Source organism: Streptomyces sp. NPDC052016 (assembly GCF_044548445.1).
In the GTDB taxonomy this organism is placed as follows: Bacteria; Actinomycetota; Actinomycetes; order Streptomycetales; family Streptomycetaceae; genus Streptomyces.
The window spans coordinates 1-57671 of sequence record NZ_JBIUBX010000038.1 but is presented as its reverse complement, the minus strand read 5'-3'; the positions used below and the strand labels follow the sequence as shown (position 1 = coordinate 57671).

Below are 57671 nucleotides of genomic sequence, written 5' to 3'. Positions count from 1 at the left end.
TTCCTGCTGACCGAGCCGGACGTCGGCTCCGACCCCGCCCGCCTCGCCACGACCGCCGTCCCGGACGGCGACGACTACGTCCTCGACGGGGTCAAGCTGTGGACGACCAACGGCGTCGTCGCCGACCTCCTGGTCGTCATGGCCCGGGTGCCGAAGTCGGAGGGCCACAAGGGCGGCATCACCGCCTTCGTCGTCGAGGCCGCCTCCGAGGGCATCACCGTCGAGAACCGCAACGCCTTCATGGGCCTGCGCGGCCTGGAGAACGGCGTCACCCGTTTCCACCGGGTGCGCGTCCCCGCCGCCAACCGCATCGGCCCCGAGGGCGCCGGCCTCAAGATCGCCCTGACCACCCTGAACACCGGCCGGCTCTCCCTGCCCGCCATGTGCGTCGGCGCCGGCAAGTGGTGCCTGAAGATCGCCCGCGAGTGGTCGGCCGCCCGCGAGCAGTGGGGGAAGCCGGTCGCCCTGCACGAGGCCGTCGGCTCCAAGATCAGCTTCATCGCGGCGACCACCTTCGCGCTGGAGGCCGTCGTCGACCTCTCCTCCCAGATGGCCGACGAGGACCGCAACGACATCCGCATCGAGGCCGCCCTCGCCAAGCTCTACGGCTCCGAGATGGCCTGCCTGATGGCCGACGAACTGGTCCAGATCCGCGGCGGCCGCGGCTTCGAGACCGCCGAGTCCCTCGCCGCCCGCGGCGAACGCGCGGTCCCCGCCGAACAGCTCCTGCGCGACCTGCGCATCAACCGCATTTTCGAGGGCTCCACGGAGATCATGCACCTGCTGATCGCCCGCGAGGCCGTCGACGCCCACCTCTCCGTCGCCGGCGACCTGATCGACCCCGACAAGTCCCTCCAGGACAAGGCGAGGGCCGGCGCGAACGCGGGCGTCTTCTACGCCAAGTGGCTCCCGAAGCTGGTCGCGGGACCCGGCCAGCTCCCGTCGGCGTACGCCGAGTTCAAGCACGAGGTCGATCTCTCCCCGCATCTGCGCTACGTCGAGCGGCACGCCCGCAAGCTCGCCCGCTCCACGTTCTACGCCATGTCCCGCTGGCAGGGCCGGATGGAGACCAAGCAGGGCTTCCTCGGCCGGATCGTCGACATCGGCGCGGAGCTGTTCGCGATGAGCGCGGCCTGCGTGCGTGCCGAACTGCTGCGCTCCCGCGGCGACCACGGCCGCGAGGCCTACCAGCTCGCCGACGTCTTCTGCCGGCAGGCCCGCCACCGCGTGGACGCCCTCTTCACCCGCCTGTGGGCCAACACCGACGACCTCGACCGCAAGGTCGTCAAGGGCGTCCTGGCCGGCACCTACGAGTGGCTGGAGCAGGGTGTCGTCGACCCGTCGGGCGACGGCCCGTGGATCGCCGACGCCACCGCGGGCCCGAGCGAGCGGGAGAACGTGCACCGCCCGATCAGGTGAGCCGGCGCGCACCCACGCCAGGGGTGTCCCCCCACGAGAGGGACCGTGAGGGGACACCCTGCCCACGCCCGCACCCCGTGCGGCGACAATGGGGGGATGAGCGACAGTCCAGCCCCCCTCGCCGACCCTCACCTCGTCTACGACCCCGTCGCGGGCGACGGCCCGAAGGACGTGGTGATCCTCGGCTCCACCGGGTCGATCGGCACCCAGGCCATCGACCTCGTGCTGCGCAACCCGGACCGCTTCCGGGTGACCGGCCTGTCCGCCAACGGCGGCCGGGTCGCCCTCCTCGCCGAGCAGGCCCGCCGGCTGCGGGTGCGGACCGTCGCGGTGGCCCGCGAGGACGTCGTCCCGGCCCTGCGCGAGGCGCTCACCGCCGAGTACGGCGCCGGGGAGCCGCTCCCCGAGATCCTCGCCGGGGCGGACGCGGCCACACAGCTCGCCGCCTCCGGCTGCCACACCGTCCTGAACGGCATCACGGGCTCCATCGGCCTCGCGCCCACCCTCGCCGCGCTGGAGGCGGGCCGCACCCTCGCGCTCGCCAACAAGGAGTCGCTCATCGTCGGCGGCCCGCTGGTCAAGGCGCTCGCCAAGCCCGGCCAGATCATCCCGGTGGACTCCGAGCACGCGGCCCTCTTCCAGGCCCTCGCCGCCGGCACCCGCGCCGACGTCCGCAAGCTGGTCGTCACCGCGTCCGGCGGCCCCTTCCGCGGCCGCACGAAGGAACAACTGGCGCACGTCACCGTCGAGGACGCCCTCGCCCACCCCACCTGGGCGATGGGCCCGGTGATCACGATCAACTCCGCGACCCTCGTCAACAAGGGCCTCGAGGTCATCGAGGCACACCTGCTCTACGACATTCCCTTCGACCGCATTGAGGTCGTCGTGCATCCCCAGTCGTATGTCCACTCGATGGTTGAGTTCACGGACGGATCGACACTGGCGCAGGCGACGCCTCCCGACATGCGGGGGCCCATCGCCATCGGCCTCGGCTGGCCCGAGCGGGTGCCCGACGCGTCGCCCGCCTTCGACTGGCGCCAGGCGTCGACGTGGGAGTTCTTCCCCCTCGACGACGAGGCCTTCCCCTCGGTGCGCCTCGCCCGGCACGTGGGGGAGCTCGCGGGCACGGCCCCGGCGGTGTTCAATGCCGCAAACGAGGAGTGCGTGGAGGCGTTCCGCCGGGGCGCACTGCCGTTCAACGGGATCATGGAGACGGTGACGCGGGTGGTCGAGGAGCACGGCACGCCGGGCACGGGAACCTCACTGACCGTGTCGGACGTCCTCGAGGCGGAGACCTGGGCCCGGGCCCGGGCCCGCGAACTGACAGCACAGACGGCGACCGCGGAGGCGCGTTGATGACGTCCCTGATGATGATCCTCGGCATAGTCGTCTTCGTGGTCGGCCTGCTGTTCTCGATCGCGTGGCACGAGCTGGGGCATCTGTCCACGGCCAAGCTCTTCGGGATCCGCGTGCCGCAGTACATGGTCGGCTTCGGCCCGACCCTGTGGTCGCGCAACAAGGGCGAGACCGAGTACGGCATCAAGGCCATTCCGCTCGGCGGCTACATCCGCATGATCGGCATGTTCCCGCCGGGCGACGACGGCCGTATCGCCGCCCGCTCCACCTCGCCCTGGCGCGGCATGATCGAGGACGCCCGTTCCGCCGCGTTCGAGGAACTCAAGCCGGGCGACGAGACCCGTCTCTTCTACACGCGCAAGCCGTGGAAGCGGGTCATCGTGATGTTCGCGGGCCCGTTCATGAACCTGGTGCTGGCGGTGGCACTGTTCCTCACCGTCCTGATGGGCTTCGGCATCTCCCAGCAGACCACCACGGTCAGCTCGGTCTCCCAGTGCGTCATCAAGCAGAGCGAGAACCGCGACGACTGCACCGCCGAGGACCCGGCCTCCCCGGCCGCGGCCGCGGGCCTGAAGGCGGGCGACAGGATCGTCTCCTTCGCCGGTGTGCGCACGGACGACTGGAACGAGCTGTCCGACCTGATCCGCGCCAACCCCGACAAGACCGTCCCGGTCGTCGTCGAACGCGACGGCAAGGACGTCACCCTGACGGCGACCATCGCCACCAACCAGGTCGCCAAGAAGGACGCCGGCGGCCAGATCGTCCAGGGCGAGTACGTCACCGCCGGCTTCCTCGGCTTCAGCGCCGCCACCGGCATCGTCAAACAGGACTTCGGCGAGTCCGTGACCTGGATGGGCGACCGCATCGGCGAGGCCGTCGACTCCCTCGCCGCCCTGCCCGGCAAGATCCCGGCCCTGTGGAACGCGGCCTTCGACGGAGCTCCCCGAGAGCCCGACTCGCCCATGGGCGTGGTCGGCGCGGCCCGCGTCGGCGGCGAGATCTTCACCCTGGACATCCCGCCGACCCAGCAGTTGGCGATGGCGCTGATGCTGGTCGCGGGCTTCAACCTGTCCCTGTTCCTGTTCAACATGCTCCCGCTGCTGCCGCTCGACGGCGGCCACATCGCGGGCGCCCTGTGGGAGTCGCTGCGCCGCACCATCGCCAAGGTGCTGCGCCGCCCGGACCCGGGCCCGTTCGACGTGGCGAAGCTGATGCCGGTGGCCTACGTGGTGGCCGGGATCTTCATCTGCTTCACGATCCTCGTCCTGATCGCGGACGTGGTCAACCCGGTGAGAATCTCCTAGCCACCCGCGGTTCGCGACGGCCGGGCACCCTGGGTGCCCGGCCGTTCGCCGTCCACGACCCGGGCCGTCGTCCATCGAGTGGGTTTACGAGCGGGATGTGCCCGGGCCAGTCCCCGTGCCGTAATCTCGGAGGCCGGAGCCCGCTGCTCACGGGACCGGACCTTGATCCACGACTTGGGGTTGCACAGCAGATGACTGCGATTTCTCTCGGCATGCCGTCCGTTCCGACCAAGCTCGCCGAGCGCCGGAAGAGCCGGCAGATCCAGGTCGGCTCCGTGGCGGTCGGCGGGGACGCCCCCGTGTCCGTGCAGTCGATGACCACGACCCGTACGTCCGACATCGGTGCCACGCTCCAGCAGATCGCCGAACTGACCGCCTCCGGCTGCCAGATCGTCCGCGTCGCCTGCCCCACCCAGGACGACGCCGACGCCCTCTCCACCATCGCCAGGAAGTCGCAGATCCCGGTCATCGCCGACATCCACTTCCAGCCGAAGTACGTCTTCGCCGCGATCGAGGCCGGCTGCGCGGCGGTTCGCGTCAACCCGGGCAACATCAAGCAGTTCGACGACAAGGTCAAGGAGATCGCCAAGGCGGCGAAGGAGCACGGCACCCCGATCCGCATCGGGGTCAACGCCGGTTCCCTGGACCGCCGCCTGCTCCAGAAGTACGGCAAGGCCACCCCCGAGGCCCTCGTCGAGAGCGCGCTGTGGGAGGCCTCCCTCTTCGAGGAGCACGACTTCCGCGACATCAAGATCTCCGTCAAGCACAACGACCCGGTCGTGATGATCGAGGCCTACCGGCAGCTCGCCGCCCAGTGCGACTACCCCCTCCACCTCGGTGTGACCGAGGCCGGCCCCGCGTTCCAGGGCACGATCAAGTCGGCGGTCGCCTTCGGCGCCCTGCTCTCGCAGGGCATCGGCGACACGATCCGTGTCTCCCTGTCGGCCCCGCCGGTCGAGGAGGTCAAGGTCGGCAACCAGATCCTGGAGTCGCTCAACCTCAAGCAGCGCGGCCTGGAGATCGTCTCCTGCCCGTCCTGCGGCCGCGCCCAGGTCGACGTCTACAAGCTGGCCGAGGAGGTCACCGCGGGCCTGACCGGGATGGAGGTCCCGCTGCGCGTGGCCGTCATGGGCTGCGTGGTGAACGGCCCGGGCGAGGCCCGCGAGGCCGACCTCGGCGTCGCCTCCGGCAACGGCAAGGGCCAGATCTTCGTCAAGGGCGAGGTCATCAAGACCGTCCCCGAGTCCAAGATCGTGGAGACCCTCATCGAGGAGGCCATGAAGCTGGCCGAGCAGATGGAGGCGGAGGGCGTGACCTCCGGCGAGCCGTCGGTGTCGGTGGCGGGCTGAGCCGGCCTGAAAGGGCGGGGGCCGCAAGGGATCGGGTTTCCCGGCACACCGGAGGGGGCGGGCCTCTCGGCGCCGGTCCGGGCGACACAGCCCGTCCGGCGATCGAGGACGAGGCCCGTCCAGGGCCGAAGCGGGGGCCCGCGTGCGGCAGCCCCCACAGGCGGGACGGCAGCCGACGGCCAGTTCCCAGCGGGAGGCGAGCCCGGCAGGGCGACGCTGCTCAGCCACCGCAGGTACAGTGCGGAGATCAGGCAGACCCCAGTGTGAGGCCCCGCACGTGTTGACGCAGACCACCTCCCGGGTCCTCGAACCGAGCGACCTGGACGCCGCGCTCGCCGTCCTCGACCGCGAGCCGGTGTCGAACGCCTTCGTGACCTCCCGCGTGCAGGTCGCGGGCCTGGACCCGTGGCGCCTGGGCGGCGAGATGTGGGGCTGGTACGAGGACGGCCTGCTGACGTCCCTGTGCTACGCCGGCGCCAACCTGGTCCCCATCTGCGCCACCCCCCGCGCCGTCCGCGCCTTCGCCGACCGCGCCCGCCGGGCCGGCCGCCGCTGCTCCTCCATCGTCGGCCCCGCCGAACCCACCGCCCAGCTCTGGCGCCTGCTCGAACCCCACTGGGGCCCGGCCCGCGAGGTCCGCGCGCACCAGCCCCTGATGGTCACCGACCGCATGCCCACCGACATCGCCCCGGATCCGTACGTCCGCCGCATCCGCAAGGACGAGATGGAGACGATCATGCCGGCCTGCGTGGCGATGTTCACCGAGGAGGTCGGCGTCTCCCCGATGGCCGGCGACGGAGGCCTGCTCTACCAGGCCCGCGTCGCCGAACTCGTGGGCGCCGGCCGCTCCTTCGCCCGCCTCGACGACCGGGGCAGGGTCGTCTTCAAGGCGGAGATCGGCGCGGCGACCGCGCAGGCCTGCCAGATCCAGGGGGTGTGGGTGGCCCCCGAGTACCGGGGCAGGGGCCTGGCGGCCCCCGGCATGGCGGCGGTCCTGCGCTACGCCCTCGCGGACGTGGCCCCGGTCGTCAGCCTCTACGTCAACGACTTCAACACGGCGGCGAGAAGGACGTACACCAGGGTCGGCTTCCAGGAGACCGGCGCGTTCATGAGCGTCCTGTTCTGAGCCGTTCCCCTCCCGGCGGAGGGGCGCGGGCCCACCTCGGGGCGCGTGCCCCACCGGCATGCGGCTCCGCCCCGTGTGCGCGGCGGCCTCCGGCAACCCGCGCCCCGCACACAAGCGAATGCCCCCTGTAGGCTCCCGCCATGGACCTCGTCATCGGCCCCTTGGACCTCTCAGCCCACGTGGACGAGGCACTGGCAGTCCAAGCCGTCGCTTTCGGACTGGGCCCGGACGAGGTGGCCGTCCGCAGACAGATCGTCCTGCGGCACATGACCAACCCGGGGGCGAGGGCTCTCGGCGCCACCGTCGGAGGCCGACTCGTCGGTTTCGTCTACGGCATGCCCAACGACCGCACGCACTGGTGGTCCACCGTCGTGGAGCCCTACCTGCGCGCCGAGGGAACCGACGCCTGGCTCGACGACGCCTTCGTCATCACCGAACTCCACGTCCACCCCGCCCACCAGAACCGCGGCGCGGGCCGGGCGCTGATCACGACCATCACCGACGCCGCGACGGAACCCCGCTCGATCCTCTCCGCGATCGACACCGAGAGCCCCGCCCGGGCCCTCTACCGCTCCCTCGGCTACCACGACCTGGCCCGCCGCGTCCTCTTCCCCAGCGCCCCCCGCCCGTACGCGGTGATGGGCGCCCACCTCCCGCTGCTCCGCAAGTAACGGATTTCCGGCCACCCCGCGCTCCCGGCTAACCTCCTAGCCAACACCTTCCCCCGCGCGCGGCTCCGCCCGAGCGGGGGGACCCCCATCCGGCAGGAGTACGAGAACCATGGCGAACGCACCGGTCCAGCGCATGTCCCAGTTGATGGCGAAGACCCTGCGCGACGACCCCGCCGACGCCGAGGTCCTCAGCCACAAGCTCCTCGTCCGCGCCGGCTACGTCCGCCGGACCGCCGCCGGCATCTGGAGCTGGCTGCCGCTCGGCAAGAAGGTGCTGGCCAACGTCGAGCGCGTCGTCCGTGAGGAGATGGACGCGATCGGCGCCCAGGAGGTTCTGCTCCCCGCCCTGCTGCCGAAGGAGCCGTACGAGGCGACGGGCCGCTGGGACGAGTACGGCGCCGAGCTGTTCCGCCTCAACGACCGCAAGGGCGGCGACTACCTCCTCGGCCCGACCCACGAGGAGATCTTCACCCTGCTGGTGAAGGACCAGGCGTCCTCCTACAAGGACCTGCCGGTGATCCTCTACCAGATCCAGCACAAGTACCGCGACGAGGCCCGTCCGCGGGCCGGCATCCTGCGCGGCCGTGAGTTCCTGATGAAGGACTCCTACTCCTTCGACCTGGACGACGAGGGCCTCGCCCGGTCCTACGCCCTGCACCGCCAGGCCTACCAGCGGGTCTTCGAGCGCCTCGGCCTCGACTACCGCATCTGCGCGGCGACCGCGGGCGCGATGGGCGGCTCCAAGTCCGAGGAGTTCCTCGCCCCGGCCGAGGCCGGCGAGGACACCTTCGCGGACTGCCCGAACTGCGACTTCGCCGCCAACACCGAGGCGATCACGTACGAGCTGAAGCCGGTCGACGCCGAGGGCGTGGCCGCGCTCGAGGAGATCCCGACCCCGGACACCCCGACCATCGAGACCCTCGCCGCCCACCTCGGCGTCCCCGCCTCCGCCACCCTGAAGAACCTGCTGGTGAAGGTCGACGGCGAGATCGTGGCCGTGGGCGTCCCGGGCGACCGCGAGGTCGACATGGACAAGGTCGAGGCGCACTTCGCCCCGGCGACCGTCGAGCTGGTCACCGCCGAGGACTTCGTGGGCCGCCCGGATCTGGTCCGCGGCTACGTCGGCCCGCAGGGACTGGGCGAGAAGGTCACGTACATCGCCGACCCGCGCGTGGCCCCCGGCACCTCCTGGATCACCGGCGCCAACAAGGAGGGCACGCACGCGAAGAACGTCGTCGCGGGCCGTGACTTCGAGGTCGACGCGTACGTCGACGTGGTGATCGTCCAGGAGGGCGACCCCTGCCCGAAGTGCGGCACCGGCCTGAAGCTGGACCGCGCCATCGAGATCGGCCACATCTTCCAGCTGGGCCGCAAGTACGCCGACGCCCTCAAGCTCGACGTCCTCGGCCAGAACGGCAAGCCGGTCCGCGTCACCATGGGTTCCTACGGCATCGGCGTCTCCCGCGCGGTCGCGGCCCTCGCCGAGCAGACCGCCGACGACAAGGGCCTGTGCTGGCCCGCCGAGGTCGCCCCGGCCGACGTGCACGTCGTCGCCGCCGGCAAGGCCCTGCAGACGGAACTGGCCCTCGACGTCTCTGAGAAGCTGCGGGCGGCCGGGCTCCGCGTCCTGGTCGACGACCGGGCCGGGGTCTCCCCGGGCGTGAAGTTCACCGACTCCGAGCTGATCGGCGTACCGAAGATCCTCGTCGCCGGCCGCCGCTCCGCCGAGGGTGTCCTGGAGCTGAAGGACCGCCGGACCGGTGAGCGCGAGGAGCTGACGGTGGAGGAGGCGGTCGCGCGCCTCACCGCGTGACGACCGGCGCGCGTCGGAGCCGCCTCCCAGCGCGTCGTGCCGAGGCGTAAGGGCGCCTCACAGCCTCCTGTCGGACCGTTCCCCTCCGTAGTGACACTCTGTCACGCACTGCGGCCGGGGAACGGTCACAGCGACAAGTCCTCACCTGGACGACGAGTCGGGCTGCCCGCTCGCGGACGGACTCCGGTGCCGTCGAGAACGGTCGAGCGTGCCCGCATGCAGCGGTGGACGGCCAGCCTGGCCCTGGAACCGGCGGCAAGGGGGGCACCCCAGGTGCGCGGGGAACCGCGCGAGCGACCGCGACGCACCCGCGGCCGAGCCACCACCTTTAGAGCCACCCGGCGAATTCCAGCAACAACTCGGCATCCCGGGGCCGACCGACGCGCAGCGCCCGCACCCCCGACTCCACGGCCCGGAACAGCGTCCACCCCCGCACCCGCTCCTGATCCAGCTCCAACGACTCCGCCAGCTTCCGCACCCGCCGCCGCGTGATCGCCGCCCCCGACGGCGAGGCGATCAGGTCCTCCACCCGATCACGTACCAGCCGCGCCAGATCGAACGCGCACTCACCCACCACCGGATCCGGACCCACCGCCAGCCACGGCAGCCGCTCACCCGCCAGCACCTTGCTCTGCCGGAACGTCCCGTGCAGCAACCGCCGCTCCGGCTCCGCCGCCAGCAACCCCTCCCGGGCCGAGAGGGCCGCGTCCACCAGCACACCCACCTCGGAGCCGACGGCGGTCCCCCGCATCGCCTCCGCCTGCCGTCCGGTCCGCTCGGCGACGGTCTCGAAGACCGGCCCGGCCGGCGGCTCCACCCACAGCCGCCGCAGCGTCCCCGCCGCCTCCAGCAACGCCTTGGCCTCCGGCAACGACCGCACCGACACGTCGGGACGCAGCCGCTCCAGCACCAACACCCCCTCGGTGACGGGCCCTTCCAGCAGCTGTACGGCGCCCAGGCCGTCCCAGTGCGCGAGCGCGGCCCGCTCGGCCTCGGGCCGGAAGCGGGGCGGGGCCAGCTTCAGCACGGCCGGGGTCCGGTCGGCGTACCGCACCAGCACCACCAGGCTGCTGCGCCCGCCCGGGACCTGCACCCGTTCGACGGTCAACTCGCGTAGCGCGACGGCCCGCTGGACCGTCTCCGGCAGCTTCTCCAACCAGTCGTCACCGTGCGGTGCCGTCTCACCGAGCGCCCTGACCAGACGCTGCGGCGGTTCGAAAGCCATGCGCGAGTCGTCCCTTCCTGCTCCCGGTCCTGCCCTGGTTGTGCGCCTGTCCGTCGGTGTTCTGCCTCGGTTCCTCCGGCGCCGGTGTCCGTCCGATCACGCCGTCGGCGTCACCGGGCCCGCCGCCGTGGCCGACGGCCCGGCGCCCGTGGCGGCCTGCTCCCGGCCAGTGTCCGACCGCTCGGCGAGCCCAGGGAAGGCTACGCTGCCGCCGCGCCAGCGCACCGCCCGCACCGCCGCCTCCCGCAGCGCCCCGGCCGCCTCCCGGCGCCGCGCGCCCGCCGTGGCCCGCACCAGGTCCGAGTACACCCCGGCCACGCGTTCCTCCAGGTCCGCCGCGAACCGGACCGCAGCCGCGGAGTCCGGCACCGGGAACGGCAGCGCGTACGCGGCGCTCGCGGCGACCGGCTCGGCGCCCAGGTCGCGCACCTCGCGCGACAGCGCGTCCCGGCGCGCCCGGTGCGCGTCGTACGCGGCCCGCGCCTCCGTGCGCCGCTCCTCGCGGACGCGCCCGCCGACGACCCCGTACCCGTACACCGCCGCGTGCTCCGCGGCCAGCGCCGCCTGGAGGGCGGCCAGTTCCCCGCCCGTCCGCTCGCTGTTCTTCCCGCTCATCGGGCCCCCTCCGTCAGCAGGTACGCGTGCGCCGCGCCGGCGGCCGCCACCGAGGCCAGCAGCCGGGCCAGCTCGCCCGGCACGTCCACCAGGGCCGCGATCCGCCGGTCGGCCAGCGTCCGTTCGGCGGCCGCGAGGTAGGCGAGGGCGTCCTTCTCGACGGCCGGGACGGCCACGGGCGACTCCGGCGGATCGGCCGGAGCCGAGCCGGCGACCGGCGCCGAGGGCGATGCCGAGGGGGAGGGCGATGCCGAGGGGGAGGCCGACGCCTCGTCGACGCCCCCGAACGCCGTCACGTGCTGCACGACCTCCGCCCGCAGGGCCGCCACCTGCCCCAGCAGCGCCGGATGGACGGAGAGGACGGCGTCGTACCGCGCCACCAGCCCCGCGCTGTCCCGCGCCGCACGCGCGCGTGCCCGCTCCGTCAGCGACGGGCTGCCGCCCGAGGTCTGCCCACCGGAATCCCCGGGCCCCGAGGAGCAACCGACGAGCAGGGCGGCCCCGGCGGCCGAGGCGAGCAGGGTTCTTCGGCGCGGCCCCGAGGGGGTGCGCGGCGGTGGAGGGAACGGCACGGGAGACGTCCTCGGGGAACTCGTACGACAGTCGTAGGGCAGACATACCGATCACCGGCGGCACGTCCGTGATCACCGTACCCGCGCACCGGCCCGGGACCCACTCATCGGCACCGTGCGCGCCCCGGCGGCCGTGCGCGGGGCGTCGGGGCCGCCGCCGGGCGGACGCCCCGTGGACGGCAACACACCCCGCGACCGGATACCCTTTGACCAGACACGCGACCCATCCCACAACAGCACACGCGGCCGAGGAGTCACCCGGATGAGCACCACCCAGAGCGAGAGGCTGCGGGAACTGCTGGAACCGCTCGTCGCCTCCCAGGGCCTCGATCTCGAAGAGATCGCCGTGGACTCCGTCGGACGCAAGCGCGTGCTGCGCGTCGTCGTCGACTCCGACACCGGTGCGGACCTGGACCAGATCGCCGATGTGAGCCGTGCGCTCTCGGCGAAGCTCGACGAGACGGACGCGATGGGCGAGGGCGAGTACACCCTCGAGGTCGGCACCCCGGGCGCGGAGCGCGCCCTCACCGAGCACCGTCACTACGTACGGGCCACGGACCGCTTGGTCAAGTTCCAGCTCCACGAGGGCGGCGAACTCGTCGCCCGCATCCTCACCGTGGACGACGCCGGCCTCGACGTCGAGGTGCCCGGAGTGAAGGGCCGCAAGGCCACCACCCGCAGACTCGCCTTCGACGACATCGACAAGGCCCGCGTCCAGGTCGAGTTCAACCGCAAGGACAAGAAGGACATGAAGGAAGAGGAGGAGGCGTAGCCGTGGACATCGACATGAGCGCCCTGCGGGGCTTGGTTCGGGAGAAGGAGATCTCCTTCGACCTGCTGGTCGAGGCGATCGAGTCGGCCCTCCTCATCGCCTACCACCGCACCGAGGGAAGCCGCCGCCACGCGCGCGTGGAGCTCAACCGGGAGACCGGTCACGTGACCGTGTGGGCGAAGGAGGACCCCGAGGACCTCGAGGAGGGCCAGGAGCCCCGCGAGTTCGACGACACCCCGTCGGGTTTCGGCCGCATCGCCGCCACCACCGCCAAGCAGGTGATCCTGCAGCGCCTGCGCGACGCCGAGGACGACGCCACGCTCGGCGAGTACGCCGGCCGCGAGGGCGACATCGTCACCGGTGTGGTCCAGCAGGGCCGTGACCCGAAGAACGTGCTCGTCGACATCGGCAAGCTGGAGGCCATCCTGCCGGTGCAGGAGCAGGTCCCCGGGGAGTCGTACGTCCACGGCATGCGGCTGCGCAGTTACGTCGTCCGGGTGGCGAAGGGTGTCCGCGGCCCCTCCGTGACCCTTTCCCGGACCCACCCCAACCTGGTGAAGAAGCTGTTCGCGCTGGAGGTGCCGGAGATCGCCGACGGGTCCGTCGAGATCGCCGCCATCGCCCGTGAGGCCGGTCACCGCACGAAGATCGCCGTCCGGTCCACCCGTTCGGGCCTGAACGCCAAGGGCGCCTGCATCGGCCCCATGGGCGGGCGCGTCCGCAACGTGATGGGCGAACTGAACGGCGAGAAGATCGACATCGTCGACTGGTCGGACGACCCGGCCGAGATGGTGGCGAACGCGCTGTCACCCGCCCGGGTGTCCAAGGTGGACGTCGTCGACCTCGCGGCCCGCTCCGCGCGCGTGACGGTGCCGGACTACCAGCTGTCCCTGGCGATCGGCAAGGAAGGGCAGAACGCCCGGCTCGCCGCCCGTCTGACCGGCTGGCGGATCGACATCCGTCCGGACACCGAGCAGACCGGCGCCTAGCGCCGGGGACGGCCCCGGCGGACCTGCCGGGGAATAGATCTCGGCCTGCGTTGGCTGAGATCACGACAACAACCGTTCGATTCCTGGCCCAAAGGGGTGAGGTCGGTACGGGGAGGTAGACTTAACCGTGTCTGGCCGGACGCACGCCGGAGTATGCCCTGAACGCACCTGTGTGGGGTGCCGGGAGCGAGCGGCCAAGACGGAGCTGCTGCGCATCGTGGCGATCGAGGACGCATGCGTCCCCGATCCTCGCGGTACGCTGCCCGGCCGGGGTGCGTACGTGCACCCCGCCCTGGTCTGTCTCGACCAGGCGGTGCGCCGCCGGGCGTTCACGCGGGCGTTGCGCGCCGCGAGAGCGCTCGACACAAAGGCGTTGCGCCAGTACGTCGAGCAGACGACAGTTGCCGAGCAGGCAACACCGTAAGAAGCGTCGCGCGGAACCCTGCGCGGCCCTGGTACCTCGCGAGTCGAAAGCAGGTCGAGATTGCGATGAGCACTCGATGAGTACGCGATGAGTACGCCCATGAAGTAGCGACGGTCCGGACGCAACCCGGACCTAAAAGGAGCGAAGTGGCTAAGGTCCGGGTATACGAACTCGCCAAGGAGTTCGGTGTGGAGAGCAAGGTCGTCATGGCCAAGCTCCAGGAACTCGGTGAATTCGTCCGTTCGGCGTCTTCGACCATCGAAGCGCCTGTAGTCCGCAAACTGACTGACGCCTTCCAGGGCGGTGGCAGCGGCAGGTCCGCCAAGCCCGCCCCGCGCAAGGCCGCCCCCAAGCCCGCCGCGCCCTCCCCGGCGCAGGCGGCTCGTCCGGCTGCCCCGCGGCCGGCCGCCCCCAAGCCCGCCGCGGCACAGACCCCCGCGGCCCCGGCGGCGCCCTCCGCGCCGGCCCCGGGCCCGCGTCCGGTTCCGGGCCCCAAGCCCGCGCCGCGTCCGGCCCCGGCCGCTCCGGAGTTCACCGCTCCGCCGTCGGCCCCGGCCGCCCCGAAGCCCGCCGCTGCCCAGGGTCCGCGCCCCGGCGCGCCCAAGCCCGGCGCCCGTCCCGGCGCGCCCGGTCAGGGTCAGGGCGGTCAGGCACCGCGTCCGGCCGCCGCGCAGGGTCCGCGTGCCGGTGGTGCGGGTGCGCCGCGTCCGGGCGCCCGTCCGGCCGGTCCGCGTCCGGGCAACAACCCCTTCACCTCCGGCGGCAACGCCGGTATGGCCCGCCCGCAGGCCCCCCGTCCGCAGGGCGCCCCGCGTCCCGGCGGCCCCGGTGCCCCCGGCGCCGGTCCCCGTCCGCAGGCCCCCGGTGGCCAGGGCGGCGGTCCCCGTCCGCAGGCTCCGGGCGGCCCCCGTCCCTCGCCGGCCGGCATGCCCCGCCCGCAGGGCGGTCCGCGTCCCGGTGGCGGCCCCGGCGGTCCCCGTCCGAACCCGGGCATGATGCCGCAGCGTCCGGCGGCCGGCCCCCGTCCCGGTGGCGGCCCCGGTGGTCGCGGTCCCGGCGGCGGCGGTCGTCCCGGCGGCGGCGGTCGTCCGGGCGGCGGCGGCTTCGCCGGTCGTCCCGGTGGCGGTGGCGGCGGCTTCGCCGGTCGTCCCGGTGGTCCCGGCGGTGGCGGCGGTGGCGGTTTCGCCGGTCGTCCCGGTGGTCCCGGCGGTGGCGGCGGTGGCCGTCCCGGCTTCGGCGGTCGTCCGGGCGGTCCCGGTGGCCGTGGTGGCACGCAGGGCGCCTTCGGCCGTCCCGGTGGTCCCGCGCGTCGTGGCCGCAAGTCGAAGCGGCAGAGGCGCCAGGAGTACGAGGCCATGCAGGCCCCGTCGGTCGGCGGCGTGATGCTGCCTCGCGGCAACGGCGAGACCATTCGCCTGTCGCGCGGTGCGTCGCTCACCGACTTCGCGGAGAAGATCAACGCCAACCCGGCGTCCCTCGTCGCGGTCATGATGAACCTCGGCGAGATGGTCACCGCGACCCAGTCCGTCTCCGACGAGACGCTGGAACTCCTCGCCGGCGAGATGAACTACACGGTTCAGATCGTCAGCCCGGAGGAGGAGGACCGCGAGCTGCTCGAGTCCTTCGACATCGAGTTCGGCGAGGACGAGGGCGACGAGGACGACCTGGTGGTCCGTCCGCCGGTCGTCACCGTCATGGGTCACGTCGACCACGGTAAGACCCGCCTGCTCGACGCCATCCGCAAGACGAACGTCATCGCGGGCGAGGCCGGTGGCATCACCCAGCACATCGGTGCCTACCAGGTCGCGACCGAGGTCAACGACGAAGAGCGCAAGATCACCTTCATCGACACCCCGGGTCACGAGGCGTTCACCGCCATGCGTGCCCGTGGTGCGAAGTCGACCGACATCGCGATCCTGGTCGTCGCGGCCAACGACGGCGTCATGCCGCAGACGGTCGAGGCGCTCAACCACGCCAAGGCGGCCGACGTCCCGATCGTCGTCGCGGTCAACAAGATCGACGTCGAGGGTGCCGACCCGACCAAGGTGCGCGGTCAGCTGACCGAGTACGGCCTGGTGGCCGAGGAGTACGGCGGCGACACGATGTTCGTCGACATCTCCGCCAAGCAGGGTCTGCACATCGACTCGCTGCTGGAGGCCGTGATCCTCACGGCCGACGCCTCGCTCGACCTGCGGGCCAACCCGAACCAGGACGCGCAGGGCATCTCGATCGAGTCCCGTCTCGACCGCGGCCGCGGTGCCGTGGCGACGGTCCTCGTCCAGCGAGGCACGCTGCGGGTCGGCGACACGATGGTCGTGGGCGACGCCTACGGTCGCGTGCGCGCCATGCTCGACGACAACGGCAACAACGTGGCCGAGGCCGGCCCGTCGACGCCGGTCCAGGTCCTGGGCCTGACCAACGTCCCGGGCGCCGGCGACAACTTCCTCGTCGTCGACGAGGACCGTACGGCCCGCCAGATCGCCGAGAAGCGTGCGGCCCGCGAGCGCAACGCGGCCTTCGCGAAGCGCACGCGCAGGTTCTCCCTGGAGAACCTGGACGCGGCTCTGAAGGCCGGCGAGGTCCAGCAGCTGAACCTGATCATCAAGGGTGACGCTTCCGGTTCCGTCGAGGCACTCGAGTCGTCCCTGCTCCAGCTGGACGTCGGCGAAGAGGTCGACATCCGCGTCCTGCACCGCGGCGTCGGTGCGGTCACGGAGTCCGACATCGACCTGGCGATGGGCTCGGACGCGATCGTCATCGGCTTCAACGTGCGTGCCGCCGGCCGTGCGCAGCAGATGGCGGAGCGCGAGGGTGTGGACGTCCGCTACTACTCGGTCATCTACCAGGCGATCGAGGAGATCGAGGCGGCCCTGAAGGGCATGCTGAAGCCGGAGTACGAGGAGGTCGAGCTCGGTACGGCGGAGATCCGCGAGGTCTTCAAGTCGTCCAAGCTGGGCAACATCGCCGGTGTCCTCATCCGGTCGGGCGAGGTCAAGCGCAACACCAAGGCCCGCCTGGTCCGCGACGGCAAGGTCATCGCGGAGAACCTCACCATCGAGGGCCTGCGTCGCTTCAAGGACGACGTCACCGAGATCCGCGAAGGGTTCGAGGGCGGTATCAACCTCGGCAACTTCAACGACATCAAGGTCGACGACGTCATCGCGACGTACGAGATGCGGGAGAAGCCGCGGGTGTGATCCCCGGTTCGCGCCGGCCGACGGAAGCTGTTCCGTCGGCCGGCGCGCCGCCGTTCCCGGGCGCGGTTCCCCGGGAGGGGCGCCCGGGACGTGGTCCCCGCCGAGAGCGGGCGGAGCCCTATACAGGGCCACCACGCGTCCGCCCGAGAGGGGTGGGCAGGGTCCGGGTGCGGGCCATCGTGGCCGGGCTCTCGACGCAGCGAGCCGGGCGGGTCGGCGGGCGAAAACCCCGTCGAGCCACCGCGGGTATCGTTGTACCGTTCCTGATGCCCTGTCCCACACGGCTGACGGGGCCATCGATCCCGTACCGGCGGGTGAACCGGCTACACACATGTACGTGGGGACTCTGTCCTTCGACCTGCTCCTCGGCGACGTACGGTCGCTGAAGGAGAAGCGCTCCGTCGTCCGCCCCATCGTCGCCGAGCTCCAGCGCAAGTACGCGGTGAGCGCGGCCGAGGTGGACCACCAGGACCTCCACCGCCGGGCCACCATCGGCCTGGCCGTGGTCTCGGGTGACGCGGAGCACCTGACCGACGTACTGGACCGGTGCGAACGGCTGGTCGCCGGCCGCCCCGAAGTGGAGCTGCTGTCGGTCAGACGCCGTTTCCACGGCGAAGACGACTGACCGGACCAGAGAACGCAAGAGAAGAAAGAACGGGAGACGGACCAGTGGCCGACAACGCGCGCGCCAAGAGGCTGGCGGACCTCATCCGAGAGGTGGTGGCCCAGAAGCTGCAGCGCGGGATCAAGGACCCGCGGCTCGGTTCCCACGTCACCATCACGGACACCCGCGTCACGGGCGACCTCAGGGAGGCGACCGTCTTCTACACCGTGTACGGGGACGAAGAGGACCGCAAGGCGGCCGCCGCCGGCCTGGAGAGCGCCAAGGGCATTCTGCGCTCCGAGGTCGGCCGCGCGGCCGGCGTGAAGTTCACGCCGACGCTGTCCTTCGTCGCCGACGCCCTCCCGGACACCGCCCGCACCATCGAGGACCTCCTCGACAGGGCGCGCCAGTCCGACGAGAAGGTGCGTGAGGCGTCCGCGGGCGCCGCGTACGCCGGCGGGGCCGACCCGTACCGCAAGCCCGGTGACGACGAGACGGACGACACCGCCGAATGAACCGGAAGCACACCGCGCCCGACGGCCTCGTCATCGTCGACAAGCCGTCGGGTTTCACTTCGCACGACGTCGTGGCCAAGATGCGGGGGATCGCCAAGACCCGCCGCGTCGGCCACGCCGGCACCCTCGACCCGATGGCGACGGGCGTCCTCGTCCTCGGCGTGGAGAAGGCCACCAAGCTCCTCGGGCACCTCGCCCTCACCGAGAAGGAGTACCTGGGGACCGTCCGTCTCGGCCAGAACACCCTGACCGACGACGCCGAGGGGGAGATCACCTCCTCCACCGACGCCTCCCAGGTCACCCGCGACGCCATCGACGCCGGCATCGCCAAGCTGACCGGCGACATCATGCAGGTCCCGTCCAAGGTCAGCGCCATCAAGATCAACGGCGTGCGCTCCTACAAGCGGGCCCGCGAGGGCGAGGAGTTCGAGATCCCCGCCCGGCCGGTCACCATCTCCTCCTTCACGGTGTACGACGTCCGCGACGCCGTCGCCGACGACGGCACCCCCGTCCTGGACCTGATCGTCTCGGTGGTCTGCTCCTCGGGCACCTACATCCGGGCCCTCGCCCGCGACCTGGGCGCCGACCTGGGCGTCGGCGGCCACCTCACCGCCCTGCGCCGCACCCGCGTCGGCCCCTACAAACTGGACTCCGCCCGCACCCTGGACCAGCTCCAGCAGGAGCTGACGGTGATGCCGATCGCCGAGGCCGCCGCTGCCGCCTTCCCCCGCTGGGACGTGGACGACAGGCGGGCCCGGCTGCTCACCAACGGCGTCCGGCTGGAGATGCCCGACGAGTACGCGGGCTCCGGACCGGTGGCCGTCTTCGACCCCGAAGGCCGCTTCCTGGCGCTGGTCGAGGAACAGAAGGGCAAGGCGAAGAGCCTGGCCGTCCTCGGCTGAGCCCCCGCCGGTTTTGCCGTGGAGCGGCGAACACGGGGTCCTGCTCCGCCGCCGCTCCACGGTCCCCCCTCGGTTCCCCCACCCTAGGGTGTATCCATCCGCCCCCGTTCATTCACCCGTCCGGGCAGGCGCTCGGAGTGAACCCGGGGGGTGCGAGGGGGCGCGTTCGTTCCGTGATCTGTCCCGCCGATCACCCCACGCCTACCGTCGAACAAAAGGGCACGCGCGTGCGGCGGGGAGGTACGACGATGGCGGGAACGGACGACCCCGACAGCTGCCTCGTCAGCATCCGCGACCTCGCCGGCCGCCCGCGCGGCACCGGATTCTTCGCCGACCACCACGGCACCGTCGTCACCAGCCACGAGGCCGTCGACGGGCTCGCGGGCCTCGTCCTGTACGACGCCGGCGAGCGCGGCTGCGTCGTCACCGCCGACGCGGTCACCCCGCTGCCGGAACGGAACCTGGCCCTCGTCCGCACGGAGGGCCTCGCCGTCGCACCGCTGCCGCTGACCGTCCGGGACCGGGTGGGGACCGGCACGTACGTCCGGCTGGCCGCCGGCTGCTGGCGCGAGGCACGGGTGCTGAGCGGGACCCCGGTGACGTACGCGGCCGCGGACCGCCGCCACCTCCTCGACGGCGCCCTGGAGCTCGCGATCGGCACCGCGGGCCGGGACGCGCTGCGGCACGGCGGGGGCGTTGCCGGCGGACCGGTGATCGACGCCGCGACCGGAGCCGTCGTCGCCGTCCTGGGCACCGCCCTGCACTCCGGACACCACGACGCCGGCTTCGCCGTCCCCCTGCGCCCCGCCCCGCCCGACGGCCCCCTCGCCGCACTCCTGGCCCGCAACGCGGCGACGGTCCCCGCCCACGGCGCCGACCTCAACCTGGCGGGCGTCCTGGAACTCACCGCCACCTCGGTGGGCACCGACGGGCCGCCCGGCGACCCCTCCTGCGCGCCGGTCGAACGCGACGCAGCCGCACGGGAGTTCGCCGCGTTCACCGCGAGCCCGGCAGGCGTCCTCGGCCTCGTCGGCGCCCCGGGCAGCGGCCGTACGACGGAACTCGCGGCGCTCGCCGAGCGCCGCGGCCGGGGCGCCGAACCGGCGCCCACGCTGTGGCTGCGCGGCGCCGACCTGAGGGACGAGGACGACTCGGTCGCCGACGCCGCCCGCAGGGCACTGACGCGCGCGGCACGGATCGTGGCCGCGTCCCGCCCCGGCCCGGCTCCCGGCGACCCGTGCCCGGAGCGGCTCGCCCGCCTCGCCCACGCCGCCGGGCGCCCGCTGCTGATCCTCCTCGACGGCCCCGAGGAGATGCCCCCCGTCCTGGCCCACCGCCTCCCCGCGTGGACCGAGCGGACCGCGCACTGGCTGCGGGAGACGGGGACACGGCTGGTGGTGGCCTGCCGGGCCGAGTACTGGGAGCACGCGGGCGCCGAGTTCCCCGCGGAGATGCTCCACGGCCGTACCGCCGGGGCGCTCCCGCCCTGTGTCCCCCTCGGCGATCTCACCCCCGCCGAGGCCCGCGAGGCCCGCGCCCGGCACGGCATCCCCGACACCGTGCTCGGCGCCTCCGACGCCCGCCACCCGCTCACCCTCCGCCTGTGCGCGGAGGTCCGCGCCGCCCTCCCCGACGCCCCCGACACACCCCTCGACCGCCACGACGTCCTCGCGGCCCACCTGGACCTGATGTGCCTGCGCGTCGCGGTCCGGCTGGCCGCGGAGAACGGCCTGCGCGGGAGCGCGGTACGACGGCTCGCGGCCAAGGTGTCCGGGCAGGTGCACGAGGCCGCCCGGCGCAGCCTCGGCCCGCGGCAGGGGGAGCTGGACCGGGCGTCCTTCGAGGCGGTGTTCCCGTGGGGGCCCGCCCCGGCCCGGCTCGGCGGCGGCACCGGCTGGGCGTCGGCCGTCCTCGCCGAGGGCCTCCTCGTGCCGGCGGGCACCGGCTACCGCTTCGCCCACGAGGAACTCGCCGACTGGATCCAGGGCGCCCACCTCGACCTCGACGAGGCCCTGCGCGTCCTGGTCCACCACCGCCGGTCCCCGGACGGCGCCCCTGCGCCGCCCGTCCCGCACCACCGGCTCGGCCCCGTCGTCCACGCCCTGCTGTACGTCGGCCGCCAGCACGGCACCCACCGGCTCGCAGCCCGCCTGAAGGAGCTGGCGGACGCCCTGCAAGCCGACCCGGACTCATGGTGGGCCGCCCGGCTGCTCACCGGGACGCTCACGCGCGTCCCGGACGCCACGCCGTACGTCGACGTCCTGCGGCTGCTGGCCGACCGGACCGTGGAGTGGCGCAGCCGGCCGGGCGGGCCCACCGGGTTCACCCCCGACTTCTGGACCGCCCTGCCCCTGCCGACGCCGGCCCGCCTGGACCTCCTGCGCCGGCTGATCCTCGCCGACACGGCCCCGAGCGGCGCGGACGAACCCCGCTGCCTCGACGCCGTCGCCGCCCTCCTCGCCGCCGATCCCATCGCCGTACAGCCGCGGCTCGCCCTCTGGTTCGACGACGAGCGGCCGCTGCCCGCGACCCCGCACGCCACCGTGGCGACGGCGGCACAGGCGCTGCTGCACACGCATCGCCACCGGGCCCTGGACGACCTCACCGAGGTCCTCGTGGACCGCGCGCACCCGCGGGCCGACGAACTGCTCACCGTCCTCGCCGAGGAGGAACCCTCCGCGCTGTGCCGGGCCGTGGACCGCTGGGCGCACGACGAACGGCCGGCCCGGCGGGTCGCGGCGGTGGCGTACGGACTGCGGGCCGCGCCCCACGTCCGTACCGCCGCCGACCGGGAGCTGCTGCGGTACGCGGCCCTCGCGCTGCTCGCCCGCCCCGCCGACCGCACCCTGCACAGCGGCGCGCTCGCCCTCCTCGTACGCGACCCGCAGACCCGCGCCCGGCACCTCCCGCAGGCGCTGGAGCGGTTCGCGGCGGGTGATCCGCGACTGCCGGCGAGCGCGCTGCTCGCCGCCCTGACCACCCACGCCGAGCCTGTCCTGGACGCGCTGCGGACCCGGCTGTGCGGGCCGGACGCGGACCCCGGCAGGCTGCTGCGCGCGCTCGCCGACGCCACCACGCCCGCCCTGGCACACCGGGTCGTGCCCCTCGTCCGGGAGGCACTGGAGCGGCGCCCGGAGGCCGCCGGTGACCTCGCCGCGTACGTCGACCGGCGCCTGGACCGCCGTCCCGACCAGGATCCGACGGGCCGTGCCGTCCTGTTCCCGCTGGTCACCTGTCTGCTGGACGGCGGTCCCGAGCCGGTGCGGGCCGCACTGGCCACGGTCCTGGCCGCCCCCGGCGCCTCCCCGGCCGGCCGTCCCCTCCGTCGTGAGCTGCTGGAGTTCCTGCTGGCCCGCGAGCACGACCCCGCTGTCCTGGACGCCGTTCTGCACGCCGCGGCCCAGTGCAGCGGGGACGAGCTGCGCGACCTCGTCCACCGCACCGGCCTCCTGCTCGTCCGCACCCCGGACGGCGCGGCCCGCTTCGACCGCGGCCTGGTCGACCTGGGCCGCCACGTTCCCGGCTTCGCCGCACAGGTCGCGGGCTGGCTCACCGAGGCCCCCGGGGAGTGGGCGGCGGTGGTCGGCCCGAGCGCCCGCCGCATGATCGAGAACCTGGCGGGCGCCCGGGTGCCCGCGTGAACCGAGCCCCCGGGCAGGGCAGATGCGTGGGCCCGGTCACAGCCTCCATGCCGATGCGGGCCGAGGACACCCGGCATGGCACCCTTAGAGCTGCGCAATGGGTCAACGGTAAACACGGACACGGGTTCGAGGAGCGGTCACAGTGCAGCGCTGGCGTGGCTTGGAGGACATCCCCCAGGACTGGGGGCGCAGCGTCGTCACCATCGGCTCTTACGACGGGGTCCACCGCGGCCACCAGCTGATCATCCGGCATGCCGTGGACCGCGCCCGCGAGCTGGGCGTGCCCGCCGTCGTCGTCACCTTCGACCCGCACCCCAGCGAGGTCGTCCGCCCCGGCAGCCACCCGCCGCTGCTCGCGCCGCACCACCGCCGCGCGGAGCTGATGGGCGAGCTGGGCGTGGACGCGGTCCTGATCCTCCCCTTCACCACGGAGTTCTCGAAGCTCTCGCCCGCCGACTTCGTCGTCAAGGTCCTGGTCGACAAGCTGCACGCCAAGGCGGTCGTCGAGGGCCCCAACTTCCGCTTCGGCCACAAGGCCGCCGGGAGCGTGGAGTTCCTGGCCGAGCAGGGCAAGATCTACGACTTCGAGGTCGAGGTCGTCGACCTGTACCTGACGGGCGAGGCGGGCGGCGGCGAGCCGTTCTCCTCGACCCTGACGCGGCGCCTGGTCGCCGAGGGCGACGTCGAGGGCGCCGCCGAGATCCTGGGCCGCCCGCACCGCGTCGAGGGCGTGGTCGTGCGCGGCGCCCAGCGCGGCCGCGAACTCGGCTTCCCCACGGCGAACGTCGAGACGCTGCCCCACACCGCGATCCCCGCCGACGGCGTCTACGCCGGCTGGCTGCACACGGGCGGCGAGGCGATGCCGGCCGCGATCTCCGTCGGCACCAACCCGCAGTTCGACGGCACCGAGCGCACGGTGGAGGCGTACGCCATCGACCGCGTCGGCCTCGACCTGTACGGCCTCCATGTCGCCGTCGACTTCCTGGCGTTCGTCCGCGGCCAGGCGAAGTTCGAGTCGCTGGAAGGCCTGCTGGAACAGATGGCGCAGGACGTGAAGCGCTGCCGCGAGCTGGTGGCGGAGAGCCGCCCGGCCTGACGGGGGCTCACGCGAGGGCGGTCGGGTCGGCCGGGGGCTGCGGTGGCGATGGTGGCGCGGCGAGGCGTTCGACAGCGCGCCTGACCTGGCCGGCCGCCGGCGATCCGGGTTCGAGCGCGTCGGCGAGCGCCGTGCAGCCCTCGGACCGGGTGGGGGCGTCAGGTCGAGCTGCTCTCTGGTTGGCCAGACGGGGGGATCGCACGGCCTGTGCCGCACCGTCTGCTGCCTGCCGGGGGCGGGAAGCGGCCACGCTGACCGGATCGTGAGATTCCAGGGTGACTGAGGGCGCATGCCCGCGCCCCGGCGTGAGGACCCTTCCACGCGGTCGCGCAGGAGAGGTCCGCGCCCATGAGGCTTCGTCGGGCACGATCGAGGCCTTCGCCTGGTTCGTGGAGGAGGCGAACGCACTCCGCCAGGTCCCCGGCTTCAGGAAGTGCGCCGCCCGTGCCGCCAACCTCCGTGTTTCCGTGACGAAGTGAGGCCCGTGCCGGGTTCGGCACGGGCCTCATGAGGTGCGTGACGGCGACCGCTTCTTGTCGCGGTCCGTCGGTGGGGGCTACGGCTGCGGGGGGCCGGCGGGCGGGAAGCCGGGCTGCGGCTGCTGCTGGGGGTGCTGCGGGTAGGGCTGGCCCGGCTGGGGCGCCTGCGGGTGCGGCTGTCCCTGCGGGGGATGCGGCTGGCCCGGCTGTCCCTGCGGCGGGCCGGGCTGCTGGGGCACCTGCGGATACGGCTGGCCCGGCTGCGGCGGATACGGCTGCCCCGGCTGTGCGGGATACGGCTGTCCGCCCTGCGGCGGGTAGGGCTGGCCGGGGAGCGGCTGGCCCGGCAGCGGCGGGGCGGCGACCGGCGGCGGGTTGCCGTCGCTCGTCCACAGGCCGTGCATCTGCTGGTGGCGGACGAAGTCCTCCGCGACCATCGCCGCGAGGTGGAAGTACGCCTCCCGCACCTTCGGCCGCATCATGTCGAGGTCGACCTCGGCACCGGCGGCGAGATGCTCGTCGAAGGGAACGACGATCACGCCCCTGCACCGGGTCTCGAAGTGCGCGACGATGTCCTCGACCTTGATCATCTTGCCGGTCTCGCGGACACCCGAGATGACGGTGATGGACCGTGAGACGAGCTCGGCGTAGCCGTGCGCGGAGAGCCAGTCCAGCGTCGTACTGGCGCTGCTCGCACCGTCGACCGACGGTGTCGAGATGATGATGAGCTGGTCGGCGAGGTCCAGCACACCGCGCATGGCGCTGTAGAGCAGGCCCGTGCCCGAATCGGTCAGGATGACCGGGTACTGCTTGCCGAGCACGTCGATCGCGCGCCGGTAGTCCTCGTCGTTGAAGGTCGTCGAGACGGCCGGGTCCACGTCGTTGGCGATGATCTCCAGGCCGGAAGGGGCCTGCGAGGTGAACCGCCGGATGTCCATGTACGAGTTGAGGTACGGGATCGCCTGGACCAGGTCACGGATGGTGGCCCCGGTCTCGCGCCGAACCCGGCGGCCGAGCGTGCCGGCGTCCGGGTTGGCGTCGATCGCGAGGATCTTGTCCTGCCGCTCGGTGGCGAGCGTGGAACCCAGCGCGGTGGTGGTCGTCGTCTTGCCGACACCGCCCTTGAGGCTGATGACGGCGATGCGGTAGCAGGACAGCACGGGCGTGCGGATGAGCTCCAGCTTCCGCTGCCGCTCGGCCTCTTCCTTCTTCCCGCCCAGCTTGAACCGGCCGCCGCCGGCTGCCGGACGGCTGCTCTTCGCCTTCTGCTTCTTGTTGTTGAGCAGTCGGTCGGACGACAGCTCCACGGCCGCGGTGTAACCCAGCGGGGCGGCGCCCGGGTTGACCGGCTGCCGCTGGTCGTGCTGGATCGGCTGCGGCCAGGCGGCACCGGCGCGGGGGTCCGCGGGGGGCTGGGGCGCCTGCGGGGGCAGCGGGGCCTGGGCGGACTCGGGCGCTTGCGGTGCCTGCGGCGCATGGGGTGCCTGCGGGGGCTGGCCGGCGAAGCCCTGGGGTGCTCCCTGGGGGGCTCCGTGGGGCGCGGCGGCAGGGGCCGACTGCCCGTCGGCCTGGTGCGGGATGCCGGGGTGCGGCTGGGGTGCCTGCGGCGCCTGCGGTGCCGGTGGCTGCGGGAAGCCGTAGCCGCCCGGGCCGGTGGGGGGCTGCGGGTAGCCGTAGCCGGCCTGGGCGTCGGTGGCGGGCGGTTGCGGGAAGCCGTACCCCTGCTGCGCGTTGGGGGCGGGTGGCTGGGGGAAGCCGTAGCCGGGCTGCTGGTGGGGGGCGGGCGGTGCCGGCTGCTGGGCCGCGGGCTGCTGCGGGGCGGCCGGAGCCGAGGCAGAGGGCTGCGGGAAGCCGTAGCCGGGCTGCGGGGCGGGCGCGGGGGCCGAGGGGTTCCAGGCCTGCGGCGCGGGTGGCTGAGGCGCGGGCGGCTGTTGGGCCGCCGCGGCCGCCGCAGGGTCGGCTTGCTGCGGCTGCGGCTGCGCATGCGGGTATGGCTGTGGCGCAGGCTGGGCCGGCCACTGGGCCGCCGGGGCGGGCGCGGCGGGCTGGTACGACGGAGGCAGCGGCGGCAGCCCGTTCTGCGGGGCCGGCGGGGGAGTCCAGGCGGGCTGGGCGGGCGGCACGGCACTCTGCGGCTCTGCCGTCGCCGCGGCCTCTGCGTCGCCTGCCTCGGGGGCGGGCTCCAACGGAGTGGCGTCCTGCTGCGCGGGCTCGGAGACCTGGGCGTCCGCGCCGTCGGCGCCTTCGCTCTCGCTGTCGGACGCGGGCTCGGACGCGGCCCCGAACGCCGGGTCCACGGCGGCGTCATTCGCACTGTCGGCGTCGGCGTCGGCGTCCGGTCCGGCGGGATCGCCGTCCGCGTCACCCTGGGCGTCCGCGTTCGCGTCCGTGTCCGCATCCGTGTCGACGGCCGCGGTCGCCTCGTTGTCGTCCCGCGCCTCGCCGGCCTCGGACGGGGCCTCGTCGGCAATCTGCGGGGTCCCTTCGCCGGCCTCGGCGCCGGAGTCGGCCGGTTCCGTTCCCGTTCCCGTTTCCGATCCCGTTGCCGTGTCCGGCTGCGCGGCGGCCGCCTGCTCCGCGATCTGCCGCTTGAGGGCTACCGAGGAGAAACGCATGGTGGCACCGCTCTCCAGGTCCCCGTCCCCGGAGCCGTCCTCGTCCTCGGTGGTCGAGGGAGCCGCGGTCGGCTGCTGGTCCGGAAGGCCCGCAGCCGACTGCTGGTCCGGAAGGCCCGCAGCCGGGATGTCCGGACCGTTCGGCACGGCGGAAGGGGGCACGTCGGCGGCCGGTGCCTGCTGCGGCTCGAACCCGCCGTCGGCGGGGAGCCGGGGCACGGCGACCGGCGCCCCGACGGGAGGCGCGGGAGGCGCGGGCGGGGCCGGAGGGGCGGGCGGAGTGAAAGGCGCCTCGGCAGCAGGTGCCGCGGGCGGAGTGAATGGAGTTCCGACAGCAGGTGACGCGGGCGGCGGGAACGGCGCCCCGGGCGCGAGGTCCGCCTGGGCAGGCGGAGCGAGCCCCGGACCCGGTCCGTTGCCCGGGTAGTCACCGCCGGGCACTCCGGGCGTGCCCGGCACCCCAGCCGGGCCCGGCACTCCGGGCACTCCGGGCACGCCCGGCATCCCCGCCGCACCCGCGTTGCCGGACGTCGCCGTGGGCCCCGTGGTGCGAGGATCCGCCCCCGTACCGTCACCCGAGGCCGCTCCGGAGCCCGAATTCGCCGCGGAACCCGAACCCGAGCCTCCGGTGGCGTTCTGCGTGTACCAAGCCGGCGGCGCGTAGTCGATGGTGAACTCGCCCGTCGCCTCGATGGAGGACTCCGCGTCGGGCTGGTCATCGCCGGGTGTGGCCCAGCCCCCGCGGATCCCGTCCCGATCGCTGCTCACAGTTCCTCCTGGTGTGGTCGAGCACCCTCTGCCGTGCCGGGGCGACCATGTTGCTTGCCGTCCGAAGTGGTTCGAGGCCGTCCGAGGTCGTCCGACGCACCGGCCCTCCCCCGAGCCGTCGACACCCGCCCCACGGTTTCCGGTATCGCGCCCCGCACCAGCCTAATCATCAGGTGCACCGCCTCGGCAGGCCCGCCCGCCCCTCAGCACCAGTCCATCACGTCAACCACTGTCCGGCGCAAGCCACCTGCAGATCGGTGACGGGGAAACGACGACGGCGAGCGGCCTCAGTCCATCCGTCGAGGCGTGCCCAGCAGCCCGATCTCCGCGTCCGTCGGCTGCGTCATGACGTACTGCCGGTCGCGGTCGCTGCACCACAGGGTGAAACCGTCGACCAGGGTGGGCAAGGACTCGACGTTCTCCCGGGGGAGTGCCAACGCGCGGCCCACCTCGACGGATTCGTCCGGAGAGATCCGCTGCACACCGACGAGCCGGGCCTGCCGTATGAGCCGCGGCGCGACCGGGCTGAGATACGGCAGCAGGGTCAGCACGGCCTGCCAGGGGCCGGACGCGACCCGTCCGCGCGGCGGACGCATACCGCAGTCCCGCACCACCAGCACCGGCGTTCCCGCCGAGGCGCCCTGCGGGGGCACCCGGCCGACCTCGTACACCGCCAGGCCGTTCTGCCCACCGCCCATGGCGTGCACCATCTGCACCCAGGCCTGCGGCCGCCCCGTCTCCACGGCCACCCGGGCCCCGGTCGCGGCCGCTCTCAGCGCGAGGACCTGCGCGGTCCACAGACCGCCGATGAGGACGACGTCGTAGGGCGTGGGCCGGTTGAGGCCCAGCACGGCGGGCCGGCCCTCGGTGTCGACACCGATCACGACACCGTCGTCACCGATGGGCAGGGCGAGCGAGGCGAGTTGTTCCACGGTCACCGAGTGGCGGCCGTGCCGCGGACCGATGAGTCCGAAGCCGCTGCGCAGCGACCGGGTGCGCGGCCGGCCCGCGGCGGGCTCCGGCTCGCCGGGGGCGGTGGCCGCCCGTGTCGTCGTCACCGTCACCGAACACCTCCGAGAGGCAGAGTGGCCAGGATGCCGGGGACCTGTTCCCGGTCGAGGCGGGCGAGTCCCGCCCCGGTGTGCCGGGCCGCGCCCTGCACCGCGCGCCGGGCCGCCACGAGTTCGTCGTCACTGCGTCCCGTCACCCGGATGTGCCCGCTCAGGGACACCTCCTGCCGGTCACCGCGCGTGAGGGTGACACTGAACGTCGTGGCGAGCGCGGGAACCGCGGTGACCAGGGCGATGAACTGCGGGAGCGAGGGACCGCCGCCACCGCCCAACGACGGCCACCGGCGCAGCCAGTACGTCGTGTGCCGGCGGTTGTCGCACCGCCAGCTCCGGCTGGACTCCTCGGTCCGCCGCTCCACCGCTCCGGTCCGTCCGGCCTCCGCCGTCACCAGCGGGTTGGCGCACGCCGACGTGGCGATGGCGGTGGTCAGTTGCTCCTCGTCGAGGACGGTCGCACGGAACCCGGCGCCGGTGAGCCGGCTCGCGAGGTGGTCGGCGGCCCGCACCACGCACTTCTGGGCCCCGACGAGACCGCCTCCGCGTGCGGCAACGGCCTCCGGGCACAGCTCCGGATCCAGCTTCAGCGCGATCCATGTGATGCGTACGGCCGGAGCGCCGGTCTGCTCCTGCAGCGGCGCGTAGTTGGACACGGCCACGGACTGCGGGGGCAGATGCAACGCGGGCGCGGGCTGGGTGTGCAGCACGATCTGCGCGGACTCCAGGCGGATCCCGTCCACGTCGAGCGCGTCGTGCACCAGGGCGAGCGGCAGCGGATGCCGGTCGCGCTCGGCCCGCAGCGCGGTCGCGTCCGCCTCCACCAGAAGAACGGCCGTGACGAACGTGCCGTCGCCGACGATCCCGACGGGCCGCCGGTCGCGGCCGCCGTACGTGTACGTCCGCAGGCTCGGATCGCACTCCAGGGCCGGTCCGAAGCCCGGTTCGGTCCCCGGGGGTATCTCGAGCTTCTCCGCGAGCCGCCGCCGGGCCTTCAGCGCCCGCGCGGTGGCCAGCCACTCCGGAAGGGAGCGGCCGCGACGGCGGGCCACGGAGAGCACCACCAGCACCACGGCGACGACGCCCGCCACCGCGAGCCCGATCGGACCGATCGCCCAGCCGACGAGCAGGACGGCGGCCGCGATCTCCCACAGAACGAGGCGTTGCAGCCGGAATGCCCCGCCCTGCCCCGAACGCGCCTTGACCTGGAGCGCGCCCGACGCCGACGAACGCTGCGGCGCCGGTGGCCGGGGCGCCGAGGAGCCCCGCGTCCGCGATCGGCCGGAGCGTACGCGTGTTCCCGAAGCCATCACTCGATCCCCCCGTTCTGCTCACGTCTCGCCCGTATTCCAGCACCGCACAGGGCACTTGACGGCCCAGGAACCCTACCCGCTCCCCAAGTCCCGACGGACACCAGGCATAGTAGGGGGCCGCTCTGACATCGGGGGCGGGGGACCGCGACCCCGCGAGTGCGGCCAGGACGGAAAACGGGGAGAGACACAGACAGATGGCATCCCGGCGCGATCAGCTCAATGCCTACACCTTCGCGAAGCGCCGTATGCTCGCGGCCTTCCTGCAGTCGTCGCCCGACGGCTCGGAGGAGGGAGCGCCGCGACCGCTGCGGGCGATCCTCCCCGGCATCATCGTGGGGGTGCTCGTCATGGCGGTCTTCGGGGCGTGGGGCATGTTCAAGCCCACCGCGCCGAAGGGCTGGGACGAACCCAACGCCAAGGTGATCGTCGCCAGCAAGTCGACCACGCGGTACGTCGTCCTGAAGACCGACGGCCAGGTCCAGCTGCACCCCGTCCTCAACATGGCCTCCGCGAAACTGCTCCTCAACGACGGAGGCGGCGACGTCGTCACCGTCGCCGAGTCCGTCCTCGACAACGGCAAGATCCCGCACGGCGTCACCATCGGCATCCCCTACGCGCCCGACCGCCTGCCCCCGGCCTCCGAGGCGGGCACCGCGAAGCGCTGGGTGGTCTGCGAGCGCCCGAGCGCCGGAGGCGGCGACTCCGTCCAGAAGGCCGCGCTGGTGCTCTCCGCCCGCGACATGGAGGCGACGGACGACAAGGGACGCCTCGGCGGCGGTCAACTGCTGTACGTGGCCGACCCGGACGGCAAGCGCTACGTCGTCGACGCGGACGGCCGGGCGTACCCGATCGACAAGAGCGACGAACTGCTGCTGCGTGCCGTGGTCGGCTCCAACCGGCAGCCCCAGCGGGTGTCCGCGGAGTGGCTGGCGACCCTGCACCAGGGCGACGCGATCACCTTCCCGGAGATCACCGGGCAGCCGGGCGCCGCGGCCGGCGCGCCGGGCCAGCTGGACGAGTCGACGAACAAGGTCGGCATGGTGCTCAAGGCGTTCGACAACAACACCGAGCAGTACTACGTCGTCCTGCCCGGCAGGGTGGCGCCCGTCTCCGCCTTCGTCGCCCAGCTCCTGCTGTTCAGCGAGGAGCTCGCCCCCGTCGGCCAGGCCGGGCAGGCCCGTGAGGTCAGCCCGGGCGCGATCGTGCCGGGCAAGGCGTTCGGCACCGAGCACCGCTGGCCGATCGGGGACCCCACGCCCGTCAACGACGCGTCGGCGACCTCCGGGAGCCGCAGCACGATCTGCAACGTCCTGCGCGGCGTCGACGCCGACTCCGGCGCCACGACCCTGAGCACCTGGGCGGGCACGGACTTCCCCGAGAAGCTGCCCGCCGGTTCCTCCAGCGCCTATGTCACGCCGGGCTCCGGCCAGCTCTACCGCCAGTTCCAGGGCGAGGCGACCAAGACCGGCCCCGTCTTCCTGGTCACCGACACGGGCCTGCGGTACGTCCTCCAGTCCAACGCGGACAGCGCCACCGACGACGCCGGCATCGGCACGACGGCCAAGGAGCGCCGGCAGCTCCAGCAGGAGGCCCAGCAGGCCCAGACCCGCCTCGGCTACAAGGACGTGGACCCGGCGCCCATCCCCGCCGCCTGGTCGGAGTTCCTGCCCACGGGCCCGCGTCTGTCGACGGCCGCGGCACGCCAGCCGCAGGGCTCGTGAGGAGGAGGGCGACAGTGCTGCGTACGACGCTGGTGGCGGCCGCGACCCTGCTGACGACGGCCACGGTCGTCGCACCTCCCGCCGCGGCCGCCGACAAGCTGCCCTACTCGGACCAGTGCCAGTTCCCCAACGGCCTGTATCCGGGCCGCCCCTGGTCGCTGCAGCGCGTCCTCCTGGAGGAGCTGTGGAGCCAGTCCAAGGGCAAGGGGGTGCGGGTGGCCGTCATCGACACGGGCGTGGACGTGCAGAACCCGCAGCTCACCGACGCGGTCGATGTGAAGAGCGGGCGCAACCTCCTGCCGAAGAACCTCAAGGACGAGGACGGCGACCCGATCGAGCGGGGCAAGGAGAACGGCACGACGGACACCGTCGGCCACGGCACCAAGGTCGCCGGCATCATCGCGGCCCGCCCCGCCGACGGCACCGGCTTCGTGGGCCTGGCCCCCGAGGCGACGATCATCCCGATCCAGCAGAACGACGCGGAGGGCCACGGGACCACCGAGACCCTGGCCGCGGCGATCCGCTACGCCATCCAGGCGAAGGCCGGGGTCATCAACATCTCCCAGGACACCTCGAACGCGATGAAGCCGTCCTCCGACCTGGAGAAGGCGATCGACGAGGCCCTCGCCCAGAAGATCGTCGTCGTGGCGTCGGCCGGCAACGACGGCCTCGACGGCAACGTCAAGGAGACCTACCCCGCCTCCTACGACGGCGTCCTCGCCGTCGCCGCCTCCGACCGCAACAACGAGCGCGCCTCCTTCTCCCAGTCCGGCGACTTCGTCGGCGTGGCGGCCCCCGGCGTCGACATGATCTCCACGGTGCCCCAGGGCGGCCACTGCTCCGACAACGGCACGAGCTTCTCCGCGCCGTACGTCGCGGGCGTCGCGGCCCTGATCAAGGCGAAGCACCCGGACTGGACGGCCCGTCAGATCGTCGCCCAGATCGAACAGACAGCCGAGCGCACGATCGCCGGCCACGACCGCCTCGTCGGCTGGGGCGTCGTCGACCCCGTCCGCGCCCTCACCGAGGACGACCACCCCCTCGAGTCCCCGTCCCCCCAGGGCGGCCTCGGCAAGGCGGAGGCCCCCACGGCCGCCGAGTTCCAGTTCGGCGAGACCCCCGACGAACGCAACGCCCGCCTCGCCACGTACGTCGCCGTGGCCGCGGCGGTCCTCGTGGCGGGCCTCGGCGGCACGGCGGTCGCGATCAGGGACGCACGGCGGCGGGCGCGGAGGGTGACGGGGGCGGAGTAGGCGGGCAGCGGCCATCTCCCCGCGCTGCGGCGCGAGTTGAAGCGTGCCTTTGTCGTCGGCTCGATCGACCGACGCCACCGCAGGACGCTCATGGTGTTCTGACGGCCCTCGAATACGAACCGAAGCTGGACCCGCCGTTCGTGGTCCTGACGTCCATGCGTACGAGCGTCGGGTGACCCGCGATACCCGTGACTACTACCAGCGGGTTTCTGGCCGGCACCCCTTTTCCGCGCGCACCTTCGACTTCGGTCCGGTACTCGTGTCGGAGACGGAGACGGAGACGGAGACGGAGACGGAGACGGAGGTCTGAGGTCTGAGGTCTGAGGTCTGAGGTCGGGATGGTCTGGTCATTCCGCTGATGTGATGCGATCCGCCGTGCTGCCCGATCCTCCGTACCGCCCACTATGGAGATGCCCCTTGCGTGCCCGAACCGCCACCTACCCCGACCGCGCTACCGCGCAGTCGGCGACCCAGCACGTGGTCACCCGCAACGAGCAGGTCGTCCATGGCTGGCTGGCACGTTCCACCCGGCAGCGACTGACGATCGAGGCGGCATGGCCGTCGCACGAGGAATTTGTCGGGCGAGTTGCAGAGGAGTACTGGCACCGGTCGGCGACGACTGGCGTGTGGAACTCGACACAGCCGGTCGCTTCCGGAGCCACGGTGCCGCGCCGATGTTCGGCGCGCCGTGGTGCGGGTGACCGCAGGGTCCGCCGTGCCGGGCGCGCTGTGAAGGCCACGTGAAGCTTCGATCAGCGGTAGCAAGGCTGTTGCGTATGGCAGTTGGGGCTGTCGTAGGCAGTCAGTAGAGTGGTCGTGTTGCGGTCATGAACACGCGAGACGCGTGGGCTGCTCAGGACAGCAGCGGAAAACGGGGAGGGAAAGCTTCGTGCTTCCTGCAGACATGGGCGGGGGAGCCGCCGACGTACGACGTGGCCTGATGGCGCTTTCGACCTTCAAAAAGCGCGTGGACGACCTGCTCAAGGCCTTCGAGGACTCGGCGGGCGGCTCGTCCAAGGTCGCGTCTCACGGCCTGTCGCAGGCCGCGTTCGGCATGGGGAACTTCCCGGAAGCGAAGGCGCTCCACCTGGAGTACGAGCGCGTCCACGAACGCATCACGTCGCTCTCCAAGTCGCTCGGCCTGCAACTGGAGGCGATGCAGATCGCCGTCCACGGCGTGGACGTCACCTTCGACAACCTCGAAGAAGACCTCCGCTACCGGTTCCACGAAATCAGGGCCGAGGTCAACCAGGAACGCGAAGAGATGCTCAACGAGCAGGCCAAGCGCGACAACAAGGCCGACCAGACTGACGCGGGGTACTGATGAACGGGGACAAGGACAAGAAGCAGCCGGACCCGTACAAGGCGGAACGCCAGGAAGCCGCCCAGCAGAACGGCACCCTCGACGCGGTCATGGATATGACCAAGATCATCAACCCATGGGGGCCGAACCGGGGTTTCCACTTCGGCAAGACCAGCTTCGAGGGCTACGACCTCAACGAGATGATCGACATCGTCGAGTCCGCGAACCCGGAGCTTGTGGAGTCCGCGGGCACCGCCCTGGTGGCCGCCCGGGACGCCATCAACGACGCCGCCGAGGAACTCCGCATCAACCTGGGAGACGTCGACTGGGAGGGCGAGGCCCACACCGCGTTCTACACATGGGGCAACGACCTGGTCTCCACTGCCGTCGCGCTCGCCACCTACGCCGACGTCGTGGGCACCCAGGTCCTGGCGGCGAGCTCCGGACTCGCCTCCGTACGCAAGTCCATGCCGCCGCGTGACACCCGCACCGACCCCAAGACGGTCGACGACATCCCCGAGGCCAAGCGCGTCGAGAGCAACGACGAGTACGCGGCGGCCGTGAAGGCGGAGAGCCACCGGCAGGAAGCCATCAACCAGATGTACCGGCTGGCGTCGTTCTACACGGTGTCGGGCGGAATGATGCAGACGGCCGAGGAGCCGGTATTTCCGAAGATGCCGAATGTGGGTGTGCCGGAGCCGCAGAACTTCATTGGTGCGGACCCTCCTACTACCGGGGAGACCCGCTCCCTTTCGAACACAAGCTTCTCGGAAGCCACGCGTCAACACGCCGTGAGTGCCTCGACCGAGCGTCGTCAGGTGGACTCCGCTCTGCCGACCGCCAAGAGCGGGGACGATGCCGTCACGAGCCCGGACCGGCACATCGGTACGCAGATCGACAGCGTCGGTACCTTGCCGCCGCAGGAGACCGTGAAGCCGACACCCGTCACATCGCCTATGACGGCCGGTCCGAACGCCACCCCAGTAACGCCCGTGCCCATGGCCCCTGTTGTGGCACCGCCTGTGTCGCGCGGGCCGGTCGGGCGCACCTCAGGCATCGGCGGAGCGCCCGCGCCCAGGACTTCTGCTACGGCACAGGGACGAGTCGGTGGTATGCCGCCCGCAGCCCAGGCAGGACGCGCCGGAACCGGGCCCATGGGACCGATGGGACGTGCTGCCACACCAGGGCAGGCAGGCGGTCGCACGACCGGCCCCATGGGGCGAGGCGTGATCGGCGGAGTGCCCAGAGCCGCGGCCCCGGCCCAGCAGGCAGGCGGCGTTCCGCGGGGGCCTGTCACCGGCATGGGACCCACGAACCCCGGACGAACGGTCACCGGCCGAGCAGGCGCCGGGCGCACTGCTGATGGTGTCGTCGGCGGTAGGCCTGTCGCTGGTACCGGAGCCACCACCCCTGGCACTAACGGCTCCAGAGTGCCGCGTGGCACAGTGATCGGCGGTCAGAACGCACCCACCCCGCGCGGCACGGGTGAGAGGCCGGGCCAGCGTGGAGTGATCGGGGCGCCTGGTTCGACGACCGGCAAGGGACAGCCGCCTCGCCCCTCCATCGGCCGCCCTGACGGCGTGGTCGGAACGCCGACGGGTAGAGCCGCCGAATCCAATAACGGCGGGCGCGGGCCCGGCGGCACCAGCGTGACGCGTGGCGCCACCGGCAATCAGAATTCAGGCGAGACGCGTGCGCGCCGTAAAGAGCGGCGCGACGGGGCGTCGTCGACCGACTGACCGGACAAAAGCGAGGACAGACACAAGCATGGTGGCAGGGATCAGCCGACGCGGCGGGTGGAGCGCGCCTTTCGCGGGACGGAACGGAAGACGGGTTTCTGCCGTCTGTTCAGCGCTTGGCGCCTTGGCTGTCCTGTCGGCAGGTCTGGCCCCGAGCGCGGCAGCCGCGGACGTCCAGTCCCAGCAGTGGTACCTGTCGGCGATGAAGGCCGACGAGATGTGGAAAGTGAGCACCGGCAAGGGGGTCAAGGTCGCGGTCATCGACTCGGGCGTCAACCCGGACACCCCTTCTTTGAAGGGCCAGGTGCTCGCCGACGAGGTCCCGCAGGCTGTGGCGTACGGCGCGACAAAGGACTACACGGGGCACGGGACCACCATGGCGGAACTGATCGCCGGTACGGGTGCCGGCGACGGCCTGAAAGGCCTTGCCCCCGGAGCCAAGATCGTGCCTTACCGGATCGCAGCCGACGATCTGAAGGACAAGACGGAAAGAAAAAAGACCGCTACCTCGGCACAAGCGATCCGGGCCGCCGCTGACACTGACGCCAAGATCATCAACATGTCCTTCGATAGCCCCGGCGGCAACCCTGAGGAAGAGGCAGCGGTCAAGTACGCGCAGTCCAAAGGAAAGTTGATGTTTGCCGGTGTTGGCAACGACGCGGAGCGCAAGAGCCTCATCGGTTACCCAGCCGCGTACCCGTTTGTCGTCGGAATCGCTGCATCGGACGAGAACGGAAAGGCAGGAGAGTTCTCCGAGCACGGCAACTACGTTGACCTGGCTTCACCCGGCCTCAACGTACCCAGTTGGTGCGACGAGACGTTCCGCTCGTATTGCACGGGCAGGGGCACCAGCCAAGCCACCGCCATAGCCTCCGCCTCCGCCGCCCTCGTCTGGTCCGCCCACCCCGACTGGACGGCCAACCAGGTCCTCGCCAGCCTGATCGACACCGCCGGGCGGGACTGGGCGAAGGACGACCCGAGCACGTACCTCGGCTACGGCCTGATCCGTCCCCGCAAGGTGCTGGAAAACAGCAGCTTCGACCCCGGCGCGGCCGGCACCGACCCGCTCGCCAAGGAGAACGCGGTGGGCGTCACGGGCGACACCTCGCCGTCTCCTTCCGCATCAACCTCGTCACAGCCCTCGAAGAGCACTTCAGGCGGCCAGACCTCGGCGGCAGCATCAAGCTCGGAATCGTCCGACAACTCCACCATGTGGGTGGTCCTCGGCGCTGCCGCGGCCGTCCTGGTGGTCGGCGGCGGCGCCTTCGCGGTGATCCGTTCACGGCGAGGCGCATGACGACCCGAGCAGGCCGGCCGGTCATCCACCACCGACCGGTCGCCCGGGACTGACCAGGCATCCACCCACACCCGTTCCCACGCACCACAGCTCTCAAGAAAGGGAGTGACCCATGGTCGACCGCAAGCTCAATGAAGGCGACGTACAGAAGCTTCAGACCGAAGTCATCGATCGGTACGACAACATCCGGCAGTCGCTCGCGAAGCTGCAGGGCACGATCGACATGATCGAGAAGGCCTGGACGGGCCAGGGCGCCAACGCCTTCAACACGAAGCAGACGGAGATCAACGGCCACATGGTCGCGATCGGCAAGATGCTCGACGACTTCCTCGAGGGCATCCACATGAACAAGACCGACAAGCGCAACCTCGAGGACCAGATCGAGGCCGACCTCAAGCAGATCCAGGTGGAGGATCTCGGTGGCAAGCACTCGGCTCTCAACAGCTACTGATGGGCCTTCGGCGCCACTGAGCCGCATCACCGCCCGGGCTGAGCAGTCCGGCTGACATCTTCAGAGAAACGAGGGAAACATGTCCGGAGTCCACTACGACGAGCTTGCCGTCACCTACGGCACCATGGACGCGCTCGCGACCGAACTCGGCGACCAGGCCAAGAAGCTCGAGGAGGACCTCGAGGCACTGAAGCAGGCCGTGCTCAAGGTCTCCGAGGGCTGGGGCGGCGAGGCGTACGGCGAGTTCAAGAAGAAGGCCGGCGAGTGGGACACCCACGCCCGGGGCATTCACTCGGCGCTGGTCACGATCTCCAAGCTGGTACACACCGCCGGTGGTGACTACCGTGGCGGCGACCTGAAGGGCGCCAGCTACTTCATGTGACGCACAGCGGCACGGTTCGACAGGGTGGGTACGCGCGGGAGGTACCCACCCTTTGTCGTGCCTAGTGCCTCATGCGCCTCTTGCCTAGTGCCTCATGCGCCTCGTGCCGCGTGCCTCGTGCGCCGCGTGCCTCATGCGCTGGCGCCGTGCGCCGCGTGCCGTGCGTCGTGCACCGGCAACGCGAACGGCGGGCCCCGGGAACAACCCGGGGCCCGCCGTTCGCGTTGCCGGCCACCCGCCGGGGGACCCCGGCGGCACGCCTCAGGACAGCTCGTCGCCCATCAGGCCCACCTGGACCAACGGCTTCCCCCGGCGCCGAGAGACGAAGATCCCGCGGCCCGCCGGCATCGGCCGGGCCCGGACCCCGCCGAGGAGGTCTCCCTCTCCGGGGTCGCCCGCCAGCACCACGCCCTGCGCGCCGAGTTCCTTGATGCGCTGCATGAAGGCCTCGTAGGAGGCGCGGCTCGCGCCGGCCGTGGAGCGCGCGATGATGAAGCGCACGCCCACGTCACGGGCGAACGGCAGCAGCTCCGTGAGTCCGGCCAGCGGGTTTCCGCTGGACGTCGCCACGAGGTCGTAGTCGTCGATGACGACGAACACCGTCGGACCCTGCCACCAGCTCCGGTCCCGCAGTTGCTGCGCCGTCACGTCCGCGGTCGGGGTGCGGCGCTGCATCAGGTTGGCGAGGGCGGACATGTGGTGGTCCATGGAGTTGGACATCGGGATGTACTCGGCCAGGTGGGAGGCCGGGGTGACGTCCAGCAGGGAGCGCCGGTTGTCGACCACGAACAGCTTGCACTCGTCGCCCGAGTAACGCTCCGTCAGCTGCTTGATCAGCAGGCGCAGCAGGTTCGACTTGCCCGACTCGCTCTCGCCGAAGACGAGGAAGAACGGGTCCTGCTCGAAGTCGACGAAGACCGGCTCGAGGTTGTTCTCGTCGAGGGCGAAGGCGACGCCCTGCCGCGGGAAACGGTTGCCCGGCGGCAGCTGGGCGGCCGGGAAGCTGCGGGGCAGCAGGCGTACCTCGGGAGCGGGCGGTGCCTGCCAGTGGCGGGTCACCTCCGTCGCCAGCGCCTGCGTGGCGTCCGAGAGGTCCGTGTCCGAGGCGAGCCCGTCGATGCGCGGCACCGCCGCCATGAAGTGCAGCTTCTGCGGGGACTGGCCCCGGCCCGGAACACCCGTCGGGACGTTCGCGGCGACCTTGCGGTCCAGTTCGGAGTCCATCGTGTCGCCGAGCCGCAGCTCCAGGCGGTTCATCAGGTGGTCCTTCATGTTTGCCCGGACCTCCATGGAGCGCGAGGCCGTCACGACGACGTGGATGCCGTAGCCCAGACCGCGGGCCGCCATCTCGAGGACGACCGGCTCCAGGGCGTCGTAGTCCGCGCGGAAGTTGCCCCAGCCGTCGATGACCAGGAAGACATCGCCCCAGGGCTGGTCCGTGACCGAGATCTCGCCCCGCGCCCGCCGTGCCCGGAAGTCGCCGATCGAGGGGATGCCCGCCGAACGGAAGTACTCCTCGCGGCGGGTCATCACGCCGTAGACCTCGGCCACCGTGCGCCGCACCCGCTCCGGGTCCAGACGCGAGGCCACCCCGCCCACGTGGGGCAGACCGGCCACCGCAGCCATGCCGCCACCGCCGAAGTCGAGGCCGTAGAACTGGACCTCGTACGGCGTGTGGGTCAGGGCGAAGGAGCAGATCAGGGTACGCAGCAGGGTCGACTTGCCGGACTGCGGGCCGCCGAGGATCTGCATGTGGCCGGCCGCGCCGGAGAAGTCCACCCAGAGGGGGTCACGGCGCTGCTCGTACGGCTTGTCCACCAGGCCGACCGGCACGACCAGGCGGCCCGCGCCCTCGTAGCCCGGCTGGGTCAGACCGCGGCCCTGCACCGCGGCGAGCCCGGGCAGGAGCGCGTCCAGTGACGGCGGGCTGTCCAGCGGCGGCAGCCACACCTGGTGGGCCGCCGGGCCCTGCGCCTCCAGCCGGCGCACGATCACGTCGAGGACGGTGTCCGCGAGGGCCTCGTCGACCTCGGGCTCGTCGGAGGAGGTGCGCTGCTGCGGCACCTGCACGTAGCGCACCGGCACCTCGGCCGCCGTGAACAGCACCGGCCGCCGGTCCACCGGCAGGGGACCGTCGCCCAGCGTCGTCCGCTGCGGGCCCGAACGGTAGACACCGGAGACGTACGCCGCCTTGAACCGCACCATCTCGTCCGTGCCGAACTTCAGGAAGCCCGAACCCGGTACGTTCGGCAGCTCGTAGGCGTCCGGCACGCCCAGCGCGGCGCGGGACTCCGCCGCGGAGAAGGTCCGCAGGCCGATGCGGTACGACAGATACGTCTCCAGGCCGCGCAGCCGGCCCTCCTCCAGGCGCTGTGAGGCCAGCAGCAGGTGCACGCCGAGCGAACGGCCGATACGGCCGATCTGCACGAACATCTCGATGAAGTCCGGCTTCGCCGTCAGCAGTTCGCTGAACTCGTCGATCACCAGGACCAGGGAGGGGATCGGCTGCAGCGGCGCACCCGCCGCCCGCGCCTTCTCGTAGTCGTGGATGTTGGCGTAGTTGCCCGCGTCCCGCAGCATCTCCTGACGGCGGTTGAGCTCGCCGCGGATGGAGTCGCCCATGCGGTCGACCAGGGTCAGGTCGTCCGCCAGGTTGGTGATCACCGCCGCGACGTGCGGCATCTGCGCCATGCCGGCGAAGGTCGCGCCGCCCTTGAAGTCGGCGAGGACGAAGTTCAGGGTCTCCGAGGAGTGGGTGACCGCCAGGCCCAGCACCAGCGTGCGCAGCAGCTCCGACTTGCCGGAACCGGTCGCGCCCACGCACAGGCCGTGCGGGCCCATGCCCTCCTGCGCCGCCTCCTTGAGGTCGAGCATGACGGGGCGGCCGTCCTCGCCGACGCCGATCGGCACGCGCAGCCGCTCGGCCAGCGAACGCGGCCGCCAGGTGCGCCGGGGGTCGACGGAGGCCGCGTCACCGAGGTTCAGCAGGTCGGTGAACTCCAGGTTGGCGAGCAGCGGTTCGTCGTCGTCCCCGCCGGACGCCATCCGCAGCGGCGCCAGTTGCCGCGCGAGCACCTCCGCGGACTCGTACGACAGGACGTCGGGCGTCCCCTCGTAGACCGCTCCGTGCCCTGACTCCAGGTGCAGGGCTCCGGGCTGCACGACGATGTTGAGCTCGCCGCCGGCCCCGGTCAGCTCGCCGGGGACGACCTCGAGGATCGTCACTCCCTGGAGCCCCTCGGGGTTGGCCAGGTGCGAGTCCGGGGGCAGCGAGAGGCTGTCGAGAACGACGACGATGTGCGGTTCCTCCGGCAGCGGTGCGGCGTTGGGGTGGAACCGGGGGCGGCCGGTGAGCCGGGACGCGATCAGGTTCTCCAGCTCGCGCGGGTCACTGCCGATCAGCCGGCGGCTGCCCGCGCCGTCCAGAGCCTCCGGCGACTGCACGTGCGGCAGCCACTTGGCCCACTCCCAGTGCGCCAGCTCCTCGCGGCCCGCCGCGACGACGATGACCAGGTCCTCGGGGGAGTGCAGCGCGGCCAGCGAACCGGCCAGGGCCCGGGCGGAGGACCGCACCGACTGCGGCTCGCCGCTGATCGTCACGTGGTAGAACGCCCGCAGGGAGACGGCCATCGGCAGGTCGTCCACGGTGCCGTGGACGGCGAGGAAGCGCTGCAGGGCACCCGCCGTCAGCGGCTCCAGCTGCTGGACGGGCCCGGTCTCGGGCGCGATCAGCGGAGTGGCGAGCCCCTGGGCGCCGAGACCGATGCGGACCTGGGCGAAGTCCTCGTCCCCCGGCCGCCGTTCCCACACCCGGCTGCCCTCGGCGACCAGTGCCCACAGCTGCTCCGGGGAGGGATGCAGGTAGTACTGCGCGTCCCGCTGCGCCCGCGCGGCGTCCATCGCGGTGCGGCGGGTCTGCGCCAGATAGCCCAGGTAGTCGCGGCGCATGTCCGCCAACTGCCCCTGTGAGCCGCGGCGGAAGCGGACCACCATCGCGATGGACATCGCGATGGTCGAGGCGATCATGATCATGCCCATGATCCTCATGAACGGCTGCCCGCTCGTGAAGAAGAAGACCACCGAGCCGCCCATGCCGAGGGTCGGCAGGAGTTGCATCAGCACGCTCTCCTGATTGCCCCGCGGCAACTCGGGCGGAGGCTGCACGGCGATCTCGCCCGTGGGCACCGCGGACGGCAGCGACCGGGGAGGGCGCTTCACGACGATGTGGCTCACTGCTCACCAATTCCCTTGCCGGCCCCGGGAAAGTACCGTCCGCCACCCCGTGTCAGGCGGACGCAGGCCGCCGCGTGATCCTACTGACTTCTTGTGCGACGAGGGGGAGGTAGGGTGCCGGATGTTCGCGTGAGCACATGCGACTTGGGCCGTGCGGGCTCGGACATTCCGGCGGGATTCGGGATGCTTCGGTGCCCGGCGGCCGCCCGACGGCGCCTGTTCCGCCGCCCGTTCGGACCCACCGGTCCCGAAGGGCGCGAACCGGCGCAGGACTTTCACACCGCCGACGCGGGATCATCACTGAACTGAGGGGGAGCAGCAGGTGAGCATCACGGCCTCCGCGGCAGCCACCGGAGGAGGGCAAGGAACAGGTGGCGCCGCCTCCGGGACCGGCCTTGGCTTCTGCCGTGTCACGATCGTCGCGCCCGACAGCAGGATCGACGTGGCCCTGCCCGACGACATCCCCGTCGTCGACATCTACCCGGAGATTCTCAGGCTCTCCCGGCAGAGCCCCGCAGAGGGCGCCCCCGTCGGCTACCACCTGGTGCGCCGCGACGGCAGGGTCCTCGACGACTCGCGCTCGTTCGCCGCCCAGCACATCCTCGACGGCGAACTCCTCACGCTGCGCCCCTTCTCCGAGTCGCTGCCCCCCGCCGTCTACGACGACGTGTCCGAGGCGGTCGCGTCCGCCGTGACACGTGAACACACCCTGTGGAGCGGCGACCTGACCCGGGCCGCGGGCCTCGTCGGCGGTGGCGTCCTGCCGGCCCTGCTCGCCTTCGTGGCCTGGATGGGCGACCCGCGCCACGACATGCACTCGCTGCCCGGCGTCCTCGCCGCGGTCACCGGCGTCCTCCTGGTCGCCCTCGCCTGCGTACGGGCCCGCGTCTACGACGACCGCGCCTCGGCCATCGCCCTCGGACTCGGCGCGCTGCCGAACGTCGCAGTGGCCGGCTCGGGCCTCCTCCCGCTCGCCGACGGCCAGGGCATCGGCAAGCTCCAGTTCCTGCTGGCCTGTGCGGCGGTGCTGCTCGCCGCGGTGCTCCTCACCCTCTGCTCCCCGGGCGGCGACGGGCCCTTCGTCGCCGCAGTCGTCGCCTCCGGTGTCGCTCTGGCGGCGGTGTTCGCGGCGATCCTCGCGCACTGGTCGCCGTCCGAGACGGCTGCCCTGTGCGCCCCCGTCGCGGTGGGCGCCCTCGCCTTCCTGCCCGGCCTGTCCATGCGCTTCGCCCGGCTGCCCATCGGGTTCGACGCCCCGGACACCGCGCCCCGCAGCGCCTACGGCGCCGACCCGGCCCCGCAGGAGCCGGTCGACGTCGAGCGGATCACCGCACAGGCCCGCCGCGGCCACGAACTCCTCGTCGGCCTGGTCGGCGGCTGCGCCGTGACCGCGGTCGGCGCCTGCGCGGTCCTCGGCTTCTCCGACGACGTCTGGGCCCAACTGCTCGCGCTGGCCGTGGGCATCGCCCTGCTGATGCGGGCCGGCCTCTTCCGGTACACCGCCCAGGTCGCGCCCGTCCTGGCCGCGGGCCTCGGCTCGCTCGTGCTGCTCGGTCTCGGTCTGGCGCTCAACCCGCCCCTGTCGGTGTTCCGCGACGCCCTCACCGGCGACCGCACCGACCTGGACCTCCGCACGATCTGGCTCGTGGCGGCGATCGCCGCGGCCTCCGCGATCGTCACCGCCATCGGCCTGATCGCCTCGCGAGGCGGCCTCACGCCGTTCTGGGGGCGCTTCATGGAGATCGCCGAGGGCTTCGTCCTGCTGACCCTGGTGCCGTTGGCCCTGGCCGTGTTCGACGTGTACGGGGCCGTCCGGTCGATGACGGGCTGACCTACGGGATCTGGCGGCGGGTTGCCGGGCCGGTGTCCGGCTGACCTGCCCGCCCGCCGGGCGGGGCTCTCGGGCCGGTGTCCGGCTGACCTGCCCGCCCGCCGGGCGGGGCTCTCGGGCCGGTGATCGGCTGACCTGCCCGCCCGCCGGGCCGGGCTGTCGGGTCGGTGATCGGTCCCGTGGGCCGGGTTGTTGTCGGGTCGATGACCGGGTGGCCTGTCGGTCCAGTGGGCTGATCGTCGGGCCGGTGACCGGGTGACCTGCGGGGTCCGCCGGTGGGTTGTCTGGCCGGTGTCCGGCTGACCTGCCCGCCCGCCGGGCCGGGCTGTCGGGTCGGTGATCGGTCCCGTGGGCCGGGTTGTTGTCGGGTCGATGACCGGGTGGCCTGTCGGTCCAGTGGGCTGATCGTCGGGCCGGTGACCAGGTGACCTGCTCGTCCGCGGGCCATGCCATCCGGTCGACGACCGCTGACTGCTCGTCCGCAAGCCGGACTGTCGGATCGGTGTCCGGCTGACCTGCGCGGTCCATCGGTGGGCTCTCCGGTCGGTGACCGGACGACCCGCGCGGTTCGTCGGCCGAGCTGTCCCGTGGACGCCCGGCTGCCCCCTCCGCGCACTCGGCGCCCACTCGGTCCACCGACCGTGCCCTCCCCAGAGAGCCAAAGGAAACCCGCACGTGAGCTTCGGCCCACCGCCCTCCGCCTACACCCAGTCCGCCCTGTCGGCGGGCGCCCAGGCGAGGCAGCGCCCTCGCAAGCTGCTGCTGGGTCTGCTCCTCGTCGCCCTCGTCGCGGGTCTGGGCGCCGGGGGCCGGTTCCTGCTGAGCGGTGACGCCGGCGGCACGAACACCTCGGACGGGACGAAGACCTCCGACGCACCCGGCCGCCTCGACGTCCGCCGGACCGTCGAGAAGCGGCCGGCGAGCACCAACGGCGTGATGGCCGTCCGTTTCTCGGTGGACGACATGACCCCCGGGGAGCGGTACGAGATGCCCGGCATGTGGGCCACGGACAAGATCCTCGCCAAGGGCGTCAACCAGACCGTCGTCGGCCTGCGCATAGGCACCGACGCCTCGCCGGGCGACGAGCAGTGGAAGCTCCCGCTGGCCGGCCCGATCTGCGGCTACACCCGCCATGTGGCCGGAGAGAACCGGACCGCCGTCCTCTACCGCGCGAGCGCGAAGGAGGGCGCCCTCTGCGACCACGTCGCCTTCCTCGACCTCGACGACGGCCGTGCCGTCTGGTCCCACGACTTCCCCGCCTCCCCGTCCGGCACGAACCCGGGCGTCCCGAGGAACGGCGCCGTCCAGGACAGCCCGAGCGTGTCCCTCACCCACGACACGGTCGCCGTCACCTGGGGCGGCGGCACGATCGCCTACGACATGGACCTCGGGAAGACCCGCTGGAGCACGAAGGCCACCGGCGCCTGCCAGGACAACGGCGCCGCCGGCGGGGGCGCGCTGGTCGTGATCGAGCAGTGCTGGAGCGGTGACAAGAGCCTTCCCGTCGACTCCTGGGAACGCATCACGTACAAGGCGCGCAAGGTCGACCCGACCACGGGCCGCGCCCTGTGGACGTACTCCGCCGCGAAAGGCGTCCGCGACCTCGACGTCCCGTCCACCCACCCGGCCGTCCTCGCCGTCTCCGCGGGGGACACCGGCGTCACGGAGCTGCTCTCCCTCGACGAGGACGGCGGGAACCGCGCCACGATCCGCCTGCAGAACGGCACGTACGTGGGGGAGTGCTCGGCCGAGACGTACCTCGTGGACGACTGCCCGACCATCGCGGTCGGCGCCGGTCAGGTCTTCCTGCGCAGCAAGGAGGACATCGGAGGGCGCACCACCAACTGGATCATCGGCTTCGACCTGGCGACCGGGAACACCACCAAGAAATTCGAGTCGGGCCCCAACGCGCTCCTGATCCCGGTGCGGACGAGCGGCGACCGGCTCCTCGCCCTGCGCGAGAGCCGGGACCGCATCACGCCCACCGCGCTCGTCAGCCTCGACCCGGGGACCGGCAAGGAGACCCCGTACTTCTACTTCGACCTGCCGGCCGAGGCCGAGACCTTCACCTCGATCGACTTCAACGACGTCCTCGTCCAGGACGGCCGCCTCTTCTTCGGCGCCAAGTCCGTCACCGGCCCCGGCGCCGACCAGCCGAAGTGGGTCTACCTGGCCCTCGGCATCGAGAGCGAAGCGGCGAGGAGGAAGTAGCCCGTGCCGCCGGCGCCGCGCGCGGCGTCACGACGACACCGACGCATGGCACTGCGAAAGCCTGCCGCGACGCAGGCGGAAGCCCGTGCCGTCGTGCGACGAGCCGTGTCTTCGGGCTCCGCGGCGCCGGGGTGGGACTGACGCACCGCATCGTGCGACGAACCGTGTCGTCGCGCGAAGAGCCGTCGTGCGACGCCACCGCGTACGACGTACGGCAGCCGCCCTACACGGCGTCCAGTCCGCCGTTGTGCGGCGCCGGCTCCAGGTCGAACTCGCCGTCCCGCGCGCCCAGGACGAAGGCCCGCCACTCCGCCTCCGTGTACCGCAGCACGGTGTCCGGGTCGAGCGACGACCGCATCGCCACGGCCCCGTTGGGGAGATGGGCGATCTCGACGCGCTCCTCGTGCTCCTCCGTGCCCGGCGCGCACTCCCACTCGACCCCGGAGATGTCGAGCGCGTACAGCTCGTCCCGCTCCCGCTCCTTGCGGGCCTTGACGTCCTCGTTCGCTTCGTCCGCCATGGCGCGGCGACCCCTTCCCGACGCACGGATGATCCAACCGTTCACCCTAGTGGCAGCGCCCCGGCCGTCCGCCCGATTCGACAACCGGTGCGGGAGCGGCCCCGGCCTGCTGGTACTCTGGCTGACGGCCGTTTGTGTACGCACCCCCGGAGCGCCCGCTCTGGAGGCCGCGCCCAGCGGATCCCCGCCTCCCGAGTAACGGAAGCTCCCCCGAGACGCAGACCGGGGGCACTCGGTGGCCATCCACAGATTTCGAGGAGTACGAGTGTCGCTCGACGCCGCAGTGAAGAAGCAGATCATCTCCGAGTTCGGTACCAAGGAGGGTGACACCGGCTCCCCCGAGGTCCAGGTCGCTCTGCTGTCCCGTCGGATCTCCGACCTGACGGAGCACCTCAAGACCCACAAGCACGACCACCACTCCCGCCGTGGCCTGCTGATCCTGGTCGGTCAGCGCCGCCGGCTGCTGCAGTACCTGGCGAAGAAGGACATCCAGCGCTTCCGTACGCTGGTCGACCGCCTCGGCATCCGCCGTGGTGCGGCGGGCGCCAAGTAAGACGCCGTGAAGGGAGCGGTTCCCGTGACGATCGGGGACCGCTCCCTTTGCCGTACGTACGGAAACATGCGGAGTGTCACACACGCTTTGTAGTGTGGTAGCACAACGCAATAGGCACGACGCACAACAACGGAACAACGAGGAGAAGCGCACCCAGCCGCCGCCGGTCCTCGGTAGTGGCCCCCGGGGGAAGCGAGCCCCGGGTGCTTCGATCGAAGACCGGCCCGCACCGCACGGAGCGCTTCTCCGCCACCGTCCCCCTGTCACACGGGCAGCCGCGGGACGAAAGACGACAAGTAACGGAGAAAACGCTAGTGGAGAACGAGACCCACTACGCCGAGGCCGTCATCGACAACGGCTCCTTCGGCACCCGCACCATCCGCTTCGAGACGGGCCGCCTGGCCAAGCAGGCCGCCGGTTCCGCCGTGGCGTACCTGGACGACGACACCATGGTGCTGTCGGCCACCACCGCCTCCAAGAACCCCAAGGACCAGCTCGACTTCTTCCCCCTGACGGTGGACGTCGAGGAGCGGATGTACGCCGCCGGCAAGATCCCCGGCAGCTTCTTCCGTCGTGAGGGCCGCCCCTCCGAGGACGCCATCCTCACCTGCCGCCTCATCGACCGCCCGCTGCGCCCGTCCTTCAAGAAGGGCCTGCGCAACGAGATCCAGGTCGTCGCCACGATCATGGCGCTCAACCCCGACCACCTGTACGACGTCGTCGCGATCAACGCCGCGTCCGCGTCCACGCAGCTGGCCGGTCTGCCCTTCTCCGGCCCGATCGGCGGCGTCCGCGTCGCGCTGATCCGCGGCCAGTGGGTGGCCTTCCCGACGCACACCGAGCTCGAGGACGCCGTCTTCGACATGGTCGTCGCGGGCCGCGTCCTGGAGGACGGCGACGTCGCGATCATGATGGTCGAGGCCGAGGCCACCGAGAAGACCATCAAGCTCGTCGAGGGCGGCGCCGACGCGCCGACCGAGGAGGTCGTCGCCGCCGGTCTGGACGCCGCGAAGCCCTTCATCAAGGTGCTCTGCAAGGCGCAGGCCGACCTCGCCGCGAAGGCCGCCAAGCCGACCGCCGAGTTCCCGATCTTCCTCGACTACCAGGACGACGTCCTGGAGGCGCTGACCGCCGCCGTCAAGCCCGAGCTCGCCCAGGCGCTCACCATCGCCGGCAAGCAGGAGCGCGAGACGGAGCTGGACCGCGTCAAGTCCCTCGCCGCCGAGAAGCTCCTGCCGGAGTTCGAGGGCCGCGAGAAGGAGATCTCCGCCGCGTACCGCTCGCTGACCAAGACCCTGGTCCGTGAGCGCGTCATCAAGGAGAAGAAGCGCATCGACGGCCGCGGTGTCACCGACATCCGCACCCTCGCCGCCGAGGTCGAGGCCATCCCGCGGGTCCACGGCTCCGCGCTGTTCGAGCGTGGCGAGACCCAGATCCTGGGCGTCACCACCCTGAACATGCTCCGCATGGAGCAGCAGCTGGACACCCTCTCCCCGGTGACCCGCAAGCGCTACATGCACAACTACAACTTCCCGCCGTACTCCACCGGTGAGACCGGCCGCGTCGGCTCCCCGAAGCGCCGCGAGATCGGCCACGGCGCCCTCGCCGAGCGCGCCCTGATCCCGGTCCTGCCGGCCCGCGAGGAGTTCCCCTACGCGATCCGCCAGGTGTCCGAGGCCCTCGGCTCCAACGGCTCGACGTCCATGGGCTCGGTCTGCGCCTCCACCATGTCGCTGCTGAACGCCGGTGTGCCGCTGAAGGCCCCGGTCGCGGGTATCGCCATGGGCCTGATCTCCCAGGAGATCGACGGCGAGACGCACTACGTCACCCTCACCGACATCCTCGGTGCGGAGGACGCCTTCGGCGACATGGACTTCAAGGTCGCCGGCACCAAGGAGTTCGTGACCGCCCTCCAGCTCGACACCAAGCTGGACGGCATCCCCGCCTCCGTCCTGGCCGCGGCCCTGAAGCAGGCCCGTGACGCCCGCCTCCACATCCTCGACGTGATGATGGAAGCGATCGACACGCCGGACGAGATGTCCCCGAACGCGCCGCGGATCATCACCGTGAAGATCCCGGTCGACAAGATCGGCGAGGTCATCGGCCCCAAGGGCAAGATGATCAACCAGATCCAGGAGGACACGGGCGCCGAGATCACGATCGAGGACGACGGCACCATCTACATCGGCGCCGCCGACGGCCCGTCCGCCGAGGCCGCGCGCACGACGATCAACGGCATCGCCAACCCGACGATGCCGGAGGTCGGCGAGCGCTACCTGGGCACGGTCGTCAAGACCACGACCTTCGGCGCGTTCGTCTCCCTGCTCCCCGGCAAGGACGGTCTGCTGCACATCTCGCAGATCCGCAAGCTGGCCGGCGGCAAGCGCGTGGAGAACGTCGAGGACGTCCTCGGCGTGGGCCAGAAGGTCCAGGTCGAGATCGCCGAGATCGACTCGCGCGGCAAGCTCTCCCTCGTCCCCGTGATCGAGGGTGAGGAAGAGGCCTCCGACGACAAGAAGGACGACGCCGAGCAGTGACGTCCCGTGGCTCCAAGGCGACGGCCCGCACCTCCTCGGAGGCGCGGGCCGTCGCCCGTACCCAAACCCTCATCAAGGGCGAGAGCGGCATCGGCACGGTCCGCAAGACCACCCTTCCGGGCGGTCTGCGCATCGTCACCGAGACCCTGCCCTCGGTCCGCTCCGCGACCTTCGGCATCTGGGCGCACGTCGGCTCCCGCGACGAGACCCCGGCCCTGAACGGCGCCACGCACTACCTGGAGCACCTGCTCTTCAAGGGCACCACGCGCAGGTCCGCCCTGGACATCTCCGCCGCCGTCGACGCGGTCGGCGGCGAGATGAACGCGTTCACGGCGAAGGAGTACACGTGCTACTACGCGCGCGTGCTCGACGCCGACCTGCCGCTGGCGATAGACGTCGTCTGCGACATGCTGACGGGCTCCCTCATTCTCGAGGAGGACGTCAACGTCGAGCGCGGCGCCATCCTCGAAGAGATCGCGATGACCGAGGACGACCCGGGCGACTGCGTGCACGACCTGTTCGCGCACACCATGTTCGGCGACAACGCCCTCGGCCGACCGGTCCTCGGCACGGTCGACACGGTCAACGCGCTCACCGCCGACCGCATCCGCCGCTTCTACCGCAAGCACTACGACCCCACCCACCTCGTGGTCGCCGCCGCCGGCAACATCGACCACAACAAGGTCGTACGCCAGGTGCGCGCCGCCTTCGAGAAGGCGGGCGCCCTCAAGGACCTCGAGGCGACCCCCGTCGCCCCGCGCTCCGGCCGGCGCAGCATCCGTGCCGCGGGCCGGGTCGAGCTGATCGGCCGCAAGACCGAGCAGGCGCACGTCGTCCTCGGCATGCCCGGCCTCTCGCGCACCGACGACCGCCGCTGGGCCCTCGGAGTGCTCAACACGGCCCTCGGCGGCGGGATGTCCTCCCGCCTCTTCCAGGAGGTCCGTGAGAAGCGCGGCCTGGCCTACAGCGTGTACTCGTACACCTCCGGCTTCGCCGACTGCGGCCTGTTCGGCGTGTACGCCGGGTGCCGGCCGAGCCAGGTCCACGACGTGCTGAAGATCTGCCGCGACGAACTCGACCACGTCGCCGAGCACGGCCTGTCCGACGACGAGATCGACCGCGCCATCGGCCAGCTCAAGGGCTCCACCGTCCTCGGACTGGAGGACACCGGTGCGCTCATGAACCGCATCGGCAAGAGTGAGCTGTGCTGGGGCGAGCAGATGTCCGTCGACGACATGCTGAGCCGGATCGGGGCCGTGACCCCGGACGAGGTGCGTTCGGTGGCCCGCGAGGTCCTGGGACAGCGTCCCTCGCTGTCGGTCATCGGTCCGCTCAAGGACAAGCAGGCGACTCGTCTGCACGAGGCCGTCGCCTGACGTCCGTCCTCTTCGGCAAGCCTCTGGTGAGCCCTCTCGGACAAGCCCCTTCGGATAAGCCCCTTCGGTAAGGAAGCAACAGATGAGCAAGCTGCGCGTGGCGGTCCTCGGTGCGAAGGGCCGCATCGGGTCCGAGGCGGTACGGGCGGTCGAGGCCGCCGAGGACATGGAGCTGGTGGCCGCCCTGAGCCGGGGCGACAAGCTGGAGACCTTGGCGGAGACCGGTGCCCAGGTCGCCGTCGAGCTGACCACCCCGGCCTCGGTCATGGACAACCTCGACTACTGCGTACGGCACGGCATCCACGCGGTGGTCGGCACCACCGGCTGGACCGACGAGCGCCTCGCGCAGCTGAAGGACTGGCTCGCCCGGTCCCCGGAGACGGGCGTCCTCATCGCGCCGAACTTCTCCATCGGGGCCGTGCTGACCATGAAGTTCGCGCAGATCGCCGCGCCGTACTTCGAGTCGGTCGAGGTCGTCGAGCTGCACCACCCGAACAAGGTCGACGCCCCCTCCGGCACCGCCACGCGCACCGCCCAGCTCATCGCCGAGGCGCGCCGCCGGGCCGGCTCCGCGCCGGCGCCGGACGCCACGGTCACGGCCCTGGAGGGGGCACGCGGGGCGGACGTCGACGGCGTCCCCGTCCACGCCGTGCGCCTGCGCGGCCTGCTCGCCCACCAGGAGGTCCTGCTGGGCGGCGAGGGCGAGACCCTCACCGTCCGGCACGACTCCCTGCACCACAGCAGCTTCATGCCGGGCATCCTGCTGGGCGCCCGCCGCGTGGTGACGACTCCGGGGCTGACCTTCGGCCTGGAACACTTCCTCGACCTGAACTGAGCCCCACAGACATGCGCGCGAAGCTCTCCTACGCCCTCACGGCCGCCGTCCTGGTCGTCTACTTCGTCCTGGTCGGCAGCCGTGGCGTCATGCTCATCCAGTCGGGCACGCTCCTGACCGTCACCTTCGGCGTGGCGGTGCTGATCCTGCCGGTCATCGGCGTCTGGTTCCTGTGGAAGAACACCCAGTTCGTCCGCAGGGCCAACCAGCTCGCCGCCGAACTCGACGCCGAGGGCGGCCTGCCCGTCGACGAGCTGAAGCGCACCCCCAGCGGCCGGATCGACCGCGACTCGGCCGACGAGGTCTTCGCCCGGCGCAAGGCCGAGACGGAGGCCGCCCCCGACGACTGGCGCACCTGGTTCCGTCTCGCCGTCGCCTATCACGACGCCCGGGACACCCCGCGCGCCCGCAAGACGATGCAGCACGCCATCAGGCTGCACCGGACCTCGCGGCAGCAGGCCGCACACTGAGGCGAAGCGGAGGCACACGCCAGTGGGCCCGGCCGGCACACGCCGACCGGGCCCAAAGCCGTCTCAGGGCCTCCTCAGGGCCTGCGGTACTCCTCGGCCCACGCCTCGACGGAGTCCGCCGCCCGGTCGAACGCCTCGACGCGGCCGAGGAAGTCGGCTCCGTGCGTGGTCAGAAACGGCACGGAACCCTCCGCGGTCCGATCCCGCCGTACGACCGTCAGCGCCTGGCCCTGCACGGTCCGCGGCAGGCCCAGCCAGCGCACCGGCTGCTGCACGGTCCGCACGGCCGCGACCCGCTCCCAGGGCACCGTCCGCGTGCGGAAGAAGCCCACGCTCCGCAGCCCGCGCGCGCTCACCCACACGCCCATCCGCAGCAGCCGCAGCGAACCGGCGATCACCAGCATCGAGACGCCGAAGATCACCCCGGCCTCCGACACCGAGCCGGTCAGCGCGATCACGACCGCCGCGAACAGCACGTACGAGGCGAGCAGCAGGCACACAGCGGCCGCACCGACTCGCCAGGGTCCGGGACGGTAGGGGCGCCGCCAGCGGTCACGGTCGTCGAAGGGCAACGCGATGTCGTCGGCTGCCTCGAAGCCACGGTCGGCCGTAAGGAAGGGCAGGGGCACGGCTGGTCCTCACTCGTTCCATGCGCGGGCTGTGCCCGGTGAGGCTATCCGCCTGTGCCCACCCCCACCACCATCGGGGCCCGGATGGAGTCAGCGCCCCTGGGACGCCCGGGACTGCTGCGTCTGCGCGGAGTGGTCCAGGGTCAGCGCCGGCATCCCGATGACCAGGGCACCGACCAGCGCGGCCACGATGGTGAGCCCCAGAAGCCAGCTCCCGGCTATCTGGCCGGCGGAGGACCGCTCGCGGGGAGGGGGCGCGACATTGCTGCGGAACGTGTCGGCTTCGGCGAGGAAGGCGAAGGGTACGGACTCGCGCCGACGGAACATGGTGGGTTCGTCCTCCTAGCGTGGTGGAGTGGACGTCGTCACTGACACAGACGAGCGAGTGCCCGAAAACGTGCCCCATTTCACGAGAAGTCCCGGAGGAATCTCGGGGCACGCCCCTGCACGACCGCCCCTCGGCGGTCCCCGTAGAGTTGGCGCCGCTCTCAAGACGCACTGGGAAGGACCCCCGCACCGTGACCGACAGGCCCGCCGACGAAACCAAGATCTTCACCCGCAGCGACGTCACCGTCGAGCTGGTCAAGCACACCGCGTCCGACGCCGACGTGCTGTTCGCCGCCCGCGTCTCGACCGTCGGCGAGCAGTCACTCGACGAGTTGAACAAGGACCCGGAGCGCTCGAAGGGCCTGATCAACTTTCTGATGCGGGACCGCCACGGCAGCCCTTTCGAGCACAACTCGATGACCTTCTTCATCAGCGCCCCGATCTTCGTCTTCCGTGAGTTCATGCGGCACCGCGTGGGCTGGTCCTACAACGAGGAGAGCGGCCGCTACCGGGAGCTCCAGCCCGTCTTCTACGTCCCCGACGCCTCCCGCAAGCTCGTCCAGGAGGGCCGCCCGGGCAAGTACGTGTTCGTCGAGGGCACCGAGGCCCAGCAGGAGCTGGTCACCCGGACCATGGAGGACTCCTACCGTCGGGCCTACGAGGCCTACCAGGAGATGCTCGCCGCCGGCGTCGCGCGCGAGGTCGCCCGCGCGGTCCTCCCCGTCGGCCTGTTCTCCTCGATGTACGCCACCTGCAACGCCCGCTCCCTGATGCACTTCCTCGGGCTGCGCACCCAGCACGAGCTGGCGAAGGTTCCGTCCTTCCCGCAGCGGGAGATCGAGATGGTCGGCGAGAAGATGGAGGCCGAGTGGGCCAGGCTCATGCCGCTCACCTACGCGGCCTTCAACGCCAACGGCCGGGTCGCTCCGTAGCGAGAGACATGTGTACGGATCAGCCTGGCGAAGTGTCCGTATTGCGGCATTTAGCGAAGTTCATCTAGCCTGATCAAACGGACCCGGCACTGCTTGAACCCCCGAGCAGGCAGTGCCGGGCTCCGCATTTGTCACGACTTGTCGCCCGCCCCGAGGGCAGACCCCGCACTGAGCAACGAGTAGCGTGTTACCCATGGCTCCGACCTCCACTCCGCAGACCCCCTTCGGGCGGGTCCTCACCGCCATGGTCACGCCCTTCACGGCGGACGGCGCACTCGACCTCGACGGCGCACAGCGGCTCGCCACCCACCTGGTGGACGCAGGCAACGACGGCCTGATCATCAACGGCACCACCGGCGAGTCCCCCACCACCACCGACGCGGAGAAATCGGACCTGGTACGAGCCGTCCTGGAGGCCGTCGGAGACCGGGCCCACATCGTGGCCGGCGTCGGCACCAACGACACCCACCACAGCATCGAGCTGGCGCGCGCGGCGCAGCAGACGGGCGCACACGGCCTCCTGGTCGTCACCCCGTACTACAACAAGCCCCCTCAGGAGGGCCTGTACCGCCACTTCACGGCCGTCGCCGACGCCACCGAGCTGCCGGTCATGCTCTACGACATCCCCGGCCGCAGCGGCGTCCCGATCAACACCGAGACGCTCGTCCGCCTCGCCGAGCATCCCCGGATCGTGGCCAACAAGGACGCCAAGGGCGACCTCGGCCGCGCCGGCTGGGCCATCGCCCGGTCCGGCCTGGCCTGGTACTCCGGCGACGACATGCTCAACCTCCCGCTGCTCTCCATCGGCGCCGTCGGCTTCGTCTCGGTCGTCGGCCACGTCGTCACCCCCGACCTGCGCGCCCTCGTCGAGGCGTACACCTCGGGCGACGTCCAGAAGGCCACGGAGATCCACCAGAAGCTGCTCCCGGTCTACACGGGCATGTTCCGCACCCAGGGCGTCATGACCACGAAGGCCGCGCTGAGCCTCCTGGGCCTGCCCGCCGGCCCGCTGCGCGCACCCATGATCGAGTGCTCCCCCGAAGAGATCGACCAGCTCAAGATCGATCTTGCCGCGGGCGGGGTACAGCTCTAACACCAGACTTCACAACTGAATACGACCGAACATCGCAGGCCACCGGTGCCTGCACCTTCCATCACGACAACTGCTTCTGCACGAACGTCACGCGCGCCACGTGCCCGACCGGTACGTGGCGCGCGTGGTTGAGGAGAGTCTTTTGAGTCATCCGCACCCTGAACTGGGCCCGCCCCCGCCGCTCCCCGAAGGCGGCCTGCGGGTCACCCCGCTCGGTGGCCTCGGCGAGATCGGCCGCAACATGACGGTCTTCGAGTACGGCGGCCGCCTGCTGATCGTCGACTGCGGAGTGCTCTTCCCCGAGGAGGAGCAGCCCGGAATCGACCTGATCCTGCCGGACTTCTCGTCCGTCCGGGACCGTCTCGACGACATCGAGGGCATCGTCCTCACCCACGGCCACGAGGACCACATCGGTGGCGTCCCCTACCTCCTCCGGGAGAAGCCGGACATCCCGCTGATCGGCTCCAAGCTGACCCTCGCCCTCATCGAGGCCAAGCTCCAGGAGCACCGCATCCGCCCGTACACCCTCGAGGTGGCGGAGGGGAACCGCGAGCGCATCGGCCCGTTCGACTGCGAGTTCGTCGCGGTCAACCACTCCATCCCGGACGCCCTCGCGGTCGCCATCCGCACGCCGGCCGGCATGGCCGTCCACACGGGCGACTTCAAGATGGACCAGCTTCCCCTGGACAACCGTCTGACGGACCTGCACGCGTTCGCGCGCCTGAGCGAGGAGGGCATCGACCTCCTGCTCAGCGACTCCACCAACGCGGAGGTTCCCGGCTTCACGCCGCACGAGCGGGACATCTCCAACGTCCTGCGCCAGGTTTTCGCGAACGCCCGCAAGCGGATCATCGTGGCCAGCTTCGCCAGCCACGTGCACCGCATCCAGCAGATCCTGGACGCGGCCCACGAATACGGCCGCCGGGTCGCCTTCGTCGGCCGCTCGATGGTCCGCAATATGGGCATCGCCCGCGACCTGGGCTACCTCAAGGTCCCGCCGGGCCTGGTCGTGGACGTCAGGACCCTCGACGACCTGCCCGACCACGAGGTGGTCCTGGTCTGCACGGGTTCCCAGGGCGAACCGATGGCCGCCCTGTCCCGCATGGCCAACCGCGACCACCAGATCCGCATCGTCGACGGTGACACGGTGATCCTGGCGTCGTCGCTCATCCCCGGCAACGAGAACGCGGTCTACCGCGTGATCAACGGCCTGACCCGCTGGGGCGCGAACGTCGTCCACAAGGGCAACGCCAAGGTGCACGTCTCCGGCCACGCGTCCGCGGGCGAGCTCCTGTACTTCTACAACATCTGCCGGCCGAAGAACCTGATGCCGGTCCACGGCGAGTGGCGCCACCTCCGCGCCAACGCCGAGCTGGGCGCCATGACCGGCGTCCCGCACGACCGCATCGTCATCGCCGAGGACGGCGTCGCCGTCGACCTCGTCGAGGGCAAGGCCAAGATCTCCGGCAAGGTCCAGGCCGGTTACGTGTACGTCGACGGCCTCTCGGTCGGCGACGTGGGCGAGCCGGCGCTGAAGGACCGGAAGATCCTGGGCGACGAGGGCATCATCTCGGTCTTCGTGGTCGTGGACTCCTCCACCGGCAAGATCACCGGCGGTCCGCACGTCCAGGCCCGCGGTTCGGGCATCGAGGACTCGGCCTTCGCGGACGTCCTCCCGAAGATCACCGAGGTCCTGGAGCGCTCGGCCCAGGACGGCGTGGTCGAACCCCACCAGCTGCAGCAACTCATCCGCCGGACGCTCGGCAAGTGGGTCTCCGACACCTATCGCCGCAGGCCGATGATCCTCCCGGTCGTCGTGGAGGTCTGACCCGCGAACGACCCCTCGCACGCGTGAACTCGGAGCGGGGTGCCTCGATTTGCATCGGGGCGCCCCGCTCCAGTACGTTTACGGCTCCGCCTGAACGGGAACCCGGTCGCGACTGCGCGTGCCGGACCAGTCCCGAGAGGGACGGGAAAACCGGCTCAGAACTTCTGATAAAGTCGGAACCGCCGGAAAGGAAACCGCGAAACAAAAGCGGGAACCTGGAAAGCACCGAGGAAATCGGATCGAGAAAAGATCTGATAGAGTCGGAAACGCAAGACCGAAGGGAAGCGCCCGGAGGAAAGCCTGAGAGAGTCTCTCGGGTGA

Annotated in this window: 44 protein-coding genes (1 of these 44 running past the window's edge); 34 read left to right on the top strand and 10 right to left on the bottom strand. The window is 71.7% G+C overall.

Annotation, left to right across the window (positions count from 1 at the left end; translation table 11 throughout):
* From ACIHAR_RS36235 to ACIHAR_RS36205, 7 genes are all read left to right on the top strand, one after another.
* Window positions 1-1419 carry the 3' portion of an acyl-CoA dehydrogenase family protein gene (locus tag ACIHAR_RS36235; protein ID WP_365466091.1) on the top strand. The gene continues 522 nt to the left of window position 1, outside the view, so the window shows 1419 of its 1941 coding nt (coding positions 523-1941); the start codon falls outside the window, past its left edge; it ends in the stop codon at window positions 1417-1419.
* Window positions 1420-1515: 96 nt separating this feature from the next.
* Window positions 1516-2775 carry a 1-deoxy-D-xylulose-5-phosphate reductoisomerase gene (gene dxr, locus ACIHAR_RS36230; protein WP_400023461.1) on the top strand — a complete coding sequence of 420 codons (1260 nt, stop codon included), beginning with the start codon at window positions 1516-1518 and terminating at the stop codon, window positions 2773-2775.
* A gap of 11 nt (window positions 2776-2786) precedes the next feature.
* Window positions 2787-4079 carry a site-2 protease family protein gene (locus ACIHAR_RS36225; RefSeq protein ID WP_365466127.1) on the top strand — a complete coding sequence of 431 codons (1293 nt, stop codon included), beginning with the start codon at window positions 2787-2789 and terminating at the stop codon, window positions 4077-4079.
* A 191-nt stretch (window positions 4080-4270) separates the two neighbouring features.
* Window positions 4271-5428, top strand: a complete 1158-nt coding sequence (gene ispG, locus ACIHAR_RS36220; protein WP_365466087.1) for a flavodoxin-dependent (E)-4-hydroxy-3-methylbut-2-enyl-diphosphate synthase — start codon at window positions 4271-4273, stop codon at window positions 5426-5428.
* Between the two features lie 277 nt (window positions 5429-5705).
* Window positions 5706-6554 (top strand): GNAT family N-acetyltransferase, encoded by an 849-nt coding sequence (locus ACIHAR_RS36215; RefSeq protein ID WP_365466085.1) that lies wholly within the window; start codon window positions 5706-5708, stop codon window positions 6552-6554.
* A gap of 140 nt (window positions 6555-6694) precedes the next feature.
* On the top strand, window positions 6695-7225 hold the full coding sequence (locus ACIHAR_RS36210) for a GNAT family N-acetyltransferase (protein ID WP_365466083.1): 531 nt from the start codon (window positions 6695-6697) through the stop codon (window positions 7223-7225).
* A gap of 109 nt (window positions 7226-7334) precedes the next feature.
* The gene (locus ACIHAR_RS36205) at window positions 7335-9038 is read left to right on the top strand and encodes a proline--tRNA ligase (RefSeq protein WP_365466081.1); all 1704 of its coding nucleotides are present in this window, start codon (window positions 7335-7337) and stop codon (window positions 9036-9038) included.
* A 328-nt stretch (window positions 9039-9366) separates the two neighbouring features.
* On the opposite strand, the gene ACIHAR_RS36200 is transcribed toward ACIHAR_RS36205, so the two are convergent.
* From ACIHAR_RS36200 to ACIHAR_RS36190, 3 genes are all read right to left on the bottom strand, one after another.
* On the bottom strand, window positions 9367-10263 hold the full coding sequence (locus ACIHAR_RS36200; protein ID WP_400023457.1) for an aminoglycoside phosphotransferase family protein: 897 nt from the start codon (window positions 10261-10263) through the stop codon (window positions 9367-9369).
* A 96-nt stretch (window positions 10264-10359) separates the two neighbouring features.
* A complete protein-coding gene (locus tag ACIHAR_RS36195) occupies window positions 10360-10878 on the bottom strand; it encodes a ferritin-like domain-containing protein (protein WP_365466077.1) in 519 nt (172 codons plus the stop codon).
* Window positions 10875-11450, bottom strand: coding sequence for a hypothetical protein (locus tag ACIHAR_RS36190; protein WP_400023455.1), 576 nt, complete (start codon window positions 11448-11450; stop codon window positions 10875-10877). Before ACIHAR_RS36190 ends, ACIHAR_RS36195 begins: the two co-directional genes overlap by 4 nt.
* A gap of 262 nt (window positions 11451-11712) precedes the next feature.
* Here ACIHAR_RS36190 and rimP point away from each other — a divergent pair, with 262 nt between their 5' ends.
* From rimP to ACIHAR_RS36145, 9 genes are all read left to right on the top strand, one after another.
* Window positions 11713-12222, top strand: a complete 510-nt coding sequence (rimP, locus tag ACIHAR_RS36185) for a ribosome maturation factor RimP (protein WP_365466073.1) — start codon at window positions 11713-11715, stop codon at window positions 12220-12222.
* Window positions 12223-12224: 2 nt separating this feature from the next.
* Window positions 12225-13211 carry a transcription termination factor NusA gene (gene nusA, locus ACIHAR_RS36180; RefSeq protein WP_365466071.1) on the top strand — a complete coding sequence of 329 codons (987 nt, stop codon included), beginning with the start codon at window positions 12225-12227 and terminating at the stop codon, window positions 13209-13211.
* 127 nt (window positions 13212-13338) lie between these two features.
* Entirely contained in the window at window positions 13339-13635 is a 297-nt protein-coding gene (locus tag ACIHAR_RS36175; RefSeq protein ID WP_400023453.1) for a YlxR family protein, read from the top strand.
* 146 nt (window positions 13636-13781) lie between these two features.
* Window positions 13782-16832 (top strand): translation initiation factor IF-2, encoded by a 3051-nt coding sequence (gene infB / locus ACIHAR_RS36170; protein ID WP_365466067.1) that lies wholly within the window; start codon window positions 13782-13784, stop codon window positions 16830-16832.
* A gap of 331 nt (window positions 16833-17163) precedes the next feature.
* Window positions 17164-17457 carry a DUF503 domain-containing protein gene (locus ACIHAR_RS36165; protein WP_365466066.1) on the top strand — a complete coding sequence of 98 codons (294 nt, stop codon included), beginning with the start codon at window positions 17164-17166 and terminating at the stop codon, window positions 17455-17457.
* Between the two features lie 44 nt (window positions 17458-17501).
* Window positions 17502-17951 (top strand): 30S ribosome-binding factor RbfA, encoded by a 450-nt coding sequence (gene rbfA, locus ACIHAR_RS36160; RefSeq protein WP_365466064.1) that lies wholly within the window; start codon window positions 17502-17504, stop codon window positions 17949-17951.
* A complete protein-coding gene (gene truB / locus ACIHAR_RS36155) occupies window positions 17948-18853 on the top strand; it encodes a tRNA pseudouridine(55) synthase TruB (RefSeq protein WP_388759340.1) in 906 nt (301 codons plus the stop codon). Before rbfA ends, truB begins: the two co-directional genes overlap by 4 nt.
* A 248-nt stretch (window positions 18854-19101) precedes the next feature.
* Window positions 19102-22494 (top strand): serine protease, encoded by a 3393-nt coding sequence (locus ACIHAR_RS36150; RefSeq protein ID WP_400023449.1) that lies wholly within the window; start codon window positions 19102-19104, stop codon window positions 22492-22494.
* A 142-nt stretch (window positions 22495-22636) separates the two neighbouring features.
* Window positions 22637-23590 carry a bifunctional riboflavin kinase/FAD synthetase gene (locus ACIHAR_RS36145; RefSeq protein WP_400023447.1) on the top strand — a complete coding sequence of 318 codons (954 nt, stop codon included), beginning with the start codon at window positions 22637-22639 and terminating at the stop codon, window positions 23588-23590.
* 556 nt (window positions 23591-24146) lie between these two features.
* Here the strand turns inward: ACIHAR_RS36145 and ACIHAR_RS36140 are convergent.
* The 3 genes from ACIHAR_RS36140 to eccE all read right to left on the bottom strand — a co-directional run bounded on the left by ACIHAR_RS36140 (window position 24147) and on the right by eccE (window position 29826).
* A complete protein-coding gene (locus ACIHAR_RS36140; protein WP_400023445.1) occupies window positions 24147-27452 on the bottom strand; it encodes an SCO5717 family growth-regulating ATPase in 3306 nt (1101 codons plus the stop codon).
* Window positions 27453-27739: 287 nt separating this feature from the next.
* Window positions 27740-28516: a hypothetical protein gene (locus ACIHAR_RS36135; RefSeq protein ID WP_388759347.1), complete on the bottom strand. Its 777-nt coding sequence runs from the start codon at window positions 28514-28516 to the stop codon at window positions 27740-27742.
* Window positions 28513-29826 carry a type VII secretion protein EccE gene (eccE, locus tag ACIHAR_RS36130; protein WP_365466054.1) on the bottom strand — a complete coding sequence of 438 codons (1314 nt, stop codon included), beginning with the start codon at window positions 29824-29826 and terminating at the stop codon, window positions 28513-28515. The genes ACIHAR_RS36135 and eccE overlap by 4 nt, the downstream gene beginning before the upstream one ends.
* Before the next feature lie 197 nt (window positions 29827-30023).
* Here eccE and eccB point away from each other — a divergent pair, with 197 nt between their 5' ends.
* The 8 genes from eccB to ACIHAR_RS36090 all read left to right on the top strand — a co-directional run bounded on the left by eccB (window position 30024) and on the right by ACIHAR_RS36090 (window position 37975).
* Window positions 30024-31550, top strand: a complete 1527-nt coding sequence (eccB, locus tag ACIHAR_RS36125) for a type VII secretion protein EccB (RefSeq protein ID WP_400023442.1) — start codon at window positions 30024-30026, stop codon at window positions 31548-31550.
* Between the two features lie 17 nt (window positions 31551-31567).
* A complete protein-coding gene (gene mycP, locus ACIHAR_RS36120; protein WP_365466123.1) occupies window positions 31568-32803 on the top strand; it encodes a type VII secretion-associated serine protease mycosin in 1236 nt (411 codons plus the stop codon).
* A 172-nt stretch (window positions 32804-32975) separates the two neighbouring features.
* Entirely contained in the window at window positions 32976-33113 is a 138-nt protein-coding gene (locus tag ACIHAR_RS36115; protein ID WP_400023440.1) for a hypothetical protein, read from the top strand.
* 579 nt (window positions 33114-33692) lie between these two features.
* Window positions 33693-34127 (top strand): hypothetical protein, encoded by a 435-nt coding sequence (locus tag ACIHAR_RS36110; RefSeq protein ID WP_365466049.1) that lies wholly within the window; start codon window positions 33693-33695, stop codon window positions 34125-34127.
* Window positions 34127-35845, top strand: a complete 1719-nt coding sequence (locus ACIHAR_RS36105) for a hypothetical protein (RefSeq protein WP_400023438.1) — start codon at window positions 34127-34129, stop codon at window positions 35843-35845. Before ACIHAR_RS36110 ends, ACIHAR_RS36105 begins: the two co-directional genes overlap by 1 nt.
* Window positions 35846-36047: 202 nt before the next feature.
* On the top strand, window positions 36048-37142 hold the full coding sequence (locus ACIHAR_RS36100; RefSeq protein WP_400023437.1) for a S8 family serine peptidase: 1095 nt from the start codon (window positions 36048-36050) through the stop codon (window positions 37140-37142).
* A 112-nt stretch (window positions 37143-37254) separates the two neighbouring features.
* Entirely contained in the window at window positions 37255-37593 is a 339-nt protein-coding gene (locus tag ACIHAR_RS36095; protein ID WP_365466043.1) for a WXG100 family type VII secretion target, read from the top strand.
* 79 nt (window positions 37594-37672) lie between these two features.
* Window positions 37673-37975, top strand: a complete 303-nt coding sequence (locus tag ACIHAR_RS36090; RefSeq protein ID WP_365466042.1) for a WXG100 family type VII secretion target — start codon at window positions 37673-37675, stop codon at window positions 37973-37975.
* 261 nt (window positions 37976-38236) lie between these two features.
* On the opposite strand, the gene eccCa is transcribed toward ACIHAR_RS36090, so the two are convergent.
* Entirely contained in the window at window positions 38237-42208 is a 3972-nt protein-coding gene (eccCa, locus tag ACIHAR_RS36085; protein WP_365466040.1) for a type VII secretion protein EccCa, read from the bottom strand.
* A 322-nt stretch (window positions 42209-42530) separates the two neighbouring features.
* On the opposite strand from eccCa, the gene eccD reads away from it, so the two are divergent.
* Window positions 42531-44039 (top strand): type VII secretion integral membrane protein EccD, encoded by a 1509-nt coding sequence (gene eccD, locus ACIHAR_RS36080; RefSeq protein WP_365466038.1) that lies wholly within the window; start codon window positions 42531-42533, stop codon window positions 44037-44039.
* Window positions 44040-44714: 675 nt separating this feature from the next.
* Window positions 44715-46250: a PQQ-binding-like beta-propeller repeat protein gene (locus ACIHAR_RS36075; RefSeq protein WP_400023433.1), complete on the top strand. Its 1536-nt coding sequence runs from the start codon at window positions 44715-44717 to the stop codon at window positions 46248-46250.
* Between the two features lie 223 nt (window positions 46251-46473).
* On the opposite strand, the gene ACIHAR_RS36070 is transcribed toward ACIHAR_RS36075, so the two are convergent.
* Window positions 46474-46770 carry a DUF397 domain-containing protein gene (locus ACIHAR_RS36070; protein WP_365466034.1) on the bottom strand — a complete coding sequence of 99 codons (297 nt, stop codon included), beginning with the start codon at window positions 46768-46770 and terminating at the stop codon, window positions 46474-46476.
* 265 nt (window positions 46771-47035) lie between these two features.
* Between ACIHAR_RS36070 and rpsO the strand changes: the two genes are divergently transcribed.
* The 5 genes from rpsO (at window position 47036) to ACIHAR_RS36045 (ending at window position 52541) form a co-directional block, all read left to right on the top strand.
* Window positions 47036-47323, top strand: a complete 288-nt coding sequence (gene rpsO / locus ACIHAR_RS36065) for a 30S ribosomal protein S15 (RefSeq protein WP_043504552.1) — start codon at window positions 47036-47038, stop codon at window positions 47321-47323.
* Window positions 47324-47637: 314 nt separating this feature from the next.
* Window positions 47638-49860 (top strand): polyribonucleotide nucleotidyltransferase, encoded by a 2223-nt coding sequence (locus ACIHAR_RS36060; RefSeq protein WP_365466032.1) that lies wholly within the window; start codon window positions 47638-47640, stop codon window positions 49858-49860.
* The gene (locus ACIHAR_RS36055; RefSeq protein WP_365466030.1) at window positions 49857-51236 is read left to right on the top strand and encodes a pitrilysin family protein; all 1380 of its coding nucleotides are present in this window, start codon (window positions 49857-49859) and stop codon (window positions 51234-51236) included. The genes ACIHAR_RS36060 and ACIHAR_RS36055 overlap by 4 nt, the downstream gene beginning before the upstream one ends.
* An 82-nt stretch (window positions 51237-51318) precedes the next feature.
* A complete protein-coding gene (dapB, locus tag ACIHAR_RS36050; protein WP_365466028.1) occupies window positions 51319-52071 on the top strand; it encodes a 4-hydroxy-tetrahydrodipicolinate reductase in 753 nt (250 codons plus the stop codon).
* Between the two features lie 11 nt (window positions 52072-52082).
* Entirely contained in the window at window positions 52083-52541 is a 459-nt protein-coding gene (locus ACIHAR_RS36045; RefSeq protein WP_365466026.1) for a hypothetical protein, read from the top strand.
* Between the two features lie 74 nt (window positions 52542-52615).
* Here ACIHAR_RS36045 and ACIHAR_RS36040 read toward each other — a convergent pair whose 3' ends face one another.
* Window positions 52616-53170, bottom strand: a complete 555-nt coding sequence (locus tag ACIHAR_RS36040; RefSeq protein ID WP_365466024.1) for a PH domain-containing protein — start codon at window positions 53168-53170, stop codon at window positions 52616-52618.
* Window positions 53171-53260: 90 nt separating this feature from the next.
* Complete coding sequence (locus ACIHAR_RS36035; RefSeq protein WP_400023429.1) at window positions 53261-53497, bottom strand: hypothetical protein; 237 nt, start codon at window positions 53495-53497, stop codon at window positions 53261-53263.
* 191 nt (window positions 53498-53688) lie between these two features.
* Between ACIHAR_RS36035 and thyX the strand changes: the two genes are divergently transcribed.
* From thyX to ACIHAR_RS36020, 3 genes are all read left to right on the top strand, one after another.
* A complete protein-coding gene (gene thyX / locus ACIHAR_RS36030) occupies window positions 53689-54429 on the top strand; it encodes an FAD-dependent thymidylate synthase (RefSeq protein ID WP_365466020.1) in 741 nt (246 codons plus the stop codon).
* A gap of 193 nt (window positions 54430-54622) precedes the next feature.
* Window positions 54623-55522 carry a 4-hydroxy-tetrahydrodipicolinate synthase gene (dapA, locus tag ACIHAR_RS36025; protein ID WP_400023427.1) on the top strand — a complete coding sequence of 300 codons (900 nt, stop codon included), beginning with the start codon at window positions 54623-54625 and terminating at the stop codon, window positions 55520-55522.
* 142 nt (window positions 55523-55664) lie between these two features.
* The gene (locus ACIHAR_RS36020) at window positions 55665-57350 is read left to right on the top strand and encodes a ribonuclease J (RefSeq protein WP_400023425.1); all 1686 of its coding nucleotides are present in this window, start codon (window positions 55665-55667) and stop codon (window positions 57348-57350) included.
* Window positions 57351-57671 lie beyond the last annotated feature (321 nt).

Excerpts from the sequence above, each read along its gene's own strand:
- dxr (WP_400023461.1), top strand. The coding sequence starts at position 1,516 with ATGAGCGACAGTCCAGCCCCCCTCGCCGACCCTCACCTCGTCTACGAC.
- ACIHAR_RS36225 (WP_365466127.1), top strand. The coding sequence starts at position 2,787 with ATGATGATCCTCGGCATAGTCGTCTTCGTGGTCGGCCTGCTGTTCTCG.
- ispG (WP_365466087.1), top strand. The coding sequence starts at position 4,271 with ATGACTGCGATTTCTCTCGGCATGCCGTCCGTTCCGACCAAGCTCGCC.
- ACIHAR_RS36210 (WP_365466083.1), top strand. The coding sequence starts at position 6,695 with ATGGACCTCGTCATCGGCCCCTTGGACCTCTCAGCCCACGTGGACGAG.
- ACIHAR_RS36205 (WP_365466081.1), top strand. The coding sequence starts at position 7,335 with ATGGCGAACGCACCGGTCCAGCGCATGTCCCAGTTGATGGCGAAGACC.
- ACIHAR_RS36200 (WP_400023457.1), bottom strand. The coding sequence starts at position 10,263 with ATGGCTTTCGAACCGCCGCAGCGTCTGGTCAGGGCGCTCGGTGAGACG.
- ACIHAR_RS36195 (WP_365466077.1), bottom strand. The coding sequence starts at position 10,878 with ATGAGCGGGAAGAACAGCGAGCGGACGGGCGGGGAACTGGCCGCCCTC.
- rimP (WP_365466073.1), top strand. The coding sequence starts at position 11,713 with ATGAGCACCACCCAGAGCGAGAGGCTGCGGGAACTGCTGGAACCGCTC.
- ACIHAR_RS36165 (WP_365466066.1), top strand. The coding sequence starts at position 17,164 with ATGTACGTGGGGACTCTGTCCTTCGACCTGCTCCTCGGCGACGTACGG.
- truB (WP_388759340.1), top strand. The coding sequence starts at position 17,948 with ATGAACCGGAAGCACACCGCGCCCGACGGCCTCGTCATCGTCGACAAG.
- ACIHAR_RS36150 (WP_400023449.1), top strand. The coding sequence starts at position 19,102 with ATGGCGGGAACGGACGACCCCGACAGCTGCCTCGTCAGCATCCGCGAC.
- eccE (WP_365466054.1), bottom strand. The coding sequence starts at position 29,826 with ATGGCTTCGGGAACACGCGTACGCTCCGGCCGATCGCGGACGCGGGGC.
- eccB (WP_400023442.1), top strand. The coding sequence starts at position 30,024 with ATGGCATCCCGGCGCGATCAGCTCAATGCCTACACCTTCGCGAAGCGC.
- ACIHAR_RS36105 (WP_400023438.1), top strand. The coding sequence starts at position 34,127 with ATGAACGGGGACAAGGACAAGAAGCAGCCGGACCCGTACAAGGCGGAA.
- ACIHAR_RS36100 (WP_400023437.1), top strand. The coding sequence starts at position 36,048 with ATGAAGGCCGACGAGATGTGGAAAGTGAGCACCGGCAAGGGGGTCAAG.
- ACIHAR_RS36095 (WP_365466043.1), top strand. The coding sequence starts at position 37,255 with ATGGTCGACCGCAAGCTCAATGAAGGCGACGTACAGAAGCTTCAGACC.
- ACIHAR_RS36090 (WP_365466042.1), top strand. The coding sequence starts at position 37,673 with ATGTCCGGAGTCCACTACGACGAGCTTGCCGTCACCTACGGCACCATG.
- ACIHAR_RS36070 (WP_365466034.1), bottom strand. The coding sequence starts at position 46,770 with ATGGCGGACGAAGCGAACGAGGACGTCAAGGCCCGCAAGGAGCGGGAG.
- dapB (WP_365466028.1), top strand. The coding sequence starts at position 51,319 with ATGAGCAAGCTGCGCGTGGCGGTCCTCGGTGCGAAGGGCCGCATCGGG.
- ACIHAR_RS36045 (WP_365466026.1), top strand. The coding sequence starts at position 52,083 with ATGCGCGCGAAGCTCTCCTACGCCCTCACGGCCGCCGTCCTGGTCGTC.
- ACIHAR_RS36035 (WP_400023429.1), bottom strand. The coding sequence starts at position 53,497 with ATGTTCCGTCGGCGCGAGTCCGTACCCTTCGCCTTCCTCGCCGAAGCC.
- dapA (WP_400023427.1), top strand. The coding sequence starts at position 54,623 with ATGGCTCCGACCTCCACTCCGCAGACCCCCTTCGGGCGGGTCCTCACC.